Origin of the sequence: Candidatus Hydrogenedens sp. (genome assembly GCA_035361075.1) — a bacterium.
In the GTDB taxonomy this organism is placed as follows: domain Bacteria; phylum Hydrogenedentota; class Hydrogenedentia; order Hydrogenedentales; family Hydrogenedentaceae; genus Hydrogenedens.
In genome coordinates this window covers 4,753-62,423 of the sequence record DAOSBX010000005.1, presented here as the reverse complement: position 1 = coordinate 62,423, position 57,671 = coordinate 4,753, and the positions used below count along the sequence as shown (strand labels likewise).

The 57,671-nt window shown below is 36.4% G+C and carries 58 protein-coding genes and 1 tRNA gene (1 of these 59 running past the window's edge); 40 read left to right on the top strand and 19 right to left on the bottom strand.

The window, feature by feature from the left end:
- The 3 genes in view from galK to PLJ10_02620 are tightly spaced (at most 5 nt apart) and all read left to right on the top strand, a layout consistent with a single transcriptional unit that may run on beyond the window.
- Nucleotides 1–1,005, top strand: the 3' portion of a protein-coding gene (gene galK / locus PLJ10_02630; GenBank protein ID HOK08538.1) for a galactokinase. 354 nt of this gene lie to the left of the window's left edge; 1,005 of the gene's 1,359 nt are visible here — the last part of the coding sequence; the start codon falls outside the window, past its left edge; its stop codon occupies nt 1,003–1,005.
- A 5-nt stretch (nt 1,006–1,010) separates the two neighbouring features.
- A complete protein-coding gene (locus tag PLJ10_02625) occupies nt 1,011–2,048 on the top strand; it encodes a deoxyguanosinetriphosphate triphosphohydrolase (protein ID HOK08537.1) in 1,038 nt (345 codons plus the stop codon).
- Complete coding sequence (locus tag PLJ10_02620; protein ID HOK08536.1) at nt 2,036–2,728, top strand: hypothetical protein; 693 nt, start codon at nt 2,036–2,038, stop codon at nt 2,726–2,728. The genes PLJ10_02625 and PLJ10_02620 overlap by 13 nt, the downstream gene beginning before the upstream one ends.
- Nucleotides 2,729–2,756: 28 nt before the next feature.
- Here PLJ10_02620 and amrB read toward each other — a convergent pair whose 3' ends face one another.
- Nucleotides 2,757–3,785, bottom strand: coding sequence for an AmmeMemoRadiSam system protein B (amrB, locus tag PLJ10_02615; GenBank protein HOK08535.1), 1,029 nt, complete (start codon nt 3,783–3,785; stop codon nt 2,757–2,759).
- A gap of 192 nt (nt 3,786–3,977) precedes the next feature.
- Between amrB and fusA the strand changes: the two genes are divergently transcribed.
- Nucleotides 3,978–6,017, top strand: a complete 2,040-nt coding sequence (fusA, locus tag PLJ10_02610) for an elongation factor G (GenBank protein ID HOK08534.1) — start codon at nt 3,978–3,980, stop codon at nt 6,015–6,017.
- A 42-nt stretch (nt 6,018–6,059) separates the two neighbouring features.
- Here the strand turns inward: fusA and PLJ10_02605 are convergent, their stop codons facing one another.
- From PLJ10_02605 to PLJ10_02595, 3 genes are all read right to left on the bottom strand, one after another.
- Nucleotides 6,060–6,509, bottom strand: a complete 450-nt coding sequence (locus PLJ10_02605) for a hypothetical protein (protein HOK08533.1) — start codon at nt 6,507–6,509, stop codon at nt 6,060–6,062.
- Between the two features lie 133 nt (nt 6,510–6,642).
- On the bottom strand, nt 6,643–7,248 hold the full coding sequence (locus PLJ10_02600; protein HOK08532.1) for a GNAT family N-acetyltransferase: 606 nt from the start codon (nt 7,246–7,248) through the stop codon (nt 6,643–6,645).
- 34 nt (nt 7,249–7,282) lie between these two features.
- Complete coding sequence (locus tag PLJ10_02595; protein ID HOK08531.1) at nt 7,283–8,215, bottom strand: response regulator; 933 nt, start codon at nt 8,213–8,215, stop codon at nt 7,283–7,285.
- 213 nt (nt 8,216–8,428) lie between these two features.
- On the opposite strand from PLJ10_02595, the gene PLJ10_02590 reads away from it, so the two are divergent.
- The 4 genes from PLJ10_02590 to PLJ10_02575 all read left to right on the top strand — a co-directional run bounded on the left by PLJ10_02590 (nt 8,429) and on the right by PLJ10_02575 (nt 13,505).
- Complete coding sequence (locus tag PLJ10_02590; GenBank protein HOK08530.1) at nt 8,429–9,157, top strand: hypothetical protein; 729 nt, start codon at nt 8,429–8,431, stop codon at nt 9,155–9,157.
- Between the two features lie 17 nt (nt 9,158–9,174).
- Nucleotides 9,175–11,007, top strand: a complete 1,833-nt coding sequence (locus PLJ10_02585) for a hypothetical protein (GenBank protein HOK08529.1) — start codon at nt 9,175–9,177, stop codon at nt 11,005–11,007.
- Between the two features lie 33 nt (nt 11,008–11,040).
- Nucleotides 11,041–11,457, top strand: coding sequence for an RbsD/FucU family protein (locus PLJ10_02580; protein ID HOK08528.1), 417 nt, complete (start codon nt 11,041–11,043; stop codon nt 11,455–11,457).
- 182 nt (nt 11,458–11,639) lie between these two features.
- Nucleotides 11,640–13,505: a hypothetical protein gene (locus PLJ10_02575; protein HOK08527.1), complete on the top strand. Its 1,866-nt coding sequence runs from the start codon at nt 11,640–11,642 to the stop codon at nt 13,503–13,505.
- A gap of 54 nt (nt 13,506–13,559) precedes the next feature.
- Here the strand turns inward: PLJ10_02575 and PLJ10_02570 are convergent, their stop codons facing one another.
- The 4 genes from PLJ10_02570 to PLJ10_02555 all read right to left on the bottom strand — a co-directional run bounded on the left by PLJ10_02570 (nt 13,560) and on the right by PLJ10_02555 (nt 17,768).
- The gene (locus PLJ10_02570) at nt 13,560–14,369 is read right to left on the bottom strand and encodes an undecaprenyl-diphosphate phosphatase (GenBank protein HOK08526.1); all 810 of its coding nucleotides are present in this window, start codon (nt 14,367–14,369) and stop codon (nt 13,560–13,562) included.
- 20 nt (nt 14,370–14,389) lie between these two features.
- Nucleotides 14,390–16,033, bottom strand: a complete 1,644-nt coding sequence (locus PLJ10_02565) for an alpha-L-rhamnosidase C-terminal domain-containing protein (protein ID HOK08525.1) — start codon at nt 16,031–16,033, stop codon at nt 14,390–14,392.
- A 63-nt stretch (nt 16,034–16,096) separates the two neighbouring features.
- On the bottom strand, nt 16,097–16,957 hold the full coding sequence (locus tag PLJ10_02560; GenBank protein ID HOK08524.1) for a DUF1559 domain-containing protein: 861 nt from the start codon (nt 16,955–16,957) through the stop codon (nt 16,097–16,099).
- A gap of 91 nt (nt 16,958–17,048) precedes the next feature.
- Nucleotides 17,049–17,768, bottom strand: a complete 720-nt coding sequence (locus PLJ10_02555) for a DUF1080 domain-containing protein (GenBank protein ID HOK08523.1) — start codon at nt 17,766–17,768, stop codon at nt 17,049–17,051.
- Nucleotides 17,769–17,896: 128 nt separating this feature from the next.
- Between PLJ10_02555 and PLJ10_02550 the strand changes: the two genes are divergently transcribed.
- From PLJ10_02550 to rimI, 3 genes are all read left to right on the top strand, one after another.
- The gene (locus PLJ10_02550) at nt 17,897–18,226 is read left to right on the top strand and encodes an HU family DNA-binding protein (protein HOK08522.1); all 330 of its coding nucleotides are present in this window, start codon (nt 17,897–17,899) and stop codon (nt 18,224–18,226) included.
- A gap of 90 nt (nt 18,227–18,316) precedes the next feature.
- Nucleotides 18,317–19,036, top strand: a complete 720-nt coding sequence (tsaB, locus tag PLJ10_02545) for a tRNA (adenosine(37)-N6)-threonylcarbamoyltransferase complex dimerization subunit type 1 TsaB (GenBank protein HOK08521.1) — start codon at nt 18,317–18,319, stop codon at nt 19,034–19,036.
- Complete coding sequence (gene rimI / locus PLJ10_02540) at nt 19,015–19,557, top strand: ribosomal protein S18-alanine N-acetyltransferase (protein HOK08520.1); 543 nt, start codon at nt 19,015–19,017, stop codon at nt 19,555–19,557. Before tsaB ends, rimI begins: the two co-directional genes overlap by 22 nt.
- On the opposite strand, the gene PLJ10_02535 is transcribed toward rimI, so the two are convergent.
- The gene (locus PLJ10_02535; protein HOK08519.1) at nt 19,517–20,287 is read right to left on the bottom strand and encodes a hypothetical protein; all 771 of its coding nucleotides are present in this window, start codon (nt 20,285–20,287) and stop codon (nt 19,517–19,519) included. The two genes, rimI and PLJ10_02535, sit on opposite strands and share 41 nt — an antisense overlap.
- A 128-nt stretch (nt 20,288–20,415) precedes the next feature.
- Here PLJ10_02535 and coaE point away from each other — a divergent pair, with 128 nt between their 5' ends.
- Together coaE and PLJ10_02525 are read left to right on the top strand one after the other, a co-directional pair.
- Entirely contained in the window at nt 20,416–21,021 is a 606-nt protein-coding gene (coaE, locus tag PLJ10_02530) for a dephospho-CoA kinase (protein HOK08518.1), read from the top strand.
- A gap of 59 nt (nt 21,022–21,080) precedes the next feature.
- Entirely contained in the window at nt 21,081–22,112 is a 1,032-nt protein-coding gene (locus PLJ10_02525) for a lysylphosphatidylglycerol synthase transmembrane domain-containing protein (GenBank protein HOK08517.1), read from the top strand.
- A gap of 56 nt (nt 22,113–22,168) precedes the next feature.
- Here PLJ10_02525 and PLJ10_02520 read toward each other — a convergent pair whose 3' ends face one another.
- On the bottom strand, nt 22,169–23,134 hold the full coding sequence (locus PLJ10_02520) for an EF-hand domain-containing protein (GenBank protein ID HOK08516.1): 966 nt from the start codon (nt 23,132–23,134) through the stop codon (nt 22,169–22,171).
- A gap of 202 nt (nt 23,135–23,336) precedes the next feature.
- Between PLJ10_02520 and PLJ10_02515 the strand changes: the two genes are divergently transcribed.
- The 11 genes from PLJ10_02515 (at nt 23,337) to PLJ10_02465 (ending at nt 31,940) form a co-directional block, all read left to right on the top strand.
- Nucleotides 23,337–24,062 (top strand): metallophosphoesterase family protein, encoded by a 726-nt coding sequence (locus PLJ10_02515; GenBank protein ID HOK08515.1) that lies wholly within the window; start codon nt 23,337–23,339, stop codon nt 24,060–24,062.
- A 39-nt stretch (nt 24,063–24,101) separates the two neighbouring features.
- Nucleotides 24,102–24,695, top strand: coding sequence for an imidazoleglycerol-phosphate dehydratase HisB (gene hisB, locus PLJ10_02510; GenBank protein HOK08514.1), 594 nt, complete (start codon nt 24,102–24,104; stop codon nt 24,693–24,695).
- The gene (hisH, locus tag PLJ10_02505; GenBank protein HOK08513.1) at nt 24,692–25,324 is read left to right on the top strand and encodes an imidazole glycerol phosphate synthase subunit HisH; all 633 of its coding nucleotides are present in this window, start codon (nt 24,692–24,694) and stop codon (nt 25,322–25,324) included. Before hisB ends, hisH begins: the two co-directional genes overlap by 4 nt.
- Before the next feature lie 2 nt (nt 25,325–25,326).
- The gene (locus PLJ10_02500; protein ID HOK08512.1) at nt 25,327–26,166 is read left to right on the top strand and encodes a universal stress protein; all 840 of its coding nucleotides are present in this window, start codon (nt 25,327–25,329) and stop codon (nt 26,164–26,166) included.
- 20 nt (nt 26,167–26,186) lie between these two features.
- Nucleotides 26,187–26,411, top strand: coding sequence for a hypothetical protein (locus PLJ10_02495; protein HOK08511.1), 225 nt, complete (start codon nt 26,187–26,189; stop codon nt 26,409–26,411).
- Nucleotides 26,412–26,537: 126 nt separating this feature from the next.
- The gene (locus PLJ10_02490) at nt 26,538–27,704 is read left to right on the top strand and encodes a glycosyltransferase family 4 protein (GenBank protein HOK08510.1); all 1,167 of its coding nucleotides are present in this window, start codon (nt 26,538–26,540) and stop codon (nt 27,702–27,704) included.
- Nucleotides 27,682–28,761 carry a glycosyltransferase family 4 protein gene (locus PLJ10_02485; protein ID HOK08509.1) on the top strand — a complete coding sequence of 360 codons (1,080 nt, stop codon included), beginning with the start codon at nt 27,682–27,684 and terminating at the stop codon, nt 28,759–28,761. Before PLJ10_02490 ends, PLJ10_02485 begins: the two co-directional genes overlap by 23 nt.
- 40 nt (nt 28,762–28,801) lie before the next feature.
- On the top strand, nt 28,802–29,590 hold the full coding sequence (locus PLJ10_02480) for a glycosyltransferase family 2 protein (protein ID HOK08508.1): 789 nt from the start codon (nt 28,802–28,804) through the stop codon (nt 29,588–29,590).
- A gap of 50 nt (nt 29,591–29,640) precedes the next feature.
- Nucleotides 29,641–31,470 (top strand): ABC-F family ATP-binding cassette domain-containing protein, encoded by a 1,830-nt coding sequence (locus PLJ10_02475; protein ID HOK08507.1) that lies wholly within the window; start codon nt 29,641–29,643, stop codon nt 31,468–31,470.
- Nucleotides 31,471–31,565: 95 nt separating this feature from the next.
- Nucleotides 31,566–31,697 (top strand): hypothetical protein, encoded by a 132-nt coding sequence (locus tag PLJ10_02470; GenBank protein ID HOK08506.1) that lies wholly within the window; start codon nt 31,566–31,568, stop codon nt 31,695–31,697.
- Between the two features lie 18 nt (nt 31,698–31,715).
- On the top strand, nt 31,716–31,940 hold the full coding sequence (locus tag PLJ10_02465; protein ID HOK08505.1) for a hypothetical protein: 225 nt from the start codon (nt 31,716–31,718) through the stop codon (nt 31,938–31,940).
- Nucleotides 31,941–31,949: 9 nt separating this feature from the next.
- Here the strand turns inward: PLJ10_02465 and PLJ10_02460 are convergent, their stop codons facing one another.
- The 6 genes from PLJ10_02460 to PLJ10_02435 all read right to left on the bottom strand — a co-directional run bounded on the left by PLJ10_02460 (nt 31,950) and on the right by PLJ10_02435 (nt 38,707).
- Nucleotides 31,950–32,792 carry a serine/threonine-protein kinase gene (locus PLJ10_02460; GenBank protein ID HOK08504.1) on the bottom strand — a complete coding sequence of 281 codons (843 nt, stop codon included), beginning with the start codon at nt 32,790–32,792 and terminating at the stop codon, nt 31,950–31,952.
- Nucleotides 32,793–32,808: 16 nt separating this feature from the next.
- A complete protein-coding gene (gene rsfS, locus PLJ10_02455; GenBank protein ID HOK08503.1) occupies nt 32,809–33,228 on the bottom strand; it encodes a ribosome silencing factor in 420 nt (139 codons plus the stop codon).
- Between the two features lie 12 nt (nt 33,229–33,240).
- Nucleotides 33,241–34,671 (bottom strand): Asp-tRNA(Asn)/Glu-tRNA(Gln) amidotransferase subunit GatB, encoded by a 1,431-nt coding sequence (gene gatB / locus PLJ10_02450; GenBank protein HOK08502.1) that lies wholly within the window; start codon nt 34,669–34,671, stop codon nt 33,241–33,243.
- A gap of 16 nt (nt 34,672–34,687) precedes the next feature.
- Nucleotides 34,688–36,163, bottom strand: coding sequence for an Asp-tRNA(Asn)/Glu-tRNA(Gln) amidotransferase subunit GatA (gene gatA, locus PLJ10_02445; protein ID HOK08501.1), 1,476 nt, complete (start codon nt 36,161–36,163; stop codon nt 34,688–34,690).
- Nucleotide 36,164: 1 nt separating this feature from the next.
- The gene (gene gatC, locus PLJ10_02440; protein ID HOK08500.1) at nt 36,165–36,467 is read right to left on the bottom strand and encodes an Asp-tRNA(Asn)/Glu-tRNA(Gln) amidotransferase subunit GatC; all 303 of its coding nucleotides are present in this window, start codon (nt 36,465–36,467) and stop codon (nt 36,165–36,167) included.
- 731 nt (nt 36,468–37,198) lie between these two features.
- Nucleotides 37,199–38,707 (bottom strand): hypothetical protein, encoded by a 1,509-nt coding sequence (locus tag PLJ10_02435; GenBank protein HOK08499.1) that lies wholly within the window; start codon nt 38,705–38,707, stop codon nt 37,199–37,201.
- Nucleotides 38,708–38,970: 263 nt separating this feature from the next.
- Between PLJ10_02435 and ppdK the strand changes: the two genes are divergently transcribed.
- On the top strand, nt 38,971–41,760 hold the full coding sequence (gene ppdK, locus PLJ10_02430; protein ID HOK08498.1) for a pyruvate, phosphate dikinase: 2,790 nt from the start codon (nt 38,971–38,973) through the stop codon (nt 41,758–41,760).
- A 76-nt stretch (nt 41,761–41,836) separates the two neighbouring features.
- Here the strand turns inward: ppdK and PLJ10_02425 are convergent, their stop codons facing one another.
- Nucleotides 41,837–42,109, bottom strand: a complete 273-nt coding sequence (locus PLJ10_02425) for an acyl-CoA-binding protein (protein ID HOK08497.1) — start codon at nt 42,107–42,109, stop codon at nt 41,837–41,839.
- 169 nt (nt 42,110–42,278) lie between these two features.
- On the opposite strand from PLJ10_02425, the gene PLJ10_02420 reads away from it, so the two are divergent.
- Nucleotides 42,279–43,463, top strand: a complete 1,185-nt coding sequence (locus PLJ10_02420) for an acetyl-CoA C-acetyltransferase (protein HOK08496.1) — start codon at nt 42,279–42,281, stop codon at nt 43,461–43,463.
- Nucleotides 43,464–43,599: 136 nt separating this feature from the next.
- Here PLJ10_02420 and PLJ10_02415 read toward each other — a convergent pair whose 3' ends face one another.
- The gene (locus PLJ10_02415; GenBank protein HOK08495.1) at nt 43,600–43,755 is read right to left on the bottom strand and encodes a hypothetical protein; all 156 of its coding nucleotides are present in this window, start codon (nt 43,753–43,755) and stop codon (nt 43,600–43,602) included.
- 123 nt (nt 43,756–43,878) lie between these two features.
- Here PLJ10_02415 and PLJ10_02410 point away from each other — a divergent pair, with 123 nt between their 5' ends.
- The 7 genes from PLJ10_02410 to mnhG are packed head-to-tail and all read left to right on the top strand — an operon-like array spanning nt 43,879 to nt 49,518.
- Nucleotides 43,879–46,203: a proton-conducting transporter membrane subunit gene (locus PLJ10_02410; GenBank protein ID HOK08494.1), complete on the top strand. Its 2,325-nt coding sequence runs from the start codon at nt 43,879–43,881 to the stop codon at nt 46,201–46,203.
- A complete protein-coding gene (locus PLJ10_02405) occupies nt 46,196–46,612 on the top strand; it encodes a Na+/H+ antiporter subunit B (GenBank protein ID HOK08493.1) in 417 nt (138 codons plus the stop codon). The genes PLJ10_02410 and PLJ10_02405 overlap by 8 nt, the downstream gene beginning before the upstream one ends.
- 4 nt (nt 46,613–46,616) lie before the next feature.
- Nucleotides 46,617–46,961 (top strand): Na+/H+ antiporter subunit C, encoded by a 345-nt coding sequence (locus tag PLJ10_02400; GenBank protein HOK08492.1) that lies wholly within the window; start codon nt 46,617–46,619, stop codon nt 46,959–46,961.
- Nucleotides 46,958–48,445, top strand: coding sequence for a proton-conducting transporter membrane subunit (locus tag PLJ10_02395; GenBank protein ID HOK08491.1), 1,488 nt, complete (start codon nt 46,958–46,960; stop codon nt 48,443–48,445). Before PLJ10_02400 ends, PLJ10_02395 begins: the two co-directional genes overlap by 4 nt.
- Nucleotide 48,446: 1 nt before the next feature.
- Nucleotides 48,447–48,920, top strand: coding sequence for a Na+/H+ antiporter subunit E (locus tag PLJ10_02390; protein HOK08490.1), 474 nt, complete (start codon nt 48,447–48,449; stop codon nt 48,918–48,920).
- A 5-nt stretch (nt 48,921–48,925) separates the two neighbouring features.
- Nucleotides 48,926–49,195: a monovalent cation/H+ antiporter complex subunit F gene (locus tag PLJ10_02385; GenBank protein HOK08489.1), complete on the top strand. Its 270-nt coding sequence runs from the start codon at nt 48,926–48,928 to the stop codon at nt 49,193–49,195.
- Complete coding sequence (mnhG, locus tag PLJ10_02380) at nt 49,192–49,518, top strand: monovalent cation/H(+) antiporter subunit G (GenBank protein HOK08488.1); 327 nt, start codon at nt 49,192–49,194, stop codon at nt 49,516–49,518. Before PLJ10_02385 ends, mnhG begins: the two co-directional genes overlap by 4 nt.
- A gap of 12 nt (nt 49,519–49,530) precedes the next feature.
- On the opposite strand, the gene PLJ10_02375 is transcribed toward mnhG, so the two are convergent.
- Complete coding sequence (locus PLJ10_02375; GenBank protein HOK08487.1) at nt 49,531–50,340, bottom strand: hypothetical protein; 810 nt, start codon at nt 50,338–50,340, stop codon at nt 49,531–49,533.
- 177 nt (nt 50,341–50,517) lie between these two features.
- Here PLJ10_02375 and dxs point away from each other — a divergent pair, with 177 nt between their 5' ends.
- The 7 genes from dxs to PLJ10_02340 all read left to right on the top strand — a co-directional run.
- On the top strand, nt 50,518–52,434 hold the full coding sequence (gene dxs, locus PLJ10_02370; GenBank protein ID HOK08486.1) for a 1-deoxy-D-xylulose-5-phosphate synthase: 1,917 nt from the start codon (nt 50,518–50,520) through the stop codon (nt 52,432–52,434).
- A gap of 94 nt (nt 52,435–52,528) precedes the next feature.
- A tRNA-Leu gene (locus tag PLJ10_02365) sits at nt 52,529–52,610 on the top strand.
- 62 nt (nt 52,611–52,672) lie between these two features.
- Complete coding sequence (gene tig / locus PLJ10_02360; protein HOK08485.1) at nt 52,673–54,157, top strand: trigger factor; 1,485 nt, start codon at nt 52,673–52,675, stop codon at nt 54,155–54,157.
- A gap of 15 nt (nt 54,158–54,172) precedes the next feature.
- Nucleotides 54,173–54,835: an ATP-dependent Clp protease proteolytic subunit gene (locus PLJ10_02355; GenBank protein HOK08484.1), complete on the top strand. Its 663-nt coding sequence runs from the start codon at nt 54,173–54,175 to the stop codon at nt 54,833–54,835.
- 4 nt (nt 54,836–54,839) lie between these two features.
- The gene (locus PLJ10_02350) at nt 54,840–55,220 is read left to right on the top strand and encodes a CoA-binding protein (GenBank protein ID HOK08483.1); all 381 of its coding nucleotides are present in this window, start codon (nt 54,840–54,842) and stop codon (nt 55,218–55,220) included.
- 98 nt (nt 55,221–55,318) lie between these two features.
- Nucleotides 55,319–56,824: an RNA repair transcriptional activator RtcR family protein gene (locus PLJ10_02345; protein HOK08482.1), complete on the top strand. Its 1,506-nt coding sequence runs from the start codon at nt 55,319–55,321 to the stop codon at nt 56,822–56,824.
- A gap of 170 nt (nt 56,825–56,994) precedes the next feature.
- A partial coding sequence (locus PLJ10_02340) for an HD domain-containing protein (GenBank protein HOK08481.1) occupies nt 56,995–57,671 on the top strand: 677 nt, incomplete at its 3' end.

The window sequence follows — 57,671 nt, the reverse complement described above, 5'->3', positions numbered from 1 at the left end:
TTTAACCTTTATATAAGTAGTAATCTTCCTATTGCTACAGGATTAAGTTCATCTTCTGCCCTTGTAGTAACAGCCTCTCTTGTTTACCTAAAAATATTAGGGAAAGAATTGGATAAAGACATTACTCGCTCTGAATTAGCGGAATTAATGGCGGAAGCAGAGCATTTCGTTGGCACACGCGGTGGAGGTATGGACCAGACTGTTATATTAAACGGTGCAAAAGGGCATGCCTGCAAAATTGATTTCTTTCCAATACGTACCCATTTAATTCCATTATTTGAGAACTATACTTTTGTTGTTTGCGACTCTACTATTCGTGCACAAAAAACAGGCGAATGTTTGTCACGATATAACATAGGACCTCGTTTATGTCGTCTTTCTTGTGCTTTAATTGAACACTATATGCAGAAAGAATTAGGCAATACCTTCCATATAGAGAGGTTAAGCGATTTATGGACGGGTGATTTATGTCTTTCCTCAAAAGAAATACACGAACTAACAGAACATGTTATTCATAAAGACCATTTGTCAATAAAAGAAATCGCTTATCTCCTCGAATTATCCCCTAAAGAAGTAAGAGAACGATGGTTACCTGATGTCGAAGAGCCACCAGCAGGTTTCCCGTTAAAAGCACGTATTCGTCATGTTATATCAGAACATAGTCGTGTAGAAAAGTGCCAAGATGCTTTATTAGCAAATGATGCTTATACCTTTGGTGTATTAATGAATGAATCACATTATAGCTGTGCTAATGATTATCAAATAAGTATTTCTGAATTAGACACATTAACCCACATTGCCCGTAGAGCAGGAGCCATTGGCTCACGGCTCACTGGCGCAGGTTTCGGTGGATGTACTGTAAATCTTGTTCCTAACGAAAAAGTCGAACAATTTATGGAATATGTTGAACAACAATACTACAAACAATATTTGGGACTTTCATCAGCACAAGGTATGTTTATTGCCGAGACAAGCCCTTCTGCTTCATATTTAACGGAGCTTTAATATTTATGGAAAAAACATTCCGCGAATTATATGAAGAAAGAGAAGCACTATGGCTCTCCCCTATTGCTTGCCTTGCTAAAAATTCCAGAGGTCGGTTATCACCTGAGAAAGATGACCCCTATCGTACATGTTTTCAACGAGACCGTGACCGCATTATCCATTCAAAGGCATTTCGACGGTTAAAGCGAAAGACACAAGTCTTTCTTGCTCCATTAGGTGACCATTATCGAACACGGTTAACTCATACTCTTGAAGTCGTCCAGATAGCACGTTCTATTTCACGTGTGTTAAGACTAAATGAAGACCTTACAGAAGCTATCGCTTTAGGACATGACCTGGGACATACACCTTTTGGACATGCTGGAGAGCGAGTACTTAACGAATTATCTTCGTTCGGATTTAATCATGCTGAACAGAGTTTACGTGTCGTCGATATCCTCGAACAAAGACAGGGAAAAAAAGGTCTTAACCTCACATATGAGGTTCGGGAAGGCATTCGTGACCATTCAAAGGGAAAATGCATTTTGTCAGGAGAGCCTTGTCCAGAAGGGATTAGTTTTGAAGCATTGGTAGTCAGCCTTAGTGATGTTATTGCATATATCACTCACGACATTGATGATGCTATTCGTGCGGGTATTTTAACAACCAAAGAATTGCCACAACACGCAATAAAAATCCTCGGTACTACTCCCTCAAAACAAATTGATACTATGGTTCGAGGCGTGATAGAAGGTTCCATAGATAAGCAGACAATTCAAATTATTCCAGAAATTAGAGATGCAATTGTTGAACTAAGAACATTTTTGTTCGAAAAATTATACCCATCACCACCAATTGCGAAGGAAATTAATAAAGCACAACGAATTGTGAGCGAACTATTCCATTATTTAATGAAATATCCACCTAAAGAACTGCATGAGAATTATGCCAATACTGAAGAGACGTTGGAGCGTAAAGTTATTGATTTTCTTGCAGGCATGACAGATGAATATGCACTAAATACTTACCAAAAACTTTTCTTACCATCACCATGGCACACATAAAATTAGGCATCATTACTGGCTCAGGGTTGGACTTCTCCAACATATTAGATACCTGCCATAGCAAAAGAACATTCGCAGAAATTTTTCCAAAATTCTACGGAAACATAAAGGGACATAGTTATCAAATATTAGAGGGCACATTACATTCAATACCTACATTAATATGTAATGGAAGAATTCATTTGTATGAGGGGTACACATCGGAACATATTTGTGAATTTCTCTTATATTTCAAAGAAAAGGGAGTGTCTCACTTAATACTCATAAATGCAGTAGGTGGATTGAAAAATAAATTTCCTCTCCCTTCATTTATAGCAATACATCGGATAACTCCCATTACATATCATGGAATTAAACTACCAAATGAATTAATCCCTTCATGGATATTTAACAATTATCATAATAACGGAACGTATATCTGGGTGGTAGGTCCTAACTATGAAACAAAATCCGAACTTCGTTTATTTTTAGAAATGGGTGGTGATGTTGTAGGGATGAGTGGTGCTCCTGAACTTTATTGGTCATTAAAACACAGGATAAAAACAGCCATGTTCTCATGTATCACGAACTACTGCTTTGATTCATCAATTCTAACCCATGAACATGTAATTAACAACGCACAAATAGGTTGTTATCAATTTCTTCCCCGCTTAAAGCAATTAATTATTGATAATATTTAGAATATTCCTATTATTTTGTATTGTAAACTTATTGTGGAGTTCCACCAACTGAAGGAACGTAATAATTGATAGCAGAGAAACCTATTGAAGTATCCTTAAGATTCATTTTGCGACCAGATTGTTCATAGCCTAACAATACACCTTTGGCATTTTTAGGTAATAAAGTTAAAAACAGGTACATCGCATACTTACCACACACAGGATTTTTCGTCCGTTCAAAATAATCTTGTAGTCCATAAAAGTCTTTATTTAACAGCAGTTCTATTAATTCACGGTCTAACTTTTCCTGTTCTTCCAGCATTTGCTCATTTGGGGCAGGTGTAAAATTAAAAGAAGTTCCCCAAGAAGTTAGGTCTGTACTTAAAATTACCAATGTTTTTTCAGTCATTGCTCTTCTAAAAGTTTCAACAATATCTTTAAATACAATTTGGCTTTCCTTTCCATAAGTATCAACAAAATCCCCAACTATTACTGGGACAATTTCTAATTTTTTCATCTTATATTGGAGCATAGGTAATAACACTTCTATTGAATACTCTTGTTCATGTATTGCCAACTTTCCAGGCCGAGCTGTCTTTTGCAACGACTGCATTATAATATATGGGGATAAAGCTAATTTTTCCATTATCTCATAATTAACACGCACAACTCCTAAGGGTGTTGCGAATCCCTGAACAGATGGCATAGAACAACCATGGATATTGAAACGATGAGAAGGTGCAAGAATAATAATATTGTTAAACTCTCCCTCCTTTAATTCATTAAAAGAGCGTGCAATTAAATTTCCACAAAGTCCCCAACCTGAATGTGGAACAACACACGCTACTAATTTATCGCTTGTCGCTGGTACTGGTTGCAGTTCCCCATACATTTTTTGAAGGGTTTCTTTTAATACTGTAGGTTCTTGTGGATATAAGACACCTGCAGATGATGGCCTCCGTATTTTTTCTGCAGCAATCGCATGAGATATAAAAAACATATAAATAAGCAATGGCAACAATATCAATATAAAAATAATTATCTTTATAAAAACCTTTTTTTTCGGTATATTCTTCACTTTTATAATCTCCGACTTTGTTCCTTTTTTATTGCTACATTTATCATCTAATTTGAGGATAAGCGTGAATAATAAGTATAATACCTACTCTATTATTATAAATAAAAATGACTGACTGTGTAGTATCTTTTTAATTTTACAGAGTTTGTCTCAACGAAACCTATTAACCTTAAATAAGGATGGAGTTGTCTCATGGCACAGTTTGACCCTCGAAAAGTTCGTAACGTTGGTTTTGCCGGGCATGGTGGTGTAGGAAAAACAATGTTGATTGAACGCATATTATATTCTGCTGGTATTACAAGCCGGTTGGGAAGCATTGAAGATGGAAATACGGTTTGTGATTATCTTGAAGATGAGAAAGATCGTAAGTGTTCCATAACAATGAAACTTGTTCATTTAGATTGGAAAGGAACACGAATCCATATTATTGACCATCCTGGATATTCCGACTTTATCGGCGAATTAGCCGCATCCTCTGCTGTTCTTGATTCCTTAATTATAGTTGTCGATGCGACAACAGGTGTCCAAGTAGGAACAGACATGGCTTGGAAATATGCAGAGAAAAGTCATATTCCGCGTGCTATTTTTGTAAATAAACTTGACCGTGAACATACCAACTTTAAAGAAGTTGTCGAAAAAATACAGGCAGCCTATGGCAAACATTGCGTCCCTATAGTTATGCCAATTGGTGAAGCCTCTAATTTAAGTGGCGTAGTTAATATCGTCACAGGAGATGCATCTGTTTTAGGTGCCGAAGCAGAAAAAGCAAAAGAAGCCATCGTCGAGGTCGTTGCGGAAACAGATGAGGCTTTAATGGAAAAATATCTTGAAACATTTGAACTTTCTCAGGAAGAATTTGATAAAGGACTACAAAAAGGAATTAGTACGGGTAAGATTATTCCTATTATCGCTGGAAGTGTAAGCAAAGGAATCGGACATGAGGAATTATTGGATATTATAGCCAGTTCATTTCCGAACCCATTGGAAAGAAAAGTTGTTGCGACAAATTCAGCAGGTGAAAATGTTGTTATTACACCCGACCCCGATGGACCGTTTGTGGCTCAGGTTTTTCGTTCCATGGTTGACCCCTTTGTTGGACACCTTACATATTTTCGCGTATTCTCTGGGACACTTCGTTCGGATTCAGAATTTTACAATTGCAATACACAAACGAAAGAACGCTCTGGGAAAATCGTAATGATGTTAGGAAAAGAACAGAAACAGGTTGCAGAAGTGGGTCCTGGTGATATTGCGGCTATGACGAAACTAAAAAATACACATTTTGGAGATACCCTTTCTATTCCAGGAAATGACATAAAACTTCCTCAGATTGAACTGCCTCAATCTATGGTCAAGTTAGCAATATCACCAAAATCCAGAAATGACGAGGACCGTATTGGTGAAGCCTTAAACCGTATGGCGGAAGAAGACCCGACATTTAGCCACTACCGTGACAATGAAACAGGAGAACATGTAATTCGTGGAATGGGTGATTTACAAATCGAAATTTTATTGAATCGAATGAAGCGGAAATATAACGTAGAAGCTGAAACACGTATCCCAAAAGTTGCATATAAAGAAACCGTCCGTGGCAAGGCAGAAGTTCAAGGGAAATACAAAAAACAAACTGGAGGTCATGGACAGTATGGTGATGTTCATTTGCGGATATCCCCTAATGAACGAGGACAAGGATATAAATTTGTCGACAGTATCGTAGGTGGTGTTGTCCCAAAACAATATATTCCTGCAGTTGATAAAGGTGCTCAAGAAGCCCTTGCCAAAGGTGTTATTTCAGGACATCCTGTAGTTGATATTGTCGTAGAACTATTCTTCGGTTCTTATCACCCTGTGGATTCGTCAGAACTCGCATTTAAAATTGCAGCTTCTTTGGCTATTCAAAAAGGCGTAAAAGAAGCCAATCCCTGCTTGTTAGAACCTATTATGGAAATTACCGTTACCGTACCTGAAGATTTTATGGGTGATATTACAGGCGATTTGAACAGTCGGCGAGGACGTATTCTAGGGATGGAACCTATCGGTGGTGGATTACAACGCATTCGTGCTCTCGTCCCAGAAGCAGAAATTCTAAGGTATGCTACTGACCTTAGAAGTATGACTGGCGGAAGAGGCTTCTTTGACCTAAAATTTAGCCATTATGATGAAGTGCCTGAATTTATTGCAAAAGATATTATCTCAGCCTACGAAAAATCAAGAGAAGCGGGGAACGAATAACATACCAGTTTATTTCACCCCTGTTGTCTAATGGTATCGTAATTATATTGACTGAAAAATTTTAACGATACGTTCTAATAAATTAGGGTCGTCGCCCTGAACAACAAGTAAAAACATTCGTCGACGAGCCACCTTTTCAGGTTTATTTCTGGGAGGTGCAGCACCTAATGATTGAGCCAATCCCCATGCCTCTACAATAGCCGTGCCAGGGTCCTTTTTATACATCTCTGCATATCGGGCTATTGTCCCTTCATTATCATATTGATAAACATTTCCTATGGCACCATTCACAGTAAATTGAATTTGTGCTATTGATTCACATGTTGGCGGTTCAACATTCCGTATCTCATAAATTCCCAAATCCGATTTTTTTAAGCCATCTGCAATTCGTTCCATTGTTAATGGTGATGGTAAAAACTGTATTAAAATCGGACCTCCAATTACTAAGAGAATCAATACTATCAAAATCTTAACTATTTTTGATATGTCCATATTTATCAACCTTTATTGAATATTCACGGCCTACTTCTTAGGAAACGGCAAAGAAGTCAATCTATATTATAAATATAACGAGAGCCAGATAAAAAGGGTTAAATAATAAAAATAGAGAGGGAATAAAACTAACTTAGGGATAACAAATAAGAGAACATGTAGGAGGGCCACCAGGCAAAGAAAATTCTTTCTTTATAAGATTAAAACCATTTTTCTCATAAAATTTTATATTCTGTTCTTTATGCGTTATCACATATACAGGCACGTTATCATGTTTAGCACAATTAATAAGATGTTGAACTAATGCACTACCGACACCTTTTCCCTGATACTCAGGTTGAACACCTAATATATCTAAAATCCATGACGGTTTTGTCACTTCACTCCTTGTTCGTTTTTGACTGTCTAAATAAACACGAAATGGCTTCCAAAAATTGCGGATACCTAACCTTGGAATAACACCTAATAATCCAGCCTTTATTTGATACTGAAGAGGTATATGTGGAAATAATCTTGGTGGAACACACACCGCAACCCCTCTTACCTCTTCATCAACAAAAACAGTATTAAATTTCATAAGGAGCCGAATCCATCGCTCATATACCCAAGAAATAAACATCCGGCGAAAATTACTTTCTGGAAACATATAACACACAAGCGGGTCATCGAAAAAGGCTTGAACTAATGTGTCTACTGCTTTCTGCACCTCTTCCCCCTTGATTTCCCTGACTTCTATCATATCTCTTCCTTATTTATCAGGCGTTATATTTGTTCTATCGGTCAATATGGCGTCGGTCAACAAAATAAACACTTTTTCCTTGGATAGGTTGTGCTTTCTGACGAACTTGAGCAAGTACTTCAAACATTTTCTTTGCATTTTTAAATGGACGATTTAAATTATGAACCACTCCTACAGAAAGAGCCATAAGTGGACACCTAACCTCTGCACCATTTCTATCAACTGCATAAATATATCCCTGCGAATATTCCTGAGGCGTATACAATTGACTTTTTTTCTGGTCAAAATTCGTTACAAGTGCTTCACAGAACTTTTCATAATCAGAAGCATTAAGTAAAACGACGAAGTGTTCTCCACCCATATGTGCCATAAAACATTCATACAGTCCTAAACTCTTTTTTAAGTCTACCAGTAAGTTCGCAAGGAAAATCAATGCCTTCTTCTGACCATCAGGACCATGAGAAACACAATAAGGCTTAAATCCGACAAGGTTTATATAAACAACTGCAATCTGCTCTCCTCTCGCCAGTTTATGATTAATTTCACGTTTAATAGCATCCGTTCCTGGAAAATTTGTAACCTGGTTGCGTGCGTTAATTGAAGCCAACAAGACCCCCAAAGATGAAATCTTATCCATCAATCGCTCCAATTTAAATGGTTTCACAAGATAATCATCTGCTCCTTGCTCTAAACCATGTAACATTTCAGGTTCTTCACCCAACGCTGTCAATATAATAATTGCAGTCTTATATAGCTCTGGGTCCTTGCGAATTCTTCTACATATCTGATACCCTGTAACCCCTGGTAACATAATATCAAGCAACACAATATCTGGCTTGAATTCTTTAGCCTTCTCAAAAGCACCCTCACCCGTATGCACAACCCCGACCTGATGTCCTTCACTAATCAACTTCGTTTTGATTAGCTCAGCTAAATCTACATCATCATCAACAACTAAAATCCTCATTTTTTTCCTTTCTTTTTGAAGATTTCGAATTTATTAAAATCAAATAAAATTTTATACTATTATACACAATTAAATCATTTTAATGTCTTTTTATATATAATGCAACTATTTCTTTTATTGCATATACCATTTATCTTGTGAAATTGCTTATGTATGTGTTAATATTTATTAACTTAGAGATACACTAAATTATTTTAAGATGGGATTGTTTATATGAACAGAAAAAATTTTTTTATTATTTCTTCTTTTATCTTATTATTATGTATATTTTTACCCATGATGAATGGTTGCAAAAAACCAGAACCACCTCCTCCACCACCCCAAGAACCGCCACCTCCAAGTCCAGAACAAATATACTCTGAAATGCGTTCTTCTATCCAACAATTTTTCGACGCTGTTTCCAACAATACAGGAATCCCTAAAGCACAACAGGATACTATTACAAACAACCTCCGTGGGGTAAAGGCAAAGTACTCAGCTATTGAGAATGGCAAGATAGCGATAAGTCGGATAGTCCCGGAAATAGAAGATTCTATCCGAAAGGCAAGAGATAATGGAAGATGGGGATTAGTGGTTTTAGGCATCAACATCTTTGACGTCCTTAGACCGGGAGCAACTGCACCGGATGGCAAATATGCACGACTTTTAGAAAGAGCACAACTTATGTTGTCTCGCCCTAAAGTTGAGGTTAATGGCTTCCTTCAAGCAGATAACGACTTATACGTTTTCTTAAGTGTAACAGACACTGCCACTAACAAGACCGAGACGTTTAAGGTTCGTGAAGGTGAAGAATTTTATGAACTGATAGACCCGAATACAAAAGAGAAAAAACCTGCTGTTTTAAAAATAGTGCGAGTTATCGGAGACCAACAGTCTGTTGAAATTCTTTACATTCCAGCAAATGATACATGGATTGTCCCAGGACCGAAAACTAAAGGCTAATTAAACAAATTTTATAAATGGATGATTTTCTTATAAAATCTTCTTCTGACATTAATCAACCTACCCAAGAAAACCTTCGTTCTCAAAAATTATTTTTTTGCTTTATACTACTCTGTATAACATTTATTACATATATAAACACATTTGATAACGATTGGGTTTGGGATGATGTCTCGTCAGTACTAATCCACAAACATGTTCAAAATCCAAAGTATTTCTTTCAATTATTTTTAGAAGACCAGCATGCCTTTGGAAGAGGCCAGGGAAACTTCTATCGCCCCTTAGTTTCCGTATCGTTTATGGTCGACTATCTATTGTCTACAAAAATAGAAGACAAAATGGAACCCTCTCAAATTCCAAAGATATCACCACTTATCTTTCATATTACAAACACGTTATGGCATGGTATTACTGGTATACTAATTTTTATTTTATTGAGCAAATTAAGCGTCCCCTTATTCACGTGCTTTTGGACAAGTGCTATTTTTTGTGTTCATCCAATACCGACAGAAGCAGTAACATATATAAGTGGACGAGCAGACATGATGTCCGCTACCTTCATGTTACTGGGTTTAATTACAGCAATAAAATATGTGGAAACAGATGTCTCCTTAAAAAAGTATTTCTTTTTATTAATATGCCCAATATCTTTTTGGGCAGGGTTGTTAAGCAAAGAATCCAGTAATATTTTCCCCTTCTTGTTATTATTAATTTTGTGGTATCTTTCCAAAAAAGAAATTTCATCAGAAGTAGTATCACACAATAAAGTCCTGAAATGGTTACCTCTTTTACTTACAATTATTGTAGCGGTTATATATATCTCCCTTCGGTTAACAGTTCTCAGTTTTGCAGAAAAAAGTGCATATATTCCTAAAACATGGGGAGAAAAAATAATTGAAGTGGGACAATCCTTTGCTTTTTATATACGCGTTTTATTTTTTCCTATTCATTTACACATGGAACAAACCCTTGAAAATACACCTATCTGGACCATGTTACTCGGATACATTTTCTTAATCTTCATTATGTTCCTTTGTTTCTGGTCGTTAAAAAATAAATCGTATCGCCTTCTTATATCTGCTCTTTGGTTTCTAATTACTTGGTTTCCTATTTCTGGATTTTTTACATTAAACGCACCACAAGCAGAACATTGGATGTATACTCCAATGATTGGTTTCTGGTGGTGCTTTTTTGAACTTATCTATTATGTAGTAACTTCTAAAAAATTACCTAAAATAAATAACTATAATTATTATTTATTACCAATAATTAATGTAGTATTGTTAATCATCACTGTAGCTTTCTTTTACTTAACCTACCTACGCAATGAGGAATGGAAAGATAATGAAACTATCTTTAGAAGCACTTTATCTTACAATCCAAATACAACACGTGTCCGATATAATCTTGCTGTAACTTACGAAGAAATTTTGAAAAACTATCCTGGTGCAAAAAGAGAATATCAAGAATTAACCAAAATATACGAACGAATAAAAAAGTTTGCTGGAATCACAGATAAACAAATATCCTTTATGAATGAAGATGAAATTGAAACATGGCTTTCATTAGGTAAGACTCTATTTCATACTGGAAAATTTTCAGACGCAATAGACACATTAACCCCCGTTAGTTTTCTCATCAAACAGAAAGAATTCGCTCCTTATGGAATAGAAGCCCTTTGGTTCATTGCACAATCATCTTTGGCACTCGGGGATATTAAAACGTATCAAATTATATCCTCAAAAATTCAAAATATAGATGAAAAATTATCAACCTCAGTTCGAACCATATTATTAGGTAACGAAATGAATGTCCCATCTTATCTCGCTGTTGAAAACACACCTCTTTAAATAAAATAATGTAATAAAATAAAGGGTAATACTATGTTAAAACAAAGACTTTTACATCCTGAAATACTATATGCGTTAGCTTCTGCTGGACACGGCTCTAAAATTTTAATTACGGATGGTAATTATCCTGCAAGCACTAAAGAAGGAGTAAGTGCGGAAACAGTCTATTTAAATCTTCTTCCCGGTATGGTAAAAGTTACTGATGTACTTGAAGCAATATTAACAGCTGTGGAAATTGAAGAGGCTTTTGTTATGTGTCCCGATTCCGGAGAAGAACCTGAAATTTTTAAAGATTTCCGAAAACTATTACCTCATATAAACCTAATTAAACTAAATCGGTTTGATTTTTATGACTACGCCTCTTCTTCTGAAACATGCTTACAAATTGTTACTGGCGACCAGAGGTTATACGCAAACATTTTATTAACAATTGGTGTGGTAAAACCATAAAATAATAAAATATAATATATATTATTTTATATCCAGTTTGGATTTGGCGACATAAGAAGAGTATTCTATATAATAATTCTTGACATTTTTCTTGACAAAGCATGAAAAAAATGATAGAATTTAAAAATAGAATAAAATAGAAACATATAATGTAAATAACTATATAACTATGGAGATGAAAAATGCCTGAGAAACCTTTCAATCCTGAAGAAGAAAAGAAGAAGAAGGAAGAATTTCCAAGTGGTGACTCTGGACTGGGAAATTTACCTCCGTTAAGTGATTTTGATACAGGGGAAGTAGGCGATTTAGATAGTCAGCTTCCTCCTCTATCTTCATTTGACTCGGATGCAATAAAAAAATCTAAAGAGGAAGATTTCGAAGGGGGGTTACCTCCTATAAGTGATATAGATATTATTGTACCGGAACCCACAGGAGGTAACATTAAAAGCCCTATTTCAGAGTTTGATTTACAAAGTGCTTCTGACAGTAGCGGGCTACAACCGCCATCTAAATCTACCCCCAAAAAACCCAGTTTTCAGGACCTTGCTGCAGATAGTGACTTCTCACCAGAAACACCTGAAATAGGTCCCGGACCTATGAGCCTTGAATCAGGACTTGAGACACCTCTCACTGACAGTGCTTTTGGCGGTGGAAGTAAAGGTGGTGCATTCGACCTAAAATCAGGAACCCCTTCAGACACGATTACTTCTGCACCTACCCAGATCATGGAAACACCAATCTTTGGTGGACCACAATCACCATCACCAGATTTCGGTCCTGTTGACTCCGGCTTTGGAATGGGAGCACCTGCCGGCGGTGGATCTGGAGCTGGATTAGGAACCGACATTTTCGGGGCTCCAATGGGAGTAGGATTGGAGACACCAATTCCTGAATTCACAGGTGGAACGGGACCCGGAGTTACTCCACCAATTGCACCTACGACTTCAACCCAGGCACCTATTGAAGGAGAGGCTCCAACCAAACCTGGGAAAAAGAAACTTCGTGTTCCATTAGCACCTATTCTGGCTATTGTTGCACTTATTATTGGTATTGTCGCAGGTCCATACCTTACAAACTATCTTCCTCTCCCAAATCCAGCCAATGCAAAAATTACCCAGTTACAAGACCAATTAAAACAAACAGAATCAGAATTACAACAATTGCGGAGAATTCAGGGTAATGTTCCCGGAGTATCTCTAAGCCCTGAAGAAGTAAAACGCCTTCAAGATGAATTAGAAGCAGTTTCAACTCAATTAAAAAACAAACAGCAGGAATTAGAGACACTCACTGCACAACTTAACGAAAAGCAATCCACATTGCAAGCTGTCGAAGCAGACATTGCCGCAAAGAACGAACAATTTGTGTCCGCACAAGAAGCGTATGAAAACCTTCTAAACGAAACAGAAATTATAAAGGCACGCCAAAATGGACTTTTAGCGGAAATAGAACGGCTCACAAATCAGGTTGGACAACTCGAAGAAGCTAATGCCCGAAGTCTCGCTATTAAAGAGGCGTTTTTAGTAAATCTTGACAAATTGATTATCCAAATAAAAGAATCACTCCCTCTAACTCCGGAAAAGTATGCTCTTCATGAACGTCTTGCTCGTGCAGAATCTTTACGGCAGAAAGCAGAATCTGCAAATTGGGTCAGCCCTGAACTTCAGCAGGAATTTACAAACTTATATCAGAACGAGATTGAACTTGCGAAAAAGCAAGAATATTTCTATGCGAAAATTAACGTTAAAGACTCATTAGGAACACCCACCAACAAATGGGCTGAATGTTTAATGAAGGGTTCTTGGGGTGTATATTATCGAACTTTAGATGGGAAGAATATCGGCGTATTCCAGAATATAAAGCCAAACTCGATTACTCCTGTTTGGGGCTTTCAGGAAGGATTACCACCAAATGTAGCCACACAAATTGAGCAGGAAATTATATCAGCAAGACCTCCTAATTTCGAACAAGTCGTAGTAAAACTCGCAGAAAAACAAATGTCTGGCGAACCCAAATCAACAATCCAAAAATTGTATAGTTCCATTCAGTAAAAACTTCGGTTCGACACTTTTAACACCCTTTCCGAATACGAAAAAGGGTGTTTTTTATAACAAATACAACAAGATTATGACTAATACACCAAGAGCAATACGATAAATACCAAAAACTTTAAAATCATGTGATTTTACATATCTTAAAAACAAAGCGATAACAAGGTAAGCAACTATAAAAGAAATAATTGAACCGATTAAAAGTAAAAGCCATTCTTCTGAAGAGAAGCTGAAACCGTGTTTTAACAATTTCAATCCACTTGCACCCGCTAAGGTTGGAATTGCCAAATAAAAAGAAAATTCTACCGCTACGCTACGGGTAACACCTAAAAGCATAGCTCCAATAATTGTTGCTGCAGAACGTGAGACACCTGGAATCATTGCTATACATTGAAATATACCTACCGCAATACAAAAATATATTGATACCTCAGCAATCGAAGATAAATCCTTTTTGCCTATTTGGAGTCGTTCTATCCATATTAAAACAATCCCACCAACAATTAAAGAGATAGTAACTGTAAGTGGATTAAATAGATAAAAATCAATAAAATCATCAAAAAAGAACCCTAAAACACCCGCAGGTATAAATGCTACACAAATTTTTACCCATAAAAAAACCCATTCTTTTACCTTTTCAACATCTCTAACTGGGGGTAATAACGTTTTGTAAAAATATAGTAAAACAGCCAAAATAGCAGGAAACTGAATAACAACAAGGAAAGTATCTTGAAAAGTTTTGTCTCCCTGTAATGAAAACCAGTGTTCCGCAATTATCAAGTGCCCTGTACTACTAATAGGAAGGAACTCTGTTATACCCTCAATAATTGCCAATATTCCTGCATTCATAACATCTTGAAACATCTAACATCCTTTTCCATTACTTATTTTTTTCCAACAAGGATAACTTCTACTTCCTTCGGTGCCTTGAACTGAGATTTTATTTCTCCATTCTTCTGCTTTTCATGACGTACAGAAATAATCCCAAATGGAGTTGACACACTCCCTTCTGCAAATGTCAATCTATCCCCCAAATAAGGACTAATTCTAACTTTTTTCCATGATGGGGCAGAAGGTTGTAAACCAAGGACATATTGCATTAACCATGCCGTCGGACCGGAAGCCCAACCGTGACAGAGACTATGTCTTAAACCGACATAACAGTGTTCCCCAAAATCTCTATGGATACTTTTTGCCCCTTTAGGGACAACTTCATCAATTGGTACCGAATTTTCCAACCATCGCACATCGAAATGCTCCCAAAATGTTGTAGCACCCATTTTTAACATCGGACCCCAATAATTGCAAATCAAATCTAAAGCCCCTGACAAATCACCTGCTATTGCTTTTGCCTGCAATACATAAAAACCGTAAAAAGTAGACAGTCCTTCCAATGGATTTTTCTTAAAGCATTCCTCATTGACTATTACAGGATTCTCTAAACCTGCTATGACACCTAATGCACGCGATTGTTTGACCTGATGTTCAGGAGGACGATATTTTTTCATTACCTCTCCAACATGTTTACATTGGTTAGCTAATTCTGTTTCATCCAAGATAATTAGTAATCTCTCTGCACAACATAAAGCCCAAAATAAAAGAGATTGAAGACCAGAATGAATAGCATCTTTATTCCCAGCAGTGCTCCAATCTAAAAAACGAGTCTCCGGTAATACCTCTTTCCCATTTTGTTCAACGCACTGAATAAGTTGTCTAACCAAACCTTTGATGTATTCCTTTTGTTGCTTTAGGTAATCTTTTCGCTCAAGCATAAAATACCAATAATCTTGGATAATAAGCCACCATAAGGAATAAGAACTAATTCCGTTCATCCATCCCGGTAATGGTGTATTATCACGAACATAATCTAAACTTTTTTCTATTGTTGCGTTATAACCGAATAAGTAACTCAAAACAACAGTTTCTACATGCATATCCCCTATCCAAACAAGTCGGTCTCGTTTAATTCCATCCCACAAATAATCTTGTAGACACAAATGTACTGTATACGCTCCTGTTTTCCAAATCTTATTCAAAAATTCATCATCAGAATTAAAACTTCCCAAATATTCAAGGTCTTGAATGAGAACCACCGCTTTTATTCCCGTGCACAACCATTCAGTTCCGGGTTTAAGCATTTCTATTTTTACAAACCGAAATCCCGTAGTTCCCACTTCATTACTTCCATACCACGGTAAAAAAACTGTTGTATCATGAATGGCATGGTCTTGGTCAGGTTCTCCCATTGCCTCAGCCACAGATTCCCCAAAAGTTATTCGGAGCGGTAAAGGAGTTTTATCTTTTACCATCCCTTGACTTAACTGAATTCCTCCATGAATTTCCCTCCCAAAATCGAGAACAAAAGAAGGTGGTATGTCCTTATCATACTTTATCGAAAAAGGCTTTTGTGGTTGCGAAAATAACCCATTTAAATCAAGTTCCTGAACAGAATCACTTTTCCATACAATACGTACAGGAGATAACAAAAAACGGGAACGGACATCCTTTTCTTTCAAGAAATCAAGCATAACAATTCCCTTTTATTAAATTTTTAACTTAAATATCCCTCAATTTTAAGCACGAATTATATATCAGAACAGGTTTGTTAATATCATTCCTAACAGGTCCGCAGGGAATTTGCTTGGCCAACGCAAAAATTCGACATGACCATCCATATATAGGCAATTACCTCCTCCAGGAACGTGATTAAATGTTGCTGCTGAACCATAGACAGCAATTTCATCCCACATAATTGGGATTTCACTCGCCGCCTTTGAAGAGGCTGCGGGGTTATTAATATCAGTTATCAAAAATCTTTCAATCCCCATCCTTAATCTCGGGACAGAACCTAAATCTTTTAATTTCGCGTCTATTCTCTCTTGAAGAGGCGTATTACTATCATAAATTTTATACGCCTGTAAAACAATGTCTGCTTTTACATATGTCAATGCAGTTGTAAGTGGGTCAGACAAATCAATTTGACTTAAATCGGTTGGCACTGGAACTCCGGGGTTTAATACAACATCCGGATGTACAGCCCAACCCAAATAATAATAACTACCTCTCGCTAATCTACATGGTTCTACAGGCTGGGATAAATCACCATCTTTGTGGAATGACCTTCGAACATTTTCCGCATCGGAATCCGAAGGACAAACACAAACATTTACATCCGTTAAATACTCAGGGTATATAAGGTTCCCATCAAAAGTAGCATCACGTGCATAATTACCACTACAATCAAACAATTTCATATAAGGGAACAGTTCTCCTTTTGCTTCGTTTGCATACATATTAAAGACGAGACCCATCTGTTTTAAATTATTCTGACAACTCGAACGTCTTGCCGCCTCACGGGCACGTGCTAATGCCGGCAATAAAATTGCCGCAAGTATGCCAATAATGGCAATAACAACCAACAGTTCAATTAATGTAAACCCTTTCTTGCTCATATCCTTAAACCTTTTGTTAATATTGTTAATCTATATATGACATTACTCATATTATCTATATTATTAAACTGCTTTTACAAACAATATATTATCATGGTAATGGTTTTATTTTAATATTTCGATACCATACTTCCCCTCCATGGTCCTGTAATAATAAATATCCCTCTTTTGGTAACGTTGCATAGGCAACAGGGAATTTTCCTAAAGGTGTTGTCATCTTATCTAAATAAGTGTGAATTATCAACCAACCGTTCATAGATACCTGTACTTCTTGTCCATCCACTACAATATCATACGAATTCCATTGCCCTGGTGGAAAGGACATGTTATACATTGGAGTTGTAATATCATAGATGGCTCCACAACTATTTTTATTGGGTGGTTTACCATAATCTTCTAATACTTGTACTTCAAAACCACGATATAACGGATCATTAGGTTGAGAACGTAAAAATACACCACTGTTTGCATTTTTTGTAAGTTTAAATTCAAGATGTAATTGGAAATTTGAAAAACTCTGTCCTACATAACCTACATACCTCAATGGATACAATGTTCTCCCAAAAATATGAATAGTCCCATCCTCTTGAATCTCAAATATATCTTTCTCATCAGTAACATTTTTCCAAAATAGCCTATTTTCTGATGAAAGCAAATCTATCCAACCTTCACCTTCCGGCGGTTTAGTTAATTCTCCAATTGGGATAGGCTTTTTTAATATCCAACCTACAAAATCATCAAAATCCAGTCCAACAAAAAAACCTAATATAAAAATCAATAGGACTAATAAACTATTTTTCTTTTTAGACATCTTTAATCTCCTAAATAATAATTTTTGATTTATTATTAAAAAATATTTGAATATATAATATAATTAGTGATTAAATACATTTTACAATTAGATTATGAAAAAAACAACCTTACATAAGGAGTCCAATAATGGAACCTGGAAATGAAATGCAGTCAAACACCATGACCAAAAAAGATTTGGTCAATCTCGTCTCTGAAAAATTGGGGTTTACCCAGAGCGATGTTGCCAAAACCATCGATACCGCATTGGAAATTATTGTAAACAGTCTGGGCAAAGGGAAACGATGGGAAATACGCAATTTTGGTGTATTTGATGTAAAAAAAAGAGCCCCAAGAAAGGGCAGAAATCCGAAAACAGGCGAAGTCGTTGAAGTACCTAACCGCTATGTAGTAACTTTCAAGGCGGGAAAAGAACTTAAAATGTTAATTAAGAATTTATCAAACACCTTAAACAAATAAGAAAACAAATCTCCTCTAATTTAGATAATTTATTTTTTAATATATGAACTTATCATAATTAATTTAATAAAAAGGTATTTTATTTTAAATATGATAGTTTTATCAGTAGACACAAGCACAGACGTAAATACCGTAGCGTTGCTCAATAAAAACAAATCATTAGGGGAAATTTCTATTTGTGCTGGGAAAAAACATTCAGAAAGAATAATTCCCATAGTTCAATCTCTTTTTGATGAAGTTCAACTAACTATTGATGATGTAAATTTATTGGCTGTGTCCTTAGGTCCTGGTTCCTTTACGGGGTTAAGAATAGGGCTTGCCACATGGAAAGGGCTCGCTATTGCAAAGAATATTCCACTCGTAGGTGTATCCACATTAGACGCAATGACACGATTAGCCCCCTTTTACAATGCGATTGTATGCCCCATTCTTGATGCTCGTATGAAAGAAGTTTACGCAGGGATTTATCAATTTACTAAAGGAGAGAGACAAAAAGTATACGAAAATTTTTTAGGAAGTATAGAAGAATTTCTAAATTTATTGAGAACATGCAAAGACTCGTCTCCATTCCCTATTTATATCTTCGGTGAAGGTGCCAATCTATATCAAAAAAATATTCAAGAATCTATCCCTGATGTCATCCAGGGCGAAGATTGGTGGAGTCATCCACGTGCAACAACAGTTGGTATTGAAGCGTTAATGCTTTGGGAGCAAGGATACAGAAAAGATATAGATGAGATACTTCCAATATATCTTCGTTTATCACAACCTGAAGAAAAAAGAAGAAAATGTCAGAACCTTTCGACATAATAATTGGACCTGATAATACCCAAATCAAGATATATCTCATGAAAGAGGAACATGTAGATAGGGTTCACTCATTGGAGGTCATGTCGTACCCCGATGCATGGTCAAGAGAACTTTTCTTGCCTGAAATAGATAATCAAATGGGCAAGTTTTTTGTATTCTTTATCGAGGACAATTTAATTGGTTACGCTGGGTATTGGTTAGGGGCAGATGAAGCACATATTACAAAATTTACTGTTGCACCAGAATACCGTAGAAAAGGACTGGGAACATTATTTATGAATTTTATTTTTAGTCAAGTCAAAAAAGAACACGCCAAAAAAATAATCTTGGAAGTGAGAGAAAGTAATCATCCTGCACGCTGTTTATATGAAAAAATGGGGTTTCAAACAATTGGTATTCGCTACAAATATTATGTGAGAACACAAGAGGATGCAATTGTAATGGAAAAAAAGTTATATGAACCTTCTTCAGATATATCTTTCAACAAAGATGAAACTCTGACTCCTCCGGAACAACTTTAACCCGTTTTCCTTCTTCTATAAACCAATGCATACCTTCAAATTCTAATGAGGCAAGACTATAATAAACATCCTCTAAATCTGAGAATGTATTTCTCTGAGAATCCAATAATTCGCTTTCTATCATATTTCCTCTCTGATAACTTTTCAAATTTTCTTTAGCCACATCCCATATATAGCCAAGCACACTACGTATTTGTTTATAATTTGAGTTTCCATGACATAACCATACCCAGCAAACAAAAGGATATGAAGTAATCTTCTTCCACAAACTTCCCAAATTGTATCTATTCTGAAATCTTACGTTCTCATTATTAAATTCCAATACATCAAGCAAGTAACCCACATCATCTTCATAAGGATATTTATCATATGAAAAAACATCTATAGGCGATTTAGTCATAATCTTAAATATAATTTCTAACCATTTTTTCCAATAATCAAACTTACTACTCACAACTATTTTCCTTAAACTATCAATAGAATATGAAGAACATAAAAAAGGAGATGGTATTTTTCCACAGGAAGCAATACCAACTCCTGGTATTACAAAACTTCCAGGGAATTCCAACACTTCTAAAGGCGGACATAGTATCCCATCAACTTTATTTTCTTTAAAATCTCGCTTTACTTCTTGCCATTCACCCCATTCAAAGTGAATTGAAGGATGATTCTCAATAGCCTTAATAAGAGGTATTGCTTCATAAGAAAAAGGTGCAGATAGATTTATCATGTTATTTCTTTCCAAATCATCATAATTTATTATACTATCTACCTATACATAAAACACATCATTTTTTTATAATCATTCTATATCAAAATGATTAACGAACATCATATTTAAATATAAAAGAGAAAATCATGCTAATTATAGGACTTACAGGTGGTATTGCAAGTGGAAAATCCGAAGTTGCAAGTATCCTCAAAAAACACAACTTCTATATTGTTAACTCAGATAATATCGCACATACAATATTATTAGACAAAAATATAAAAAATACCCTTGTAGAAAAATTTGGGGGCGATATTCTTACCAATGGAGAAATAGACCGTAATAAACTTGGGGATTTTGTTTTTTCAGACCCAGAGAAAAGGAGAGAAATTAATAAAATTATTCACCCACATGTGATCACTAAAATAGCAGAAATGATACAACAAGCAAAAAATGAGGGCTTTAATATCGTTATTATTGAATCCGCACTCATCGGAGAAGATGATGAAACATTACCTCCTTGGTTAAATGGACTTATATTAGTAACCTCATCAGAGGAAGTCAGAATACAGCGTCTCATGAAAAATAGACAATTAACGTATGACGATGCACTTAAACGTATCAAAGCCCAAAAAGACCCAGAAAGCAAAAGAAAAATAGCAAATTGGATTATCACAAATGATGGTGACCTAAAAGATTTAGAAAATCAGGTGACGTCTACTTTAGTAGAAGAACTAAAACGATTCAAATTATAATCAACAACCCTTAATCCTGTATACTTTCTACAAATCAAACTAACAAATACACTTCAAATATGCGTAAAATCATTCGTTTTCTTGTAGCAACAGCAATAGGAATTTTTCTGCTCTGGATTGTATTCAGAACAACAAATTTTACAGAGCTATGGAATGCTATCAAAACATGCAATCTATGGCTTTTTCTATTATGTATCGGTACAATCCTGATTTCTTTTGTGACACGGGTTATTCGTTGGCATTTTATAGTAAACAGCAATGACCAGGCTTCTTTCAGACACTTGTTTACATCAACACAAATAGGATTTCTGGCAAATTTTTTACTCCCAGGAAGAATCGGTGAAGCAGTTCGTGCTGGAGCACTAACTAAGTTTACACAAATCCCGTTGTCAAAAAGTCTAACGTATGTCGCATTAGACCGCACCACAGATTTGCTTGGTTTGCTTGTCATCTTAATCTTTGCCCTTATCGGTTTCCATCCAAAACAGGACATTACATTACCACCCGAAATTTTTAACATCACTTTACCTGCCAATCTAATCCAAAAAGCTGCCATCATCACATTAACTATCATTGGTCTAATATTTGGACTATGTATATTCTTTTATCTATATTCCAACCGATTTCTACAACACATAAAAATTGCTGAAAAGATATTAGGTGAACGGCTTATCCTTTTTTTAACCCATTTAGTTAAAAATATACGAGAAGCCATAAGCATGATAAAAGATACTAAAGCGATTATCGGGGCTGTCTTCTTTTCATGTCTCACATGGGGATGTTTTTGGTTATCCTACATTTTTCTATTCAAAGCATTTAATGTTCAATATCCATGGTATACTCCTCCTGTAAGTATCGCTTTAATTTCATTCTTAATTAGTGTTCCAGGAGCACCAGGCTTTATTGGACAATTTCATGTCGGTGTTATGGGTGGGCTATTTCTAACAGTCCCTAATATCGATATTAACATTGCAAGGGCTATCGCTATATTAGCTCATGGTGCCAATTTCCTAAGTGTGGTTAGCGTTGGACTCCTTTGTATTTATATTGAACAATTCTCACCCATTACTAACACACCTAAAAATAAATAATGGGGATATTTTGCAATATCCCCAAAGGAGCTTAAAATATCGGGTCAATCAGGTTCCTAATTTTTCTGTGGACGTAGTTTTAATTCATCAAGCGACAAATAACCATCCTGATTTAAATCTTTACGTTTAAATGCTTCATCACTCATATTTGGAAACATCTTCTTGATTTCATCCCGAGATAATTTTCCATCCTTATCTGTATCAAATTCCTTAAATTTATTCTGCATTACCTGTGGCCATGCTTTTATATCCTCTTCTGTCAAGAAACCATCGCTATTCGCATCCATTAACTTAAATCGCTCTTCATTCATACGTGGTCTAACTGCTTTTAGTTCATCTAAAGTGACCTTCTTATCTCCATCCTTATCCGCCTCTTTCATAGCATCAAGGGTCCACGGTCCACCAGGTCTCGGGCCTTCAGCAGAGGGTTTTCCCTTTGGTCCTCCTTGCCCAGGAGCAGGAGGTTGAGGTGGACGTGGGGGTCTTATAGTTTTGAATTCATCAAGAGTAAGTTTTCCATCACCATTTTTATCTGCTCCCTTAAATATTTCTTCAGCCTTAATACGTAACCCTTCACCAGGAGCCTGCCCTTTCTGCATTTTACCAGCTCCTTTCCCTGGAGGATTTCCTGCACCCTGCATAGGTTGTCCTGCCATACATTGTCCTGCGTTAGCAGGGGGTCCACCACCTTTTTTGCCTTTTTGTTGATTGTTAGGAGGACCCATCTTATTCGGAGGTAGGGGTTTGGCTCCTGGTCTACGATTTAAATGTAAATTTTTAAACTCTTCTAAACTTAGATTTCCATCCCCATCCTTGTCCGCCTGCTTAAAAACATTCTCCGGTTTCGGAGGTGGTCCAGGCGGTAGTGGCGGAGATGGAGGAGGTGGTGGATTCTGCACATTTCCAGCAGACTGTGGAGCAGGTTCTTGTGGAGGGTTAGCTGGAGGCTGAGCCATAGCCCAACCCACAACAAATAAAAGGCATATCCCAGTAGTGATTAATAATGTTGTTCTTTTGCTCATAACATAAACTCCTTCTGTTTAAGTTTTACTTTTCATTCTTCGATACTTCATAATAATAAACACTACAAAAAACAAAAAGTTCCAATAAGTCTCATTGTTGAAAGTTATACCCGTTTTTTTGCAAAATATTAAGAAATAATAACATTGGCCAGATTTATACAAATAAAATTGTTAAGATTATTCTGTAACGTGGAGTGTATCATTGTTATACGCAATAATTTCCGATATTCATGCTAATGCTGAAGCATTAAAAACAGTATTAGATGCTATTGATAAAGAGAAAATAGAACGGATTGTATGCTTAGGAGATGTTGTTGGATACAACGCATCTCCAAATGAATGTATTAACATTCTCAAAGAAAGAGATATACCAACCATCCTTGGCAACCATGATGCTGTCGCATGTGAGTTAGAAGAACCTTGGGGTTTTAATGCGGTTGCTCTACCTGCAATTTTATGGACTCGAAGGGAACTAACTGAAGAAAATCGCGAATGGCTACAACGATTACCAGACACATTAAATTTTGGAGATTTTGCCGCAGTTCATGGTGCCCCCAAAAATCATAATACTTACATCTTCACATGGGAAGATGTCCCTCCATTTTTATATTTTTTCGAAGAACAAAATGTAACTTTGTGTTTTTATGGGCATACTCATATTCCCAGTGTTATTTCCTCAGAAGGAACATATAGTATTGACGAAGATGGCACATTCAAACTAAAAGATGGAAAAACATATTTTATAAATCCAGGTTCTGTTGGACAACCACGAGATGGGGATGCACGTGCTTCTTTTGGAATTTTAGATACAGAAACCATTACCTATCGTCAAATCCGAATTGAATACAATATTGAAGTTACTGCCCAACAGGTATTGGAAGCCAGCCTACACCCATTCCTCGCTGAACGATTACATCATGGTAGATAAACCGTATCATTTTTTTAATAATAAAAAAAGGACATCATCATGTCAGAAACAAAAGTCCATCGAAAATCAAAAGAAACAGAAATTGATTTAATTCTTGGCTACCCTGGAACAGGAATATCTGAAATAAATACAGGTGTTGGTTTTTTAGACCATATGCTATCACTATTTTCAAGACATGCTGGTATCGATATAAAATTAAAAGCAACGGGAGATTTAAATGTCGATGCACACCATACCGTAGAAGATGTTGGCATCTGTCTCGGAAAAGCATGTGCTCAACTTTTTACTGATTTGGAGAAAAGGAATCGTTTTGGGCATGCAGTCATCCCAATGGATGAAGCATTATCAGAAGTTGTGATAGACCTAAGCGGAAGACCATACCTTTATTTTTCCGCTGAACTTCCACATGTAAAACTGGGTAACTTCGATATTGAACTTACAGAAGAGTTCTTCAAGGCTTTCACAAACCATTTTAAAATAACTCTTCATATACTATTGCGATATGGAAAAAATACACACCATTGCATTGAGGCTATCTTCAAAGCCTTCGCAAAGGCATTCTTAAACGCCATTCAAGAAAACCCAAATTACATTAAATATGGTTCCTCGACAAAGGGTATCATTGACTCATGATTCTTATTATCGATTATGGAATGGGAAATTTAAGAAGTGCTCAAAAAGCACTTGAAAAAGTTGGGTTAGATGCAATAATTTCTGAAAACCCATCTGACTTAATAAAAGCTGATGCGGCTGTATTACCAGGCGTCGGTGCGTTTCGCGATTGTTATGAGGGCTTAAAACGTAAAGGCTTCGTTGAACCAGTTAAAGAATTCGTTCAAACTGGGAAACCTCTTCTCGGTATTTGTATAGGCTTACAATTACTTTTCGAATATGGTGAAGAAGGTGGAGGCTCAGAAGGTTTAGGTATCTTTAAAGGAGGTGTAGTTCGTTTCCCTCCCACTGAGACTACTGGACTGAAAGTTCCACACATGGGATGGAATTTTGTCCAACCCGTAAAGGACAAAACCAATCCCCTACTACCTAACAATTCAGGTGGGTATGCCTATTTTGTTCATAGCTACTACCCCAAACCAGAGGATAAATCCATCATTCTGGCAACCTGTGAATACGGTATTACATTTCCATGCATGGTTGGAGACAAAGCAGTCTTGGGCGTCCAGTTCCATCCCGAAAAAAGTCAGCAATTCGGACTTAACATCCTAAAAAATTTTGGTGAATTCATTAGGAGAAATAAATCATAACAATGTTCCAGCGAATATTAGTGCCCATAGATGGTAGTGAACAAGCCCAGAAAGGGTTTAAATATGCATTAAATTGGGCAAAAAAACAAAACGGAACGATTATTCTTATACATGTAGTTGATATTAAATTGTTAGAGGGTCCTTTATTTCGCGATGTCGGAACTGTATTAGGCATGACTCCATGGACAAACTACCAAAATCAGATACGAACACTATTAGAAGAACGTGGAATGCAATATCTTAATGTTTGTGAAGAGGAATGCATTAAGAACAATGTTCCTTGTGAAAAAATTCTTACAACTGGCATTGTTTCCAGCAGTATATTACAACATAGCGAACTATGTGATATTTTAATTTTGGTTAAATCTGGGGAACACACCCGTTGGTTAGATGGATTCATGGGAGGGACAACACATGCGGTAATACGCCGTTCCAAAAGACCTGTGATTATCACAAATCAGTCTGAATTTCATCCAGGACCTATCCTTCTTGCTTACGATGGTTCTTCTTCCGCTCGAGAAGCATTACGTATATCCGCTGAACTAACAAAACTCTGGAATACCAATTGCCATGTTGTCCATGTATCAAACCCACCAGAAGAAGAAGTTATAAATGAAGCTATCAGTTATCTCGAAGCAAATAAAGTGAATCTAACTTCTCATCTTATCCGTGATAACTCACCAGTAAATGGAATATTAAATATAATCAAAGAAGTTTCCCCTGTAATTGTAACTATGGGTGCCTTTGGAAAAAACCGCGTTCATGAATGGTTATTAGGTAGTAATACCAGTTCCATTATTCATACAGCTGAATGTCCAGTACTACTAACAAGACTTAAATAATGTATGAAAAAGGATTTTCTATGAAAAAGAAAAAAATAATTAAAATGAACAAAGATGAGACATTAGAAACTATTGAACAAGAGCTTAACAGTGCCATTCAATATCTCGATGATGTAAATCAAAAAGTTTCTGAAATCCTTAAGGAATCCCAAAAAATAGAAGAAATTCCCTTAAATAATCAGAATGACATCACATTAGAGCCTCAACAAACGGAACAAACAAATACCACCCCTGAAAATAATTAACTTCCTCTTCAATAAAATAATAAACCTAAATAACACCATTCCTGCTTCACTTTTGAGTATAATAAAATGATTTTTTCCCCCTTAAGTTATGATTATTAAATTTATTCGTTTAAAATATAAATCAAAATGATGACAAAAGATAAAAAACCTTTAAAAATCTTACTCACCGACCCACATATTAAAGGTGGAGGGCAAATTACATATATTTGTAGACTTGCCAATGGTTTAACACAGCAAGGGCACGAAGTTTACGTTGGATGTATAAAAGAAAGCATTTTCGTTGAATTCTCAAAAACATTTCAATACATTCCTTTAAACATTTTCAACTTCAAAGGTGGTTTAAGACCCCAGTCATGGTTAAAAGACATTCGCACATTCAAAAATCTCCTTCTCAACTTAAAACCAGACATAATTCATGCAAATGGTTCTCAAGACCACTGGACTTCTGCCATCGCAAATGAACTTTTATCACATCGTTTTTGTCTTGTTCGAACACGTCATAACACATACCCATTAAAAAATCATTATTTTAATCGATGGTTAAACTTTAAATGTACTGATTACCACATCGCTGTTTGCGAAATGGTTCGGCAAAACCTAATTAAACAAAACAACTTTCCAGAAAATCGGATTTGTTCTATCCATAACGGTGTTAATATCTCCGAATTTAAGCCTGATGAGGTTATGCGAAAAAAAGCACGACTCGAATTTGGATTTAAAGAAACCGATGTTGTTTGTGGAATCTCCGCACGATTAACTCCTGCAAAAGGACACACCTTCTTATTGCAGGCAATAAAAAGTATTGCCTCTGAATGTCCTGAGGTTAAGGTTTTAATATTAGGGGCTGGCTCACTCGAGCAGGAACTAAAAAAACAGGTAAAAGACTTAGAAATAACAGACAGGGTTGTTTTTGCAGGCTATCGGAAAGATATGGCGTTCTGCACCCAGGCTTTTGATATTGCAGTACTACCCTCAATTGACTGCGACACATCTTCATTCAGCCTTAAAGAAGCCATGGCAGAGGCAAAACCTGTTATTGCATCTAATTACGGTGGCTTACCAGAAATAGTATCAGACGGCATTGAAGGAATAATTGTCCCAGCAGGAACCGTAGAACCTTTGGCAAAGGCAATTAAAGAACTGGTAAAGAATCCCGAATTACGTGAAAGCATGGGAATAAATGCACAAAAACGTGCTATCAATATGTTTAGCCTTGAACAATTCATAAATAAAACGATAGAAGCATATTTTCATGCTCTGGAGTATTTTCATGCACGTACTACACATAGATGAACAAATGACATGGAGAGGTGGTGAACAACAAGCATGCTGGCTTATTCAAGGTCTAATTAATAAAGGTTTCAAAATTTTTGCCGTCGGTAAAAAAGACAGTGAATTTATAAAAAAGTTAAATACGATTTCAGGCGTGATAACAATTACCCTTCCACTTTCCTCTGAATTTGATTTATATTCTGCATGGAAAATAGCACAAATAGCAAAAAAAGAAAAGATTGACATCATTCATGCACATACAAGCCATGCCCATTCTATAGCCATAATATCAAAACTTTTTTATAATAAACCTAAAATTGTTGTGTCTCGACGTGTTAGTTTCCCACCACACAATAATTTCGTGTCAAAATGGAAATATAACCATGTAGATATAATTCTACCCGTTTCTTTTTATGTAGCAAAAATCCTAAAAGAAAACAATATCCCTGAACAAAAAATTTGTGTCGTTAGAAGTTCAATTGATTTATCTCATATTCAAAATCAACCATATTCAAAAAGCAACTTTAATATTGATAATAATACCTATGTTCTTTTCAATGCAGGAGCACTCGTTCCACATAAAGACCAAATTACACTGATAAAAGCTTTTAAGAAAGTACTAAAACAAATTCCAAACTGTATGCTTTTAATTGCTGGGGATGGACCCTTAAAAGAAACTCTCCAAAAAGAAATAACGGCGAATGACTTAGAAGGAAACGTTTTACTATTAGGCTATAGGAAAGATATCCCTCAGATTATAAAAATGTCTGATGTCTATGTCTCTTCAAGTTGGTCAGAAGGATTAGGTACCTCCGTGCTCGAAGCATTAGCTTGTGAGAAACCTGTCGTAGCAACAGAAGCAGGTGGCGTCCCTGAAATGGTTATAAACAATAAAACAGGTCTATTAGTGCCAGCACAAAATCCTACATTACTTGCCGAAGCAATAACCTACATCTTAAAAAATCCACAAAAAGCTTTAGATATGGCAAAACAAGGAAAAAAACATATTGAAGATTATTTTACTGTTCAAAGAATGGTTGAGGAAACAATTTCGGTATATCAAAAATTGATAGAATAACTATTTATAAATAGGTTTAAAACCAACTACGAACAATACTATGAAACCAGGTATCACCATATTAACATTAATTCCAAATGCAGGTGACCGATTACCTCGTTGTCTTGAGAGCGTCGCCTGGGCTGACGATATTTTTTGCGTAGTAGACCCAAACACAAATGATGGGTCAGAAGAGTTAGTAAAGAAATACACAAATCATGTCGTAGTCCACGAATATATTAACGCTGCAGACCAAAGAAATTGGGCAATTCCACAAATCACTACAGAATGGACACTCGTATTAGACGCAGATGAGTGGGTTTCTCCAGAACTCGCAAAAAAAATACAAGAAATAATAAAAGACCCAAACAGCCTCGATGGTTATTATATTCGTAGAATGTCATACTTCTTCGGCAAACTTATAAAACATTGTGGCTGGCATAAAGATTACAATCTTCGCTTGTTTCGCACAGCAAAAGGCAGATATAAAAAACAACGAGTTCACAGCCATGTTATTGTTGATGGTTCCTGCGGATATATTCATGAAGTAATGTACCATGATACCTACCGAAATTTTGATGAATACTTAAAAACCGCTCACCGTTTTACAACATGGGGTGCAGAAGATGCCTATGAACGGGGAAAACGAACCTCATGGGTAGACCTCACACTTCGACCTATCGCGAGATTTATTAAAATGTATTTTATACGCCGTGGTTTTCTTGATGGTTATCACGGCTTGGTTCTATGTGGACTTTCTGCCTTCTCTGTATATCTAAAATATGCAAAACTATGGGATATCCAACGGAAACACGGGGAAAAACACTACAGTCATAACAAAAACGTATGAGTTTAATCCGATTTGAAAATATTTACAAGTCATTCCCAGGAAAAGTTGTATTGGATAATGTAAATTTTCAGGTAGACCAAGGAGAACATATTGCACTTGTAGGGCGAAACGGATGTGGAAAAACAACCTTGTTTCAATTAATTGCAAACCGACTGGAACCTGACCGCGGTATCATTGAACGTCAAAGAAACACACGCATCTCTTATCTTGAACAAATTCCATCTTTCCCACCAAACTTAACTTTACTCGAAATTGCAGAGACCTCTTTTAATGAATTAAAGGAAGTGGAAAAACAGTTAAAAATACTGGAAACTAAAATATCTCAAGGGCAAACAGAATTACTTAATGAATATGCAAAGTTACAATCCTTCTATCATTTACATGGTGGGTATCATTATCCATCTCTTATTAAAAAAATTCTAACTGGATTAGGATTCACTCACGAAAATTGGGGACAAAAATTTCATGAATTAAGTGGTGGACAACAGACACGCTTATTATTAGCCCTATCTCTACTTCAAGATGCTGATGTACTACTTTTAGATGAGCCAGATAATTATTTAGACATTGAAGGGAAAGAATGGCTTGAAGATTTCCTCATCTCTTCAAATAAAACCATCATCCTAATCTCACACGACCAACGTTTACTTTCAAAATTCCCCACACGAATTTTAGAACTCGAAAATGGAAAAATTACATCTTACCCTGGTTCCTATGAAGAGTATCGTAATGCAAAAGAAGAAGTATACCTAAAACAACAAGAATTATATGAACGACAAGAAAAAGAATTAAGAAAACAAGAAGAGTGGATTGAACGTTTCCGATATAAAAAAACACGGGCACGGCAAGTCCAGAGTCGTATTAAACAACTCAGTAAAACCACGTTGGTTAATGAGCCAAAAAAAGTAGACCCTAAAATAAATTTTCAAATTCAATCTAATAAACAAAGCGGACATCTCATTATTCATGCAGAAAATTTAAGTATGCAATACGGCGACAAAGTCCTTTACAACAACGTAACATTCCAGTTATACCGAAATGAGCGAATGGGCATTATCGGTCCCAATGGTTCAGGAAAAACAACCTTAATAAAACATATTCTCGGTAAACACAAGGGAACTGGGGGCACTATTCGTTTTGGACATAATGTAAAAATTGGATACTATGACCAACACCATCATAATTTAAATCCGGAAAACGAAGTCATTCAGGAAGTTCAACATATAGCCCCTGAAATATTAGCATCATCACTTCGGACATTTTTAGGTGCTTTCCTGTTTCATGGAGATGATGTATTTAAAAAAGTAAAGACATTAAGTGGAGGCGAACAAAGTCGTCTTGCTTTAGCAAAACTTATTCTACAAAAACCTAATGTACTTCTATTAGATGAACCGACAAACCACATGGACCTCGCCTCACGAGAAGCACTGGAAAACGCACTACAAGTCTTTGACGGCTCTATTATTCTCGTAACCCATGACCGTGAATTGTTAGATCAAATCGTCAACAGGCTTATTGTCCTCAAAGAAAACAAAACAGAAGTGGTCTGGGGCAACTACTCTCACTATTTGTGGAGAGAAAAAAACGTTACAGTGACAGAATCAACCCCTACACATAATAGAAAATCACGAACAGATAAAATAGAACTCATTGAAGAAGCTAAAAAGGAAAAACGCGAACAACGAAAAAAAGAAAGACGAAGAGCAGAACTCGAAAAACAAATTGAAATATTAGAAAATGAAATTGAAGAGTTAGAAATGTCTTTCTCAAACGTAGATCCAAAAAATTTCCAAAGAATTAAGGAACTCAACCAAGACTTAAAAATAAAAAAAGAACTGCTTAACTCACTTTACAACGAATGGGAAACATTGATAGAATAAAGTATATATTATATTATTAAATAAAAACTTGACATTTTGATACTATTTTGATAAAAATAGTAGTATTATTATTGAAATAAAAGGAGCATTAAAAAATGAAACATCTCCGAGTTTTGACACGGAAACCCGCAAAAATGCAGGTGGTAAGCAATTTTCAAGCATGGAAAGATTTCTTAGTAAAACTTACTGACCAAATTATTGAATTTATTTTTATTAAAACATCTTGATTAAAAAGGGTTCTATAGATGAAAAAGAACAAACATATATTCACAATTACAACTATTCCCGCCGTGGCTCAGGTCAGCAATTTTCAGATAAAGCTCCAAGCCACAACAGATATAATAGACAGACTGTTATTGGTTCCACGCCAATCACCATGGAAAGCCACAGGTCCTACAGGTGAAACTACAGATACAGACACGAACGTAGATACTGGAACAATAACAGGTGAAACAACAACTGGAGTATAACACCCTAACCTAAATTCTACTTTGTGTTACATTGGTAAGGGCGATTCTCAATTCATCACAATCGCGAAAACGGTTCTCTGGTTTTTTAGATAGCAACTTCATAATCAAATCGCCAAGAGCAATCGGACAACGAGGATTAACGGTAGAAGGATGTTCAGGCATCACATTCACATGACAATAATACAACTGCTGTAGGTTATCCACTGGGAAAGGTAGCTTTTCTGTAAACATCATATACATCGTAATACCTAAGGAATATAAATCTGACTTTGGAGTTACACGTTCACCCCTAATAACTTCAGGTGCTACAAACATTGGGGTTATCTGCTGGCTGATATTTCTATCCAAAAGTTCTAATATGAAGTTATTACCGAACAACGAATAGTCTGCTATCTTCACCAGACCTCTTCTTGTGAAAAGAACATTCGCTGGCTTAAAATCATGATGCACAAAACCATTATCATGAAGAAACTGTAAACCTATACATACTTGAACAACAATATTAACCCTCTCCTGTAAATTCCAAGGTCTATTATTAAGATACCATCTCAAATTAGGTCCATCCACAAACTCCATAAGCATACATCGCCCTTCGTCCCCATCAATAAAATCATAGATTTGCACCAAATTGTGATGCCTTAACTTCTTAAATTTCTTCACATTTTGAACTAAATCCAATAAATGTAATCGATTCCTAAAAAAATTCTCACGGAATAATTTGACTGCAACTGGTTCCCCTTTCTTAGTATCAACTCCCTGATATACGATACCCGTTCCCCCCTGTCCTAATATTCGTACTAACCGAACATGATATAATTGTGAACGGTCTGGAGCATAGGAAGAATCCGACATACAATAATTACTCCTTTTATTCTTCCTCGTGTTTACCCTTTTTAAATTTTAAGTCTAACGTGGGTGCATCACCCCACATCCCATCTAAGTCATAATAATCTCTTGCTTTCTGACGGAAAATATGAAAAACAACCGAGCCATAATCCATAACCATCCAATTATCCTGGAAGCCCCCTTCAGTCGATAAAGGGGTAATTCCTTTCTCCTTTAATTCTTCATAAACCGAATTAAATACCGCTTTTTGTTGAGGCTCACTCATAACTGTACAAAGAACAAAACTATCAGCAATCAAGGTCAACCCTTCTACGTCATATGCCTTTATGTCTTTTGCTTTTTTCTCTGCAGCAACACGAGCAATGGCTCTTGCCACAGTAAGAGATGATGGCTTACGCCGTCGTTTGGACACATTAGTTATTGTCGAACTTTTCTTTTGCACTCTTAAAATCCTCTACCTTTCAAGTTCTTCTTTTAGTATATCATTTACCATTTTCGGATTGGCTTTACCACCTGTTTTCTGCATAACCTGACCCACAAAGAAACCAAATAACTTCGTCTTCCCACTCCTATATTGTTCTACCTGAGAAACGTTTGCATTTATGACTTCTCTTATTACCTTACGTATTGCACCTTCATCTGTTATTTGAACTAAACCTTCTTCTTTTATAATCTCTTGTGGATTCCTTCCCGTTTTAAAAACTTTCCGTAGCACTTCTTTCGCAATCTTACCGCTAATAACCTCATCTTTTACTAATGAAATAAGTTCGGCTATATGCTCAGGTTTAACAGGAGATTGTTCAATGGTAGAATTTTCATAAGTAAGTACTGCTTGCAACTCAACCTGTATCCAGTTTGCTGATTGCTTCGGGTCAGCTCCACATTTCACTGTTTTCTCGTAATAATCTGCCATTTCCTTCGTTGCTGTTAAAACAGTAGCATCATATTGAGACAAACCATACTGTTCCTGAAAACGTCTTCTCCTTGCTTGAGGCAGTTCAGGCATCTCATTTTGGATTTTGTCTACCCATTCTTTAGAAACAGCCAAAGGAACAAGGTCCGGCTCCGGAAAATAACGGTAGTCATGAGCAGACTCTTTATGCCGTTGTGAAAAAGTTACTCCACGGTCAGGATCCCAACCCCTTGTCTCCTGAATTATCTTCTCTCCTGCACGGATAAGATTAATTTGCCGTTCTATTTCATAATCTATCGCTTTAACTACACCACTAAAAGAAGCCACATTCTTTATCTCTGTCTTCACACCCAATGTCTCAACCCCTTTTTCACGAACACTAACATTTGCCTCTGCACGCAATGAACCTTCTTCCATATTACAATCACTAACTCCTAAATACTCTAACAAAAGTTTGAGCTCATTCAAAAAAACAAAAACCTCCTCGGAAGACCTTAAATCAGGATAAGTCACTATTTCTAACAACGGAACTCCACTACGGTTAAAATCAATTCCACTATATCCACCGCCTAAATCATGCGTATTTCGTGCTGTGTCTTCTTCAAGATGGGCACGTAAAATTCTGACCCGCTTTGAGACACCATTCACATCTATATCTAAATAGCCATCCCGACATAGAGGCAAATCATATTGACTAATTTGATAGTTTTTCGGCAAATCAGGATAAAAATAATTTTTCCTATCCATTTTCGACCATGAAGCAATAGAACAATTTAATGCTAAACCTACTGCAATCGCTTTATCTACAAACGCCTTATTTAAAACAGGTAAAACACCAGGCATACCCAAACAAATGGGGCATACTTGTGTATTAGGTGGAGCATGAAAATTTGTGCTACAAGAACAAAACGCTTTTGACTTTGTATCAATTTCTACATGAACTTCCATTCCTATAACTGGCTCATATTCCATACGCTTGTTATTCCCTCTAATTTATAGGTGGCGAACCAAGATTCTGTTCACAATTGACTTCGTATAGATACGCCACCGATAATAGATTTTCTTCATCAAAATGTTTACCAATAAACTGCATCCCTACCGGCAAACCTTCTTTAGATAATCCACATGGAACAGAAATTGCCGGTAACGCTGACAAGTTAACAGATATGGTATATATATCACTCAAATACATTTCCAAAGGATTCTGAATTTTTTCTCCAAATCGGAACGCAGGGGTGGGTGAAGTCGGTCCTACAATAACATCACAATCCTGAAATGCCTTCTGAAAATCTTGAGTGATTAATTTGCGAACTTTTTGTGCCTTTAAATAATATGCATCATAGTACCCACTGGACAAGACATACGTCCCTAACAAAATACGCCTCTGCACCTCAGGTCCAAAACCTTCACTACGCGTACGTTTGTACATTTCTATAATATCACTCGTCTCCGGATGTCGAAAACCATAACGAACCCCATCAAATCTCGCCAAATTCGCACTTGCTTCCGCCGTACAAATAATATAATACGTTGAAACTGCAAACTCCGTATGCGGAAGTGATATTTCTACCACAGATGCTCCTTGCTTCTCTAAAACCTGAACACCTTTCAAAATAAGTTCCTTTACTTCTTTATTCAAATCCCCAGTAAAATATTCCTTCGGTAATCCAATTCGCAGGGATGTCGGTTTCACACCTTTTCTTATCTTTTCCGCAAAATCAACTTGTGGAAGGTCAACAGAAGTCGTATCATTTGGGTCTTTCCCACTGATAACAGACAAAACTACAGCACTATCCAAAACATTTTTACTCAGCGGACCAATTTGGTCTAATGACGACGCAAATGCTACTAATCCGAATCGTGAAACTCTGCCATAGGTAGGCTTTAATCCCACACATCCACAAAAAGAAGCAGGCTGGCGAATAGAACCTCCTGTATCACTTCCCAATGACACAACACACTCTTCTGCAGACACTGAGGCTGCAGAACCACCACTTGAACCTCCTGGCACATATTCAAGATTCCACGGATTCCGCGTCAACTTAATTGAACTATTTTCAGTTGAAGAACCCATGGCAAACTCGTCCATATTTACTTTACCAATAAAAATAGCATCCGCATCCCTCAACTTATTAACCACTGTCGCATCATAAGGACTACGATAACCCGCAAGTATCTTTGAAGCACAGGTTGTAAATCCTTCTCGTGTACAAATAACCTCCTTTATTGAGACAGGAACCCCAGCAAGAGGTCCAAGAGGTTCCCCTTTCACTACTTTTTCCTCCAATGACTTCGCCTGCTGAAGAGCATAATCACTCCAAACTTGAGTAAATGCATCAACCTTACTATCTACTTCCTGAATACGTTCCAAAAAATCCTGAACAACTTCCACAGGGGATACTTCTTTCTTACGGACATGCTCACTAATGTCTGTAGCTGTTTTTGCCCACCACTTCTCCTGCATCTTAATCCACCTCCAAAATCTTAGGCACTAAAAAATACTCACCATCGTGCAAAGGAGCACAACGAAACGTATCCTCACGTTCAATCGAAGGTTTTACATCGTCCTCTCTTAATATATTTTCCAGCGGAACTGCATGCATCATCGGCTCCACATCATCGGTTGACAACTCATTTAACTTCTCTACATACCCAATAATTTCCGATAAATCAAGTGCCAATTTTTCCGCTTTCTCATCATCTAAAAATAAATAAGCCAAATCAGCAATATGATGTATTTCTTCTCGTGTAATCTTTTTCTTTTCCATATTCCTTTCCCTAACATCTCTTGTTTGCCAATAGAATACCATATTTTACCTCTCTCTTTCTATGTATAACACCACCACAATAAAAACAACTTTCTTGTTTCTCCACTACACATGACATAAAAAGACACGAATATATTTTGTTTTTCTATTCCTCTCTACAGAAACAATCTATAAAGAAAGCATCCCATCTCCAAAAAAACAAATGGTATCATAAAATACAATGATTGTTCTACGAACCCTCCTTTCAGGAGCAAAGATATTCCCGCTACATTACAAACTATTGTAGGGGCAGACGCATGTATCTACCCATAACCATATATCTCTATCAAAGACTGTCCATTCTGCAAGTCTAAATGAATAGGTTGGATAAGAAAATGTATTTACAAATGCTACACCTATAGTCATAAAAGATTAAAAGGGGCATTATAAATATTAACCCAATATAAAGTCTATGATACTCTTGTAATACATGGTGAACATTTTAGGTATTCACGGATAGATGTGGGACAGGGGTTTACCAATGGAGGGTATATATCAATGGTACAGATGTTTTTTGGAGTTATATGAAGGAATGTTTGCTGAAGTTTCACTGCGTAAGTAGGAAGTATTTAAAGTATTACTTGGAAAAATTAGAGTTTCGGCATAAGCATAGAAATAATGCGTTTTATGAGTTTATTTTAACCTTAATCCTCTTGATGGATTGGATGGAATAAATAATTACCGAAAATAATTTATCTTTTTGTTTCTTTGTTTAAGAATCGCTCCTTGAAAACCATCGCAATCCACAGCATAAATGGCATAGTAAGGTAGAACTGAATAACAGCCATAGGCAATTCACTATATGCCTTTAAAACTTCTTGATACCGAAGCACAATCACAATAAATAGGATATGTCCCATAATAATAATAATTGAGCCTAATAATGCTTTCTTCAACCTGCTCACCCATCCTACTCTTGTTATAAGTATTAAGGAAATAAACGGTGGTAAGTTCGTAATCAATAAAGCTATAGGCGAAGATTTTTCAAACTCATATCCTTGAATCACAAAATATATCAAAGAAGCAGTGTTTAAGAAACCAGAAGGTCGAATTCCACCAGCGACAATAGGTACGCCCATAACAAATTTTAAAATGGCACCAGATATTTGGACTAAAAGCCAGCCATAAATAGGTATCATAGCCCACCAAATACAAACTAATGGAACAACAACAAGTATAAATTTCAAACAAAACATAAATGTCTGGAACAATGGGGCTAATGTTTTTCGTTGAAAGATTTGAGCTAATCGTTCACGAGTGGAAAGTCCTTCTTTTGTTTCAGCATAAACAACAAACTCTATCCATGCAAGCCACACAGCAACAACAAAAACAATATATACCGCTTGCCATACATAATAATGTAAGAATTCAAACCATTTACCTCCTGAGTTCAATGCACCTACAATCGCCAAAAAACTAAGACGAAAAATATTTACAAAATACATTAATGGAATTCCAATAATTATTCCCAAAAGTTTTTTTCGTAGTAATGTAGGAAATGCAATAACCGCAGCAAAGAAAATAGCCATAATTTCAATGGCTCCACATTCCGAAATGATAATGAATGGAAATATGTATCCATGAATATTCTTTACTTTATTAGGGTCATTCTGTGAATTCCTATACTCCAACTGCAACGCTTGTAATTCATCATTATATTTTGCTAATAAACTTGCTTTTTCCGGTTCGGACAAATTGGGGTCATTTTTTACCGAATCGATTTTCTTTTCCATATTCGCTATTTTTTGAAGCAATCCCGCTTTTAAAGTGAAAACAACCCTCGGACCTATCTTTGTCTGAATACTTTGCTTTCTCGATTTCTGAGCCCGATACGACCATTGTTCCCATGCAGTCAAAGGACCTTTGGGAACGTTAAGATAGTCCGATGGTTCAGGGTGCGAAGCACCTCTTGACCATGCTAAAAGCCATGCTCGTATTTCCTCTGGACTCTGACTTTGTGGGATTCCCTCTAATGCTGCTTCATCACCAATCCAATTCAGCACACGAGCTGTATTTGTTGCCAAAGTGAATAAATACCAATCATTCCATGTCGTCTGCACTAAGTACCGATAAGCTGTCAAGAAAATTACTACCACAACAAAAAAAATAACTACAAAATGAAATGCTGGATTTTTATACCATACTACCTTTGACTCGGTTAATTTATTATTTTCACTTCCTTCTTGTGTTTGAACAGACATCTACCTTTAACCCTAATTTATAAAAACATACTTATAAAAATTAAAGATTTTATTGATTTGTTTGATTAGTCTATTTATGTTGATAATCATCATCTAAAAGTATTATAATATCATATCCCTATTTTGTTTGCATAAATAAACATTTCCACAATTTTCTATTATAATCCCAAAGAAGTAAGGGGTTTTTAGTTTTTGCCAAAAATCGATGCGTCTATATTTCTAAACTCTAACAACAAACCTTAAACAAAAGGAGATAAATTTTTATGGCTAAGAAGTATGTATATTTCTTCGGTGGAGGTAAGGCAGATGGCCGAGCCGACATGAAAGAAATCCTCGGTGGAAAAGGAGCCAATCTTGCTGAAATGGCAAGTTTAGGTATCCCTGTTCCTGCTGGATTTACAATCTCAACGGAAATGTGCACTGAATACTACGCTAATAAAGGGAAACTCCCTTCTTCTCTTATTGATGAAGTAAATAAAGCGATGCAAAAAGTAGAAAAAATCATGGGTAAAAAATTTGGTGACCCTAAAAATCCTTTATTAGTATCTGTTCGTTCCGGGGCGAGAATATCAATGCCAGGAATGATGGAAACGGTATTAAACGTTGGTCTTTGCTCTAAAACAATTCCAGGACTCATTGAAAAAACTAAAAATGAACGTTTTGTATACGACTCTTATCGTCGTCTCATTATGATGTATGCCGATGTCGTGATGGAAAAAGCAGCAGGCATTGAACCTGAAAAAGAAGAGTTGGCAGTCCGCAAACAAATGGAATCGGCAATGGAAGAGATGAAAAAACAAAAAGGTGTAAAACTGGATACGGAACTTACCGCAGATGATTTGAAAGAATTAAGCGAAAAATTTAAGCAAATTGTTAAGAATACATTAAAGAAAGAATTTCCAGATGACCCCAATGAGCAGTTGTGGGGTGCAATCAAAGCGGTATTCCAATCTTGGAATGGGAAACGTGCTATTGCTTATCGTCGTATTGAGAAAATTCCCGATGATTGGGGAACAGCGGTAAATGTACAATCTATGGTCTTTGGTAATTTAGGTGATTCCTCTGCAACAGGTGTTGCATTCACACGTAATCCTGCTACAGGTGAAAACAAATTCTATGGTGAATGGCTCATCAACGCACAGGGCGAAGACGTTGTTGCTGGCATTCGAACACCGTATCCATTAAATGAAGCCACAAAAAGCCAAGAAAACCAACACCTGCCATCGATGGAAAAATTATTACCTAAAACATACAAAGAATTAGTTGCTATTCGTAATAAATTAGAGAAACACTTCAAAGATATGCAAGACATCGAGTTTACTATCGAAGAAGGTAAACTCTACATGTTACAAACACGCACTGGGAAACGTACTGGTATGGCTGCAGTCCGAATCGCTGTAGATATGGTAAATGAAAAATTGATTGATAAGAAAACAGCCATCATGCGTGTGAAACCAACACAACTTGATGAATTTCTACACCCGATGTTAGACCCTGCAGACGAACAAAAAGCAAAAGTTCTTGCCAAAGGGTTGCCCGCAGGACCTGGTGGTGCGGTAGGTAAAATCGTGTTAACTGCAGATGATGCAGAAGCATGGACAAAGAAAGGTGAAAAAGTTATCCTTGTTCGTGAAGAAACCTCCCCCGAAGATGTCCACGGTATGCATGCAGCAGAAGCCATTCTAACAGCAAGAGGCGGTATGACCTCTCATGCTGCATTAGTCGCTCGTGGCTGGGGCAAATGCTGTATCGTAGGTTGTGGCAGTTTACATATTAACCTTGAAAAGAAAGAAATCTATGTCGCTGGTGAAGTCCTGAAAGAGGGAGACTGGATTTCCATGAACGGTAGCCTCGGAAAAGTTTACAAAGGTGCCCTCAAGGTTATCCCTGCTCAACCAGAGAAAAATAAATGGTTTGCCTCTATTATGAAATGGGCTGATGAAATTCGTGTATTAAAAGTTCGTACAAATGCGGAGCGTCCAGATGATGCAGAAAAAGCAGTAGAATTTGGTGCGGAAGGTATTGGTTTAGCACGCACGGAACACATGTTCTTCCAGCCAGAACGAATTATTCATATGCGTGAAATGATTCTGGCTAAAAATCAAGAAGAACGTCGTTCTGCCGTTATGAAACTTTTACCTTTCCAGAAAGAAGATTTCATTGGTATTTTCAAAGCTATGAATGGTAGACCCGTAACTGTTCGTCTGCTTGACCCGCCTTTACATGAGTTCGTGGGGAGCCTTTTAGAAGACCCTGAAGAACTTCAAAATCTTGCAAAGGTTTGCAGTGTAACCGTTGACGAAATCAAAGCACGCGTTGAAAAACTCCACGAGATGAACCCCATGTTAGGACATCGTGGTTGCCGTTTAGGTATCACCTATCCAGAAATCACAGAAATGCAAGCCCGTGCTATCCTTGAAGCTGCTGGAACCTTAATTAAACAAAAAATGAAGGTCCTTCCAGAAATTATGGTTCCACTTGTCGGAACAAAACAAGAATTAGACAATCAAGTTGCTATCATTCATCAAGTAGCAAAAGATGTCATGAAAGAAATGGGTGTAAAGATTAATTACATGGTCGGCACTATGATTGAAGTGCCACGAGCCGCTTTGACTGCAAATAAGATTGCAGAAACTGCCGAATTCTTTAGTTTCGGAACAAATGACCTTACGCAAATGGGCTTCGGCTTCTCCCGCGATGATATTGGTAGTTTCCTTCCTATTTATTTAGAGAAAAAAATCCTGCCTGCAGACCCATTTGAAGTTTTAGACCAAGAGGGAATTGGACAACTTATTCAAATGGCTGTAGAAAAAGGAAGAGCCACACGCCCCGACCTCAAATGTGGTATCTGTGGTGAACATGGTGGCGAACCTTCTTCAGTTAAGTTCTGTCATCGGGTTGGCTTAAATTATGTAAGTTGCAGTCCTTACCGTGTTCCAATTGCACGGTTCGCCGCAGCACAGGCAGAAATTGAATCTCCTCGAAATAAATCGTCAAAACCTACCAAATCTGCACAAAAAAAGAAGCAGAAGAAAACCTCACGTAGAAAGTAAATTTACATTTCAAAATATAAATCAAAAACCGCTTCTGATTTGTCAGAAGCGGTTTTTACTATAATAAACTCATTATTTATTTTTTGTCGTTTGCCTTCAATTCTTCTACAAGGTCAATATACATCTGCATAGCCTGTTCTTGCGATGTTCCTTCTAACGCCTTCCATGCATCATATTTAGCCCTGCCTACAAAATCCATCATACCAGGACGGGAACCTTTGCAATCCCCTTCTGAAGCCTGCTTATATAAAGCATATAAACGTAGTTTGGTTTGAGCATCAGGTGCCTCTGACAATTGAGTTACATCTTTAGCAGCCTGTTCAAATTTTGCTTTTAATTCCTCTGACATAGCTTTTTCCTTTCACTTTAATTTACAAGGTTCATTTATTTATACTTACCATTAAGTATACTTAATGGTAAAACAAAAAATACCCCATTGTCAACTCAAGTATGGTATAATTTAACATTATTTTCATAATATTTCTTTTAAACTAAACTAAGTATAAGGGATATAAACTATGAGCAATGTTTTTATTATTGATGCAGTACGCACACCAGTAGGCTCTCTGAATGGTGTTTTTGCTGAATATTCTGCTGTTGAATTGGCTACTAACCTTGTAAAAGAATTGTTAAAACGTCATCCTGAGATTGAACCAGAACAAATCGATGAGGTTGTCCTTGGTGAGGTGTTAACTGCTGGATTAGGTCAAAATCCATCAAGACAGGTAGCAATTCGAAGTGGCATTCCTCAAACTATACCTGCGTATACTGTTAATATGGTTTGTGGCTCTGGAATGAAATCCATCGAATTGGCATGGCAACGTATAAAGATGGGGAATGCCAAAATCATTTTTGCTGGTGGAATGGAAAATATGTCACAGGCGCCATATCTGCTTAAAAATTTAAGACGTGGTGCAAGGATGGGTGATACCGCTGCTGTTGACAGTATGATTTTTGACGGTTTGTGGGATATTTTTAATCAATACCACATGGGTATAACTGCAGAGAATGTTGCGGAACGGTTCGAAGTCTCTCGAGAAGCCCAAGACCAATTCGCTTATGAAAGTCAAATGAAATGTGCAAAAGCATACGAAAAAAGTTTGTTTAAATCTGAAATTGTTCCGATTACAATAGAAACTAAAAAAGGACCATTAGTAATTGACAAAGATGAACATCCACGACCAGATACAAATTTAGAAAAGTTAAGTAAATTAAAACCAGCATTCAAACCGAATGGTACTGTAACTGCAGGAAATGCGTCAGGTATTAATGACGGTTCTGCTATATTAATACTTGTTGCTGAAGACATACTTCCAAAGGTAAAGCCCATGTTCAATCCTGTACGTGTAGTGGATATACAGGCGATGGGATGTGACCCTGCCTTTATGGGATTAGGTCCTATCTTTGCCACAAAAAAACTATTAGAGAAAAACCAATTAAAAGTAGATGATATTGATTTATGGGAACTTAACGAAGCCTTTTCTGCACAGTCGATTCCTTGCATTCAGCAAATAGGGATGAATCCTGAAATTGTTAATGTTAACGGTGGTGCAATTGCTCTTGGCCATCCGATCGGTTGTTCAGGTGCTCGTATTACGACCACTCTAATTTATGAGATGCAACGTCGAAAATCTAAAAAAGGTATAGCCACAATGTGTATTGGTGGTGGCATGGGAATTAGTGGACTTTTTGAAGCAAGCTAAACATGAATAACCTACACTACTTTTATTGTTTCCTATAAAAACAAAATAACGATAGAGACAAAAGTTTCTTTATGTCACTTTATATAACTATTTACCAAACAAGAAAACGAAAAAACATATATCTAATTTTTAAAACTCAGCCTTTGTTAGCAATTAACGGGGCTATCGCAGATAATAAACCTGCAACTGCGGTCAATACTGTGGCAACTATGGAAATAATAGCATAGGTTGATGCTGTTTCAATTTTCGATGGAATTGCTACCTTTTGTGTTAAAAGTTTTGTGTGTTTCATTAAGATTCTCCTTTATTAATATTGAACATTCTGTTTTACATCAATTATTATACAAATTTCATTATAAAACATTACGAAATAAAGAATAACAAAATATACATTTTAATTCAATTTGGGAATAGAATGATTTTTTTCTGGATTTTAACCTTCGTTTTTGTAAATGCTATTCTTAGTACTCTTTTATCGCCTATAACTAAACCATACAGAAACCTACTTCTCTCAATACTTCCTGCCATAGCATTACTACTAAATATATTAGTAATGAGTGAACAAAACACATCTCCCTTTACACTAAAATGGTTACCTTCTTTAGGATTAAATGTGCTTTTAGCACCGTCTTATTTTTCGTTAATGTTTGGTATTCTTATATTATCTATCGGGTTAATTATTCATATTTATGCTTCTATTTATCTTCACACAGACCCTTCTATAAATTATTGGCATTTCTGGTTTTTTATATTTATGGGGTCTATGTTAGGTGTTGTATTTTCATCAAACTTATTTTTACTTTTTCTATTCTGGGAAATCACCAGTCTCGCATCATTCTTTTTAATTGGGCATTTTTATGAACAAGAAGATGCGAGGAAGAGCGCATGGGAAGCACTTTTAATTACTGGTGGAGGAGGACTATGCCTTCTAACGGGTTTCATCCTTATTTATATCATAACAGGCACTGCTGACCTACCAGAACTTAAAGAAAGAATTAATGAAATCCATACTTCACCATACCTTAATACTGCTGTAATCCTAATCATTTTGGGAATTTTAACAAAATCAGCTCAATTCCCCTTCCACTTTTGGCTACCAGATGCTATGACAGCCCCTGCACCTGCGAGTGCTTATTTACATTCAGCAACAATGGTCAAAGCAGGTGTTTTTTTATCTATTCAATTATCCGATATATTCTCAGGTATCTCATTATGGAATTTAATACTTATTTCTTCTGGGGCAGTAACTTTCCTTCTGGGAGCTATTAGTAGTATTAAAGAGGACTCAATCAAAAGAGCCTTAGCATACACTACAATAAGCACATTAGGGTTGCTTACTTTCCTGATAGGAATAGGAACACCAGCCACTATTTTGTCTGCCATGATATTAATATTTGCTCATGCTATTTATAAAGCAGGGCTATTCCTGACAGCAGGAACCCTTGAATTTACCAATCATTGTAAATATTTTTCAAAAAGCCACGGTATCTGGAAAAAACATCCTTATCTATTTTTAACAACATTATTACTCTTATTATCACTTACAGGAATACCCTTTACATTTAGTTTCCTGACCAAAGAAGAAATACTAAAGTCTTTACTGAATTTACATCCTACTACACTAATACCTTCTATTTTACTTTTCATAGTAGGAAATATATTTATAGTAGGTTTTTCAATTCGCTTTTTAATTAAACCATGGCAAAAAAATAGTGGCGATAATTACCATCACTCAATAAACTTTATGGATTATCTCCTTGCAACAATTCCTCTTTTTCTATCTTTGCTTGGTTTCATAATTCCTTTCTCTCCTTCTCTTTCACAAGTGTTTCACTACATTGGCAACTCATTAAAATTTCTTTCAGACCCTCACATACCAAATCATGCCACAAGTTCCGTCACGAATCACTTTCTGTTATTAACCATTAGCATAATTATCTGGTTTGGTGGTATTATCCTCGGAATTTTTCACATTCGGACTAAAGAGCAAAACAAAGAAAATCAAAAAACAATCTCTGCTACCTATATATACCAGACTGCTATTGAAAGTTTGATATTCTCCTCAGACCGCATCACCCGATTCTTTCAAAATGGGAAACTACGTTCTTACCTAAGCACTTTTTCAGTCTCAATTATCTTGATTTCTTTTGTATCTCTCGTTATCGACTGGCAAAATATAAATATTTATGTTTCATCTCATATAAGTCATACGACAGGCAAAATCTACCTTTATGATTTGATTTTAATACTTACTATTATCATAGGAATTGCTGGGGTCATTTCCTCTTCTTCGAAACTTACTGCGGTTATTTGTCTTGGCATTGTTGGGTATAGCATCGCGGTAATATTTTTAATTTTCAGTGCACCAGACTTAGCCATGACCCAATTTATCATTGAGACCCTTACTGTTGCTTTATTTGTATTTGTCTTTTACCATTTACCAGAACAACACTTGCCACGTAGAACATGGACAATTCGACGGGATGTTGTTCTCTCCATCATTTTTGGAATCATTATGGGCTTTATTACCCTTACAGCATCCAGTATCCAAACCCATCCTACAATTTCTTCATACTTTGCATCAAAAAGTTTATCTGAGGCACACGGAAGTAATATCGTAAATGTTATACTTGTAGATTTTCGTGGCTTTGACACTATGGGAGAAATTACAGTATTAGCTATAGCAGGGATTGGCACGTATGCACTACTTAGATACCAGAGGATAAAAAACCATGAATAGTTTAATACTAAAAACTGCTGCTAAATATATTGCACCATTGTTGTTTCTATTTGCAATCTACCTTCTTCTAACAGGTCATAACCAGCCTGGGGGTGGCTTTTCTGGTGGATTAGTTGCTTCTGCTTCCTTCATTCTAATAGCCTTCGCCTTCGGTCCTGATACTGCAAGGAATTATCTTCGTTTTTCCCCCGTAACTATAACTACTGTTGGGCTATGTATTGCTTGCGGAAGTGGTGTTATTTCTATCCTATTAGGAAGTCCTTTTATGACGGGGATATGGATAACCCTTTGGACAACCCCTCACTATTCCTTATCATTAGGGACACCCATGCTCTTCGATATGGGTGTATTTCTTGTTGTTTTAGGAACAACCTTACTTATTATTCTTGAACTTATAAAAGAGGTATAAATCGATGGAATGGATTTTCGCAATATTGGTTGGTTGTCTTTATTCTGCGGGGTTCTACCTTATGCTACAACGAAACATGTTTAAACTTATATTGGGTATGTGCCTATTAAGTCACGGTGCAAATCTACTTATATTTGTATCTGGTGGATTAATCCGTAGTTTACCACCCATCTTTTCAACAGCAACTCTCCCAGAACATGTTACAGACCCATTACCTCAAGCTTTCGTGTTAACCGCAATTGTAATTAGTTTCGGCGTAACTGCCTTCTTGTTAGTATTAGTTCACAGAACACATAAAACACTAAACACAGACGACCTGGATGATTTAATAAAAACGGATTTACAATGAATAGACTTGTCATACTTCCTATCATTATTCCATTGCTGACAGCCTGTTTATGCTTAATAAGCATAAAACAATATCGTATACAGTGGTTTTTTGCATGGGTTGGGAATGCTTTTTATTTTGTCACTGCATTAATATTTCTATACTTTACATCTCATGGAGAAATCTTCTCCCTACAAGTTGGAAATTGGCAAGCTCCTTTCGGCATTACAATTATTATTGACCTATTCAGTTCTATCATGATTGTTCTGACCTCTATTTTACTATTTTGTTCCTTACTTTACACTCTCTCCATAACCGCAAAAGAAGAATTTCGTTTTGCCTATTTACCATTGATTTACTTTCTAATTATGGGGGTAACAGGGGCATTTATCACTGGCGATTTATTTAATTTGTATGTTTGGTATGAAGTTATGTTGATGTCATCCTTCGTGCTTATGGCATTCGGTGGTGAACGGAAACAATTAGAAGGCTCTATAAAATATGTTATTCTAAACTTGATTTCCTCAGCGATATTCCTTGCCTCTACAGGTATACTTTACGGTATGGTCGGAACAGTAAATCTCGCAGACCTTTCTATCAAATTTTCTATGATAGAACATAAATATCCGAAACAAATTGTCGGCTCACTTCTCCTAATTGCATTTGGAATTAAAGCAGGTATATTCCCGTTATATTTTTGGCTCCCTGCATCGTATCATACTCCACCAGCAGGTATTTCCGCTCTATTTTCTGGACTTCTGACCAAAGTAGGCATGTATTCAATTATTCGTGTTTCAACCCTGTTATATAAAGAAATTGATACCCCAACACAGAATATTTTACTAATTATTGCCAGTGCTACAATGCTCGTTGGAGTTCTCGGGGCTGTATCACAAAATGAGTTTCGCCGTATCTTATCATTCCATATTATCTCACAAATAGGTTATATGCTCATGGGACTTGCCTTCTGGACAGTTTCTGGCATCTCAGGAGCCATTTATTTTATGGTTCATAACATCGTAGCCAAATCAAACCTATTCTTTATTAGCGGTATTGCATACCAAAAAACAGGAACCTATCAAATAAAATCACAAGGGGGACTATATAAAGATACTCCGTTCTTATCACTATGTTTCTTTTGTTCCGCTCTTTCCCTTGCAGGATTACCTCCTCTGTCTGGATTTGTAGGGAAATTAGCCCTAATTATATCAGGTATTCACACAAAGGCTTTCCTAACGGTCATTATTTCTATCATTGTTAGTTTCTTAACCCTATTCTCAATGACAAAAATTTGGATGTATACTTTTTGGGGAAAACCAAACCATAACAGAGAACAACAACAAATGCGACAAAATCTTTCTTTTGCTTATGGGGCAATATTTATTCTCGCTATGCTCACAATTTTATTAGGAGTAGGAGGGGAACATTTTATAACATTAACAGAACAATCTGCTCATAAACTAATAAACCCAATATCTTACATAGAAAAAGTAATGGAGTATTAATATGAACGCCAATCTATTTCTTGCAAATATTCTTCTTAGCCTAATATGGGCTTTTATATCTGGGGTACTTACTTTTGCAAATATACTACTTGGCTTCATCATAGGATATGCTATCTTATATGTCCTTTATGGTAAAGAGGTTGAATACTTCAAAAAAATATTATTTATAATCCTTTTCACGTTCCGATTTATATGGTTACTAATCCTCTCAAATATAGAGGTTGCCTATGAAGTACTCCGTTTTAAACCTAAAGCAAAACCAGGGATTATTGCTTACCCATTAAACTCGACACATCCTTTAGAAATAACATTACTTGCGAACTTCATTTCACTTACACCAGGGACACTAAGTGTGGATATATCCGAAAATGATAAAGTCTTATATATACATGCTCTATTTGCTCATAATCCAGATACACTTAAAAGAGACATAGAAAAACAACTTGAAAAACCATTAAATAAAATCTTTCGGTAGATAATATGTTAAGTATAAGTATTGTCTTATTCTGTATATTAATAACATTAGGCATCTTATTTGCACTTACAAGACTTGTCTTAGGTCCTACCCTTGCTGACCGTGTAGTTGCATTAGACCTTATTACGACACAGATTGTAGGAATTATTGCTGTGTACTGTATAGCTATCAAAGACTCCGTTTACTTAATTGATGCTATAACAATCACTATCCTATCCTTTCTCGGCACAGTAACTTTTGCATATTACCTAAATTTAGGAGAAAGACAAAAATGAGCGAGTGGTTTATCTGCTTATTCCTATTAGTAGGTGGTTTCTTTATGTTCCTTGCTGGACTGGGTATCCTTAGGTTTCCAGATGTTTACACACGTATGCATGCAGTTACTAAAAGTGGCACGTTGGGTGTCTCTGGTGCATTGATAGCTTTAGCCATTTATTTTTGGAACACTGAAATTACTGTTCGTGCAATTCTACCTATTATTTTTACATTAATTACCACACCTGTCTCGGCACATTGCATTAGCCGTTCCGCTTTTAAAAGTGGCATTAAATTGTCAAAAAATAGTGTGATTAACGAATACCCCAAAAAGAGTGATTAAAAAACGAAACAATTATTGTTTTGTCTCTATTGTCGGATTAGATGAAGAACCTTCTTCTTTTGGTTTCTGATTTAATGCTTCATTTACAAGAGGAATAACTTGTTCCGCAGGCAAAACAATAATCAATGAATTACTCTCTGTTTCGTCTTTCCATTCTTGAACAACACGCAAGGTACCAATGCCAACAAATTTTCCATCAAGAGAAAATAACGGCGAACTTAATACCTCAAAAGACCGAGACTGATTTAACGTGTAAAACAAAAACGGTTTCTCTATAACACTTTCAACACGGAGTATTGCTACACTGTGAGAGCGACGAGCAATTTTCCCATGCTGCATAATCAATAATAATGGATCCAATACCTGAGGGACAGAGATATTTTCCTTATTTAAAGGCACTTTAGCCACATCTTCAGGAATAGCCTCCTTTGCTCGGATTATCATAATATCTCTTTCTTTATCTTGCAATAGAACTTCCGCTATTATTTCTTTGTCTTCTTTAAATATCATCTTTATTGAGGCGATACGAATATTAACAGAATTTCTCATCTCCTGATCTAATAATATAGATGGGTCTAACGCTGATAAGGCAAGAACTGCTACTCCAGATGGTGTGACTAAAACTGCTGTGCATTGACCAACAGTTTCTTCTTCACTATCGGATGTGGTTATAAGTAAGTTAGCTTTCACTGTTATAACAGAGGAAGCATATTGCTGAAAAACCTTTCTTCCCAATTCTGCTGTTTCATCGGAATAAATAAAATTACAAAAAGAAAACAAAATGATAATAAATACAGAAAGAACATTATGGAAATGATTCATAAAACAACCTTCTATACTACAAAAACTTTTATAAAAAAACGGACTAAAAATATAATAACGTGTGTTAATTATAGCACAATATCACTAATACCAAATAATAAGAAATTTATCAGAAATCTATGGTATCATATAGATAATTGGTTGACATTTGTTTGAACACATAGGATAAAAAGTAGAATGTCTCTCCTTGATAATATAAATTCTCCCAATGACTTAAAGATGTTGTCATTAGATGAATTAGAGATATTAGCATCAGAAATTCGGGAAAAAATTATCTCTACCGTACTAAATAATGGAGGTCATCTTGCTTCTCCATTGGGGGTGGTAGAATTAACAATTGCTATACATTACGTTTTCGATATAGGTAAGGACATTCTTATTTGGGATGTTGGGCATCAGGCATACGCTCATAAGATTTTAACAGGTAGAAATCACATTTTTGATACACTTCGTAAAAAAGGCGGAATTAGCGGATATCCACGAATTGAAGAAAGCCCATTAGATTTTTTTGGCACGGGACATAGCTCAACATCAATTTCTGCAGGTATTGGTATGGCTATTGCACGTGATATTCGTAATGAGGATTACCAGATAATTACTGTTATTGGCGACGGTGCAATGACGGGTGGAATGGCTATGGAGGCTTTAAGTCATGCAGGCCATTTAGGCAAAAGAATACTTGTTATCTTAAATGATAATGAGATGTCTATTGCTCCCAATACGGGAGCCCTTGCACGATATTTCAATCGTTTGATTACTGCATACCCCTACAAACGAGCCAAAGAAGATGTCGGTAGTTTCGTCAAGAAAATTGTAGGAGAACGGGTAACTAAAACCATTCAAGATTTGGAAAAATCTGTCAAAGGATTTATCACAAAAGGTTCTTTATTCCAGGAACTGGGTTTCAATTATATTGGACCTGTAGATGGTCACGACCTACCCCTTTTAATTGAATGCCTGCAACGACTTAAATATTTTACTGGACCAGTACTCTTTCATTGTCGAACAGAAAAAGGAAAAGGGTTCAAAGAAGCAGAAAAAGACCCACAAAAATATCATGGAATTAAACCAAAGAAAATAGCGAAGACCGACGAAGAAGGTGATGGAATTATCCCTGAACAATTACCAACCGAGATTGAAAAAAGTTTCACGGAACACTTTGGTGACGCAATATGCAAATTAGCAGAGAAAGACGAGCGAATCATTGCCATCACAGCAGCAATGCCAGCTGGTACAGGATTAACAAATTTCGCTCAAAATTTTCCAGATAGATTTTTTGATGTAGGCATTTGTGAACAACATGCAGTAACCCTTGCTGCAGGGCTTGCTGTGCGTGGCTTTCGACCTATCGTCGCTATTTATTCCACTTTCTTACAACGTGCTTATGACCAAATTATTCATGACATTTGCCTTCAAAACTTACCCGTAGTATTTGCTATAGACCGTGCTGGATTAGTCGGCGAAGACGGACCTACACACAGTGGCACTTTCGATTTGTCCTACTTACGACTCATCCCAAACCTACATATTTGCTCTCCAAGAGACGGGATTGACCTCGAAAATCTACTTTCACTCGCTATACAACAAGAAGTACCCACCGCAATTCGATACCCCAAAACGATAGCAATACCTACAGGGGATAAAGAAAACCGCAACTTTAGCGGTGCTGATATATTAATCCCCAACGATGATATTTATCTCATCACTGTAGGTTCAAAGGTAAACACCTGCATAAAAACAGCCATAAAACTTCGTGAACTCGGTATTAATATTGGTGTCATTGATGCACGGTGGATTAAACCATTAGATGCCAAAACTCTAAATAGCATTTCAGCAACAAAGCTATTTACCGTAGAAGAAAATACAATCATCGGTGGCTTTGGTTCTGCCATACTGGAATTTTTTAATGAAAACCGACGACCACAAACGGAAGACCTTAAAATCTTCCGAATAGGAATCCCTGACATCTTCTGTGAGCACGCTTCACGAGAAGAACAATTAAAAATGTTCCAACTTACTGATGAAGACTTGGTTCAAAAAGTAATCTACTGTCTGGAATCTAATCAACTATTATCAGCATTAAAAGCAACATAAATACATACAAACATTATCATGCTCTAATTTAAAAGTTGTAAAAAAATATAGATTTGTGATACTCTTTTAAACCCCAATGTTTATTTAGCATGAGGGGCGAGTGGCGGAATTGGTAGACGCGCTGGACTTAGGATCCAGTACCGCGAGGTGTGCGGGTTCAACTCCCGCCTCGCCCACATTATGAACGTGGAAATTTAAAGTCAATAAATAACAAAAACATAAATATAGGTTAACGGTCATGACAGAACAAGAAAACAACAATGATAATACCTTAACTCCATCTGTATCAGAAACTACCTCAGAACAAACAACAGCACAAGAAACTCATGAGCATAAACATCACCACCATGCTCATGATACAGAAGAAGAAGAGTTTAAATTCGAAAAAGACCCTGAATATGAAATTGAATATAAAGGGGATTGTCTATACTCCGTAAAAATAACTATTCCCGCAATAAATACAAAGGCACAAACAAGTAAAAATCTGGAAGAAGTCAAAGAGCACACGGAACTTCCAGGCTTTCGTCGAGGGAAAGCACCGATGTGGCTTGTGGAAAATAAATTTGGAAAAATAGCACGGAAAGAGGCTCTGGATAAAGTCATATCTGAATCAGTTAAAAAACTTATGGAAGACAAAAAAATAAGAGCATTCTCACAACCCAAATTTGAGGGAATAGAAGAACTCGATAAATTACCAGAAGACCAAGATATATCATTCCAAATCTCCTTTGAAGTAGCACCCAAATGTGAATTAGGCAAATATCGTGGGCTTGAGCTGGAACGAAAAGTTGTCGAACCTGATGAAAATATGATTACAGAACGGTTGGAACTCCTACGAAATCGTTTTGCTATATATCAATCTGTTCCGGACGCAGAAATAACTAATGGTGACCAAGCAATTATCGACTTCAACGGAACTATTGACGGAGAAAGTTTCCCCGGAGGCAGTGCTAACAATTATCCATATATTGTGGGTTCTAAACGATTCTTCGGAAAATTTGAAGAAGCACTCATCGGGGCTAAAGTTGGTGAAACAAAAACCTGCGAGGTAGAATTCCCAGAAGATTATACGAACCAAAATCTCGCTGGGAAAAAAGCTATTTTTGAAATTAAAATTAAAGATATAAAGAGAAAAGAATTACCCACATTAGATGATGAATTCGCAAAACAAGCAGGGGCTGAAAGCCTTGAGGACCTTAAACTAAAAATAAAGAAAGAGATAGAAGAAGCATTTCTGGAGGAAGCGGATTCCGAATTAGAAGCATCTGCAATAGAACAAATTATTGCAAACAGCACATTTGAAATCCCCAAATCGCTTATTGAAGAAGTAGCAAGTCATCAAGTGGAAGAGCATATCCAGCAAATGATGCGGATGAGAATCCCAATATCAGAAATTGAAAAACAAAGAGAAGAGTTGGAAAAAAATGCAAAAGATAGAGCCGAAAAAACAATTAAATGGTACACAGCTGCCAGTGAAATAGCTGAGGCTGAAGGCATTGAAGTTTCAGACAGTGATTATGAAAATGAAGCACAGAATTTACAAGATAGGACAGGCATTGACATAGATACAATTCGGTCCTATATTCAAGACCAAGGAAAAGATGAAGTAACAGATACAATAGTACGAAAAAAAGTTATTAAACTTATCCTGGACAACGCAAAAATTGAGACTAAAACAATTTCCCGAGAAGAATGGCAAAAAGAAAACGAACAACAAAATTAAAAATATGGTAATAACATGGAAAACCCTATTGAAAAATTAATAAGGCATGGCATAAACCCCTATACAGTCAATCCTATTGACCCACAAGCAGTTACAATATATCAGCAAACCAGCCGTGGTGAAAGGGCTTATGATATTTACTCTCGCCTGCTTGAAGACCGAATTATTTTTTTGGGAATGCCTATTGACGATTATGTTGCGAATTACATAATTGCTCAATTACTTTATTTAGAAGCAGAAGACCCCGACAAAGATATAAATCTTTACATCAATAGTCCTGGAGGTAGTGTAACCGCTGGGTTAGCGATATATGACACAATGCAATTTATTCGACCAGAAATTACAACCATCTGTCTTGGACAGGCAGCAAGTATGGCGGCTGTTCTAATGTCCGCAGGAACACCAGGAAAACGTTATGCTCTCCCCTATTCAAGATTTCTATTACACCAATTGATGGGCGGTGTTCGGGGACAGGCAACAGATATCGCTATTCAGGCCCAAGAAATTGTTCGCATCGGAGAAACCATTGACCAAATCCTTGCCAGACATACAGGACAACCAATTGAAGTTATACGAAAGGATACCGACCGCGATCTATTTCTCAGTGCTGATGAGGCAAAGAAATACGGACTAATTGACGAAGTTTTACAACGCTCTAAACCTAAAAAAGAAAAATAACAATATGCCCAAAACGGTAGCAATCATCGGTGCGTCCGCAGACCGTAGCAAATACAGCAACAAAGCAATTCGTGCGTATCTCTCTAAAGGATGGACTGTTTATCCCGTCAATCCCAATCTTACGGAAATCGAAGGGATTCCCTGCTACAAATCCATCGAAGATGTTCCCGACCCTATTGACCGCATCAGCGTTTATGTTCCCCCTCAAATTGGCAAATTACTCCTCCCATCCATTGCCAGGAAAAAACATAACGAACTCTATATTAACCCTGGTGCTGAAGATGAAGAACTCATTCAAGAAGCAACTCAACTCGGCTTAACTCCCATCTACGCCTGCAGTATTATCGCCATCGGTTCTCATCCATCCGACCTACCCGAAAAATAACAATACTTTTAGTTACTAAAAAAATTTGACTTTTCCCCCTATTTTTTTCTAAACTCCTATTTTAAGTAAAAATTGAATATAAAAAAGGAGCGATGTATATGGGAAGAAAACCCTCCCTCTTATTAAGTTTTGTGGGAACCAATGACCCTTACGGAAGAGAAGATAAAGCACCCACCGGTGGAACACCTTATGGACCGATTATCTCTGCTGTTAACATTGGTGATTTTGATAATATTGTTTTATTGACTACTCCCTCTATTGTGGATAAGGCAGAAAATACTAAAAAAATAATTGAGGAACTTTATCCGGACAAAAAAGTAACAATTCACCATACAAATATTAATGACCCAACAAACCACGCTGAGATAATTAATGCAATAAATAAATTTGTTGAAAAAGAGAATGAATTGTTATTTCAAAAAAATTACGAGATATTCATTTCCGTAACTTCGGGAACCCCTGCAATACATGCATGCTGGTTATTGGTAACTGCAAGTGGAAAAATTCCAGCGAAAATTATTCATGTTAAAGAAAGAAAATATACTCCATCTGGGAAACCGGAAATAACACAAATTGATTTAACCAAGCCTGAATTTCCTGTAATTTCTCCCAAAATTACTGTTCATTGGGAAAAGGAAGATACCCTCCCGGAATCCTTCTACGATTATGGTCTAATAGGAAACTCACAGAACTTTATAAAAGCCTGTCAACAAGCATGGAACTATGCCAGAGAAAATGTAGATATATTACTATTAGGCGAAACCGGAACAGGAAAAGAACTGTTTGCAAAAATGATTCATAAAGTAAGTGGGAGAAAAGGAGAATTTGTCCCTTTTCACTGTGCAGGAACAACAGAAAATATATTTGAAAGTGAACTATTTGGACACAAAAAAGGTGCTTTCACCGGAGCGATTAGTAATAGAGATGGACGTTGTAAAACTGCACAAAATGGGACTTTGTTCTTTGATGAAATTGGGGATGTTCCTCTTAGTCTGCAGGTTAAACTACTTCGTTTTCTGGAAGATAAAAAATACAGTCCTGTTGGTAGTGATAAAGAAGAAGAAGCGGATGTCCGTTTTGTTTTCGCTACAAATAAAAATTTAGAAGAACTTGTTAAAGAAGGAAAAATGAGGGAAGATTTTTATTACCGTATAAGGGGGGTTAAAGTGATTATACCTCCGTTAAGAGAGAGAATTACGGATATACACCTTCTTATTGAATATTTTGTTACAAAATTTGATAACAAAACACCTAAAGTTCAAATTACTCCTGAGGCAATGCAAAAACTAACAAAGTATAATTGGCCCGGAAATATTCGAGAATTAGAGAAAACTATAAAAGAAGCAATTATAAATTCAGGAGACCAACGGATTATTACTCCAGACATCATCAGTTTTTCACCCTCAATCAAAGATTCGGAAGAATACTTTCAATATTTGCCAAACCCCTATGAAGGGTTCCAATTAGATTCACTTAAAAATGAAATTCACGATTTCTATATACGCAAAGCACTCGAAATGACAAAAGGTAATCAATCTCAGGCAGCAAAACTATTAGGAATAACTCCTCAAGCCATAAGCCAATACTTAAAGAAAGAAAATTAAATGTGGATTGAAATATTTAAATATAGATTTAAAATTTTTCAACAGGAAAAATATCCGCCCCTTTATACTAATTCTCTATTTATCTATAACATAAAACAAAAACATCAAACAGCCACAATCCTGGCATATTTCTTGCCTCTTTATCATCAAAACAATAGAAAGGAATTTATATGACAGAAAATAAAAATGAAATAAGACAAGCCATTGAAAGAGTCGCCCTTTCTGCGTTATTGCATGATATTGGTAAATTCTGGCAAAGAACAGGGGAAGAAAAACCTTTTACGAAACAGGAAAAAGAATATTTTAATACTTATGACCATGCTCATTGGAGTTGTAGTTTTATAGAAAAATTTATTAATGATAATGATATCCATCGTTGGGCACTCCATCACCACATCAAAGAGTTAGATGATTGGCAATCAAAAGTTATAAAATTAGCCGATTGGCTTTCCTCTGGTGAAAGAAATGTATATGAACATGGGAAGAATGACCAAATTAATGAAGAACCTCCTACTTTTACTCCGTCCACTGCCCGACTTGAAAACATATTTGATAATCTTCTATGCACTAAAACAGCAGAAGAGAAAAAAAATAAAACTTATCTCCAGCTTAGCCCATATCCCGATTACTCAGAAAATGTATTTTTCCCTACTACCGCTAACGAAGGAGAACAGAAAGATTATAAAAATTTATGGGATGAATTTATTGAAGATCTGAAAACTTTAGGCTGGACGGATTTTAATAAGCTTAACCTCCCATACACCACATGGCTGTCACTATTGAAAAAATATACAAGCAGAATTCCCTCCACAACACCCACAGAAAAACAAAAAATTTTCCCGGATAT

Excerpts from the sequence above, each read along its gene's own strand:
- PLJ10_02485 (HOK08509.1), top strand. The coding sequence starts at position 27,682 with ATGCACGTACTACACATAGATGAACAAATGACATGGAGAGGTGGTGAA.
- gatA (HOK08501.1), bottom strand. The coding sequence starts at position 36,163 with ATGCAGGAGAAGTGGTGGGCAAAAACAGCTACAGACATTAGTGAGCAT.
- PLJ10_02390 (HOK08490.1), top strand. The coding sequence starts at position 48,447 with ATGAACGCCAATCTATTTCTTGCAAATATTCTTCTTAGCCTAATATGG.
- PLJ10_02470 (HOK08506.1), top strand. The coding sequence starts at position 31,566 with ATGAAACATCTCCGAGTTTTGACACGGAAACCCGCAAAAATGCAGGTG.
- PLJ10_02385 (HOK08489.1), top strand. The coding sequence starts at position 48,926 with ATGTTAAGTATAAGTATTGTCTTATTCTGTATATTAATAACATTAGGC.
- fusA (HOK08534.1), top strand. The coding sequence starts at position 3,978 with ATGGCACAGTTTGACCCTCGAAAAGTTCGTAACGTTGGTTTTGCCGGG.
- PLJ10_02350 (HOK08483.1), top strand. The coding sequence starts at position 54,840 with ATGCCCAAAACGGTAGCAATCATCGGTGCGTCCGCAGACCGTAGCAAA.
- gatB (HOK08502.1), bottom strand. The coding sequence starts at position 34,671 with ATGGAATATGAGCCAGTTATAGGAATGGAAGTTCATGTAGAAATTGAT.
- PLJ10_02345 (HOK08482.1), top strand. The coding sequence starts at position 55,319 with ATGGGAAGAAAACCCTCCCTCTTATTAAGTTTTGTGGGAACCAATGAC.
- PLJ10_02490 (HOK08510.1), top strand. The coding sequence starts at position 26,538 with ATGATGACAAAAGATAAAAAACCTTTAAAAATCTTACTCACCGACCCA.
- PLJ10_02395 (HOK08491.1), top strand. The coding sequence starts at position 46,958 with ATGAATAGACTTGTCATACTTCCTATCATTATTCCATTGCTGACAGCC.
- PLJ10_02620 (HOK08536.1), top strand. The coding sequence starts at position 2,036 with ATGGCACACATAAAATTAGGCATCATTACTGGCTCAGGGTTGGACTTC.
- PLJ10_02570 (HOK08526.1), bottom strand. The coding sequence starts at position 14,369 with ATGTTTCAAGATGTTATGAATGCAGGAATATTGGCAATTATTGAGGGT.
- tig (HOK08485.1), top strand. The coding sequence starts at position 52,673 with ATGACAGAACAAGAAAACAACAATGATAATACCTTAACTCCATCTGTA.
- PLJ10_02560 (HOK08524.1), bottom strand. The coding sequence starts at position 16,957 with ATGAGCAAGAAAGGGTTTACATTAATTGAACTGTTGGTTGTTATTGCC.
- PLJ10_02555 (HOK08523.1), bottom strand. The coding sequence starts at position 17,768 with ATGTCTAAAAAGAAAAATAGTTTATTAGTCCTATTGATTTTTATATTA.
- PLJ10_02535 (HOK08519.1), bottom strand. The coding sequence starts at position 20,287 with ATGATAAATCTATCTGCACCTTTTTCTTATGAAGCAATACCTCTTATT.
- rimI (HOK08520.1), top strand. The coding sequence starts at position 19,015 with ATGTCAGAACCTTTCGACATAATAATTGGACCTGATAATACCCAAATC.
- PLJ10_02605 (HOK08533.1), bottom strand. The coding sequence starts at position 6,509 with ATGGACATATCAAAAATAGTTAAGATTTTGATAGTATTGATTCTCTTA.
- tsaB (HOK08521.1), top strand. The coding sequence starts at position 18,317 with ATGATAGTTTTATCAGTAGACACAAGCACAGACGTAAATACCGTAGCG.
- PLJ10_02480 (HOK08508.1), top strand. The coding sequence starts at position 28,802 with ATGAAACCAGGTATCACCATATTAACATTAATTCCAAATGCAGGTGAC.
- PLJ10_02585 (HOK08529.1), top strand. The coding sequence starts at position 9,175 with ATGGATGATTTTCTTATAAAATCTTCTTCTGACATTAATCAACCTACC.
- gatC (HOK08500.1), bottom strand. The coding sequence starts at position 36,467 with ATGGAAAAGAAAAAGATTACACGAGAAGAAATACATCATATTGCTGAT.
- PLJ10_02420 (HOK08496.1), top strand. The coding sequence starts at position 42,279 with ATGAGCAATGTTTTTATTATTGATGCAGTACGCACACCAGTAGGCTCT.
- PLJ10_02520 (HOK08516.1), bottom strand. The coding sequence starts at position 23,134 with ATGAGCAAAAGAACAACATTATTAATCACTACTGGGATATGCCTTTTA.
- PLJ10_02625 (HOK08537.1), top strand. The coding sequence starts at position 1,011 with ATGGAAAAAACATTCCGCGAATTATATGAAGAAAGAGAAGCACTATGG.
- PLJ10_02500 (HOK08512.1), top strand. The coding sequence starts at position 25,327 with ATGTTCCAGCGAATATTAGTGCCCATAGATGGTAGTGAACAAGCCCAG.
- PLJ10_02415 (HOK08495.1), bottom strand. The coding sequence starts at position 43,755 with ATGAAACACACAAAACTTTTAACACAAAAGGTAGCAATTCCATCGAAA.
- PLJ10_02435 (HOK08499.1), bottom strand. The coding sequence starts at position 38,707 with ATGTCTGTTCAAACACAAGAAGGAAGTGAAAATAATAAATTAACCGAG.
- ppdK (HOK08498.1), top strand. The coding sequence starts at position 38,971 with ATGGCTAAGAAGTATGTATATTTCTTCGGTGGAGGTAAGGCAGATGGC.
- PLJ10_02410 (HOK08494.1), top strand. The coding sequence starts at position 43,879 with ATGATTTTTTTCTGGATTTTAACCTTCGTTTTTGTAAATGCTATTCTT.
- PLJ10_02425 (HOK08497.1), bottom strand. The coding sequence starts at position 42,109 with ATGTCAGAGGAATTAAAAGCAAAATTTGAACAGGCTGCTAAAGATGTA.
- coaE (HOK08518.1), top strand. The coding sequence starts at position 20,416 with ATGCTAATTATAGGACTTACAGGTGGTATTGCAAGTGGAAAATCCGAA.
- PLJ10_02375 (HOK08487.1), bottom strand. The coding sequence starts at position 50,340 with ATGAATCATTTCCATAATGTTCTTTCTGTATTTATTATCATTTTGTTT.
- PLJ10_02525 (HOK08517.1), top strand. The coding sequence starts at position 21,081 with ATGCGTAAAATCATTCGTTTTCTTGTAGCAACAGCAATAGGAATTTTT.
- PLJ10_02405 (HOK08493.1), top strand. The coding sequence starts at position 46,196 with ATGAATAGTTTAATACTAAAAACTGCTGCTAAATATATTGCACCATTG.
- PLJ10_02590 (HOK08530.1), top strand. The coding sequence starts at position 8,429 with ATGAACAGAAAAAATTTTTTTATTATTTCTTCTTTTATCTTATTATTA.
- PLJ10_02460 (HOK08504.1), bottom strand. The coding sequence starts at position 32,792 with ATGTCGGATTCTTCCTATGCTCCAGACCGTTCACAATTATATCATGTT.
- PLJ10_02550 (HOK08522.1), top strand. The coding sequence starts at position 17,897 with ATGGAACCTGGAAATGAAATGCAGTCAAACACCATGACCAAAAAAGAT.
- PLJ10_02600 (HOK08532.1), bottom strand. The coding sequence starts at position 7,248 with ATGATAGAAGTCAGGGAAATCAAGGGGGAAGAGGTGCAGAAAGCAGTA.
- hisB (HOK08514.1), top strand. The coding sequence starts at position 24,102 with ATGTCAGAAACAAAAGTCCATCGAAAATCAAAAGAAACAGAAATTGAT.
- PLJ10_02575 (HOK08527.1), top strand. The coding sequence starts at position 11,640 with ATGCCTGAGAAACCTTTCAATCCTGAAGAAGAAAAGAAGAAGAAGGAA.
- hisH (HOK08513.1), top strand. The coding sequence starts at position 24,692 with ATGATTCTTATTATCGATTATGGAATGGGAAATTTAAGAAGTGCTCAA.
- PLJ10_02355 (HOK08484.1), top strand. The coding sequence starts at position 54,173 with ATGGAAAACCCTATTGAAAAATTAATAAGGCATGGCATAAACCCCTAT.
- PLJ10_02465 (HOK08505.1), top strand. The coding sequence starts at position 31,716 with ATGAAAAAGAACAAACATATATTCACAATTACAACTATTCCCGCCGTG.
- PLJ10_02595 (HOK08531.1), bottom strand. The coding sequence starts at position 8,215 with ATGAGGATTTTAGTTGTTGATGATGATGTAGATTTAGCTGAGCTAATC.
- mnhG (HOK08488.1), top strand. The coding sequence starts at position 49,192 with ATGAGCGAGTGGTTTATCTGCTTATTCCTATTAGTAGGTGGTTTCTTT.
- PLJ10_02580 (HOK08528.1), top strand. The coding sequence starts at position 11,041 with ATGTTAAAACAAAGACTTTTACATCCTGAAATACTATATGCGTTAGCT.
- PLJ10_02565 (HOK08525.1), bottom strand. The coding sequence starts at position 16,033 with ATGCTTGATTTCTTGAAAGAAAAGGATGTCCGTTCCCGTTTTTTGTTA.
- PLJ10_02400 (HOK08492.1), top strand. The coding sequence starts at position 46,617 with ATGGAATGGATTTTCGCAATATTGGTTGGTTGTCTTTATTCTGCGGGG.
- PLJ10_02495 (HOK08511.1), top strand. The coding sequence starts at position 26,187 with ATGAAAAAGAAAAAAATAATTAAAATGAACAAAGATGAGACATTAGAA.
- dxs (HOK08486.1), top strand. The coding sequence starts at position 50,518 with ATGTCTCTCCTTGATAATATAAATTCTCCCAATGACTTAAAGATGTTG.